This window comes from Paenibacillus plantiphilus (assembly GCF_927798095.1).
Lineage (GTDB): Bacteria > Bacillota > Bacilli > Paenibacillales > Paenibacillaceae > Paenibacillus_Z > Paenibacillus_Z plantiphilus.
This window is the reverse complement of sequence record NZ_CAKMMF010000010.1, coordinates 115,344-173,014: the sequence shown is the minus strand read 5'-3', so window position 1 is coordinate 173,014 and position 57,671 is coordinate 115,344. Positions and strand designations below refer to the sequence as shown.

Annotated in this window: 40 protein-coding genes (1 of these 40 only partly in view); 7 read left to right on the top strand and 33 right to left on the bottom strand. The window is 48.7% G+C overall.

Translation table 11 applies throughout. The features are described from left to right. From L6H65_RS11165 to L6H65_RS11145, 5 genes are all read right to left on the bottom strand, one after another. A protein-coding gene (locus tag L6H65_RS11165; RefSeq protein WP_236341851.1) for an NHL domain-containing protein crosses the window boundary here: on the bottom strand, positions 1-890 show its 5' portion. The gene continues 706 nt to the left of window position 1, outside the view; 890 of the gene's 1,596 nt are visible here — the first part of the coding sequence; it begins with the start codon at positions 888-890; its stop codon lies off the left edge, out of view. A gap of 16 nt (positions 891-906) precedes the next feature. Continuing rightward, a complete protein-coding gene (locus L6H65_RS11160; protein ID WP_236341849.1) occupies positions 907-2,835 on the bottom strand; it encodes a FecR domain-containing protein in 1,929 nt (642 codons plus the stop codon). Then, complete coding sequence (locus L6H65_RS11155) at positions 2,832-4,724, bottom strand: CHASE2 domain-containing protein (protein ID WP_236341847.1); 1,893 nt, start codon at positions 4,722-4,724, stop codon at positions 2,832-2,834. Before L6H65_RS11155 ends, L6H65_RS11160 begins: the two co-directional genes overlap by 4 nt. Before the next feature lie 253 nt (positions 4,725-4,977). Beyond that, positions 4,978-5,214, bottom strand: coding sequence for a ferredoxin (locus L6H65_RS11150; RefSeq protein WP_236341845.1), 237 nt, complete (start codon positions 5,212-5,214; stop codon positions 4,978-4,980). A 74-nt stretch (positions 5,215-5,288) separates the two neighbouring features. Beyond that, positions 5,289-6,563, bottom strand: a complete 1,275-nt coding sequence (locus L6H65_RS11145; RefSeq protein ID WP_236341843.1) for a DNA polymerase IV — start codon at positions 6,561-6,563, stop codon at positions 5,289-5,291. 280 nt (positions 6,564-6,843) lie between these two features. Here L6H65_RS11145 and cimA point away from each other — a divergent pair, with 280 nt between their 5' ends. Next, positions 6,844-8,457, top strand: coding sequence for a citramalate synthase (gene cimA / locus L6H65_RS11140; protein ID WP_236341841.1), 1,614 nt, complete (start codon positions 6,844-6,846; stop codon positions 8,455-8,457). Positions 8,458-9,346: 889 nt separating this feature from the next. On the opposite strand, the gene L6H65_RS11135 is transcribed toward cimA, so the two are convergent. After that, on the bottom strand, positions 9,347-9,931 hold the full coding sequence (locus tag L6H65_RS11135; protein ID WP_236341831.1) for a TlpA family protein disulfide reductase: 585 nt from the start codon (positions 9,929-9,931) through the stop codon (positions 9,347-9,349). Between the two features lie 130 nt (positions 9,932-10,061). Here L6H65_RS11135 and L6H65_RS11130 point away from each other — a divergent pair, with 130 nt between their 5' ends. Both L6H65_RS11130 and L6H65_RS11125 read left to right on the top strand, forming a co-directional pair. Then, the gene (locus L6H65_RS11130) at positions 10,062-11,369 is read left to right on the top strand and encodes an MFS transporter (protein ID WP_236341829.1); all 1,308 of its coding nucleotides are present in this window, start codon (positions 10,062-10,064) and stop codon (positions 11,367-11,369) included. Positions 11,370-11,446: 77 nt separating this feature from the next. Further along, the gene (locus L6H65_RS11125; RefSeq protein WP_236341827.1) at positions 11,447-11,998 is read left to right on the top strand and encodes a M67 family metallopeptidase; all 552 of its coding nucleotides are present in this window, start codon (positions 11,447-11,449) and stop codon (positions 11,996-11,998) included. Here L6H65_RS11125 and L6H65_RS11120 read toward each other — a convergent pair. From L6H65_RS11120 to L6H65_RS11110, 3 genes are read right to left on the bottom strand one after another with little or no spacing between them, the layout of a single operon-like run. Continuing rightward, positions 11,972-12,706 (bottom strand): 3'-5' exonuclease, encoded by a 735-nt coding sequence (locus tag L6H65_RS11120; RefSeq protein ID WP_236341825.1) that lies wholly within the window; start codon positions 12,704-12,706, stop codon positions 11,972-11,974. The two genes, L6H65_RS11125 and L6H65_RS11120, sit on opposite strands and share 27 nt — an antisense overlap. Positions 12,707-12,725: 19 nt before the next feature. Beyond that, complete coding sequence (locus L6H65_RS11115) at positions 12,726-13,793, bottom strand: DUF294 nucleotidyltransferase-like domain-containing protein (protein ID WP_236341823.1); 1,068 nt, start codon at positions 13,791-13,793, stop codon at positions 12,726-12,728. A gap of 44 nt (positions 13,794-13,837) precedes the next feature. Next, the gene (locus L6H65_RS11110) at positions 13,838-15,214 is read right to left on the bottom strand and encodes an ammonium transporter (protein WP_236341820.1); all 1,377 of its coding nucleotides are present in this window, start codon (positions 15,212-15,214) and stop codon (positions 13,838-13,840) included. A gap of 392 nt (positions 15,215-15,606) precedes the next feature. On the opposite strand from L6H65_RS11110, the gene L6H65_RS11105 reads away from it, so the two are divergent. Continuing rightward, on the top strand, positions 15,607-16,053 hold the full coding sequence (locus L6H65_RS11105; protein ID WP_236341818.1) for a MerR family transcriptional regulator: 447 nt from the start codon (positions 15,607-15,609) through the stop codon (positions 16,051-16,053). A 51-nt stretch (positions 16,054-16,104) separates the two neighbouring features. Beyond that, positions 16,105-16,785, top strand: a complete 681-nt coding sequence (locus L6H65_RS11100) for a zinc metallopeptidase (RefSeq protein WP_236341816.1) — start codon at positions 16,105-16,107, stop codon at positions 16,783-16,785. Between the two features lie 320 nt (positions 16,786-17,105). Here L6H65_RS11100 and L6H65_RS11095 read toward each other — a convergent pair whose 3' ends face one another. The 18 genes from L6H65_RS11095 to cymR all read right to left on the bottom strand — a co-directional run bounded on the left by L6H65_RS11095 (position 17,106) and on the right by cymR (position 46,695). Continuing rightward, positions 17,106-19,220 carry a methyl-accepting chemotaxis protein gene (locus tag L6H65_RS11095; protein WP_236341814.1) on the bottom strand — a complete coding sequence of 705 codons (2,115 nt, stop codon included), beginning with the start codon at positions 19,218-19,220 and terminating at the stop codon, positions 17,106-17,108. 320 nt (positions 19,221-19,540) lie between these two features. Continuing rightward, positions 19,541-20,794: a peptidase U32 family protein gene (locus L6H65_RS11090; protein WP_236341805.1), complete on the bottom strand. Its 1,254-nt coding sequence runs from the start codon at positions 20,792-20,794 to the stop codon at positions 19,541-19,543. Between the two features lie 57 nt (positions 20,795-20,851). Beyond that, the gene (locus L6H65_RS11085) at positions 20,852-21,814 is read right to left on the bottom strand and encodes a peptidase U32 family protein (protein ID WP_236341803.1); all 963 of its coding nucleotides are present in this window, start codon (positions 21,812-21,814) and stop codon (positions 20,852-20,854) included. A gap of 13 nt (positions 21,815-21,827) precedes the next feature. Further along, positions 21,828-22,961 (bottom strand): endolytic transglycosylase MltG, encoded by a 1,134-nt coding sequence (mltG, locus tag L6H65_RS11080; protein ID WP_307728326.1) that lies wholly within the window; start codon positions 22,959-22,961, stop codon positions 21,828-21,830. 100 nt (positions 22,962-23,061) lie between these two features. After that, positions 23,062-23,361, bottom strand: a complete 300-nt coding sequence (locus L6H65_RS11075; RefSeq protein ID WP_236341801.1) for a DUF1292 domain-containing protein — start codon at positions 23,359-23,361, stop codon at positions 23,062-23,064. A 32-nt stretch (positions 23,362-23,393) separates the two neighbouring features. Further along, the gene (locus L6H65_RS11070) at positions 23,394-23,702 is read right to left on the bottom strand and encodes a DUF1292 domain-containing protein (protein ID WP_236341799.1); all 309 of its coding nucleotides are present in this window, start codon (positions 23,700-23,702) and stop codon (positions 23,394-23,396) included. A gap of 8 nt (positions 23,703-23,710) precedes the next feature. Next, a complete protein-coding gene (ruvX, locus tag L6H65_RS11065) occupies positions 23,711-24,127 on the bottom strand; it encodes a Holliday junction resolvase RuvX (protein WP_236341937.1) in 417 nt (138 codons plus the stop codon). A gap of 31 nt (positions 24,128-24,158) precedes the next feature. Next, positions 24,159-24,422, bottom strand: coding sequence for an IreB family regulatory phosphoprotein (locus L6H65_RS11060; protein WP_236341927.1), 264 nt, complete (start codon positions 24,420-24,422; stop codon positions 24,159-24,161). Between the two features lie 49 nt (positions 24,423-24,471). Then, a complete protein-coding gene (gene alaS, locus L6H65_RS11055; RefSeq protein WP_290370380.1) occupies positions 24,472-27,108 on the bottom strand; it encodes an alanine--tRNA ligase in 2,637 nt (878 codons plus the stop codon). A gap of 360 nt (positions 27,109-27,468) precedes the next feature. Beyond that, positions 27,469-28,539 (bottom strand): AI-2E family transporter, encoded by a 1,071-nt coding sequence (locus L6H65_RS11050; RefSeq protein ID WP_236341796.1) that lies wholly within the window; start codon positions 28,537-28,539, stop codon positions 27,469-27,471. A gap of 207 nt (positions 28,540-28,746) precedes the next feature. After that, positions 28,747-42,012 (bottom strand): calcium-binding protein, encoded by a 13,266-nt coding sequence (locus L6H65_RS11045; protein WP_236341795.1) that lies wholly within the window; start codon positions 42,010-42,012, stop codon positions 28,747-28,749. 229 nt (positions 42,013-42,241) lie between these two features. Continuing rightward, positions 42,242-42,700 carry a hypothetical protein gene (locus L6H65_RS11040; RefSeq protein WP_236341794.1) on the bottom strand — a complete coding sequence of 153 codons (459 nt, stop codon included), beginning with the start codon at positions 42,698-42,700 and terminating at the stop codon, positions 42,242-42,244. Positions 42,701-43,033: 333 nt separating this feature from the next. Beyond that, entirely contained in the window at positions 43,034-43,465 is a 432-nt protein-coding gene (locus L6H65_RS11035) for a hypothetical protein (protein ID WP_236341793.1), read from the bottom strand. 79 nt (positions 43,466-43,544) lie between these two features. After that, positions 43,545-43,994, bottom strand: a complete 450-nt coding sequence (locus tag L6H65_RS11030; RefSeq protein WP_236341791.1) for a hypothetical protein — start codon at positions 43,992-43,994, stop codon at positions 43,545-43,547. 312 nt (positions 43,995-44,306) lie between these two features. Beyond that, the gene (locus L6H65_RS11025; RefSeq protein WP_236341789.1) at positions 44,307-44,501 is read right to left on the bottom strand and encodes a YrzR-like zinc ribbon domain; all 195 of its coding nucleotides are present in this window, start codon (positions 44,499-44,501) and stop codon (positions 44,307-44,309) included. Then, positions 44,498-45,049 (bottom strand): PRC-barrel domain-containing protein, encoded by a 552-nt coding sequence (locus L6H65_RS11020; protein WP_236341782.1) that lies wholly within the window; start codon positions 45,047-45,049, stop codon positions 44,498-44,500. The genes L6H65_RS11025 and L6H65_RS11020 overlap by 4 nt, the downstream gene beginning before the upstream one ends. Before the next feature lie 16 nt (positions 45,050-45,065). Further along, complete coding sequence (locus tag L6H65_RS11015; protein ID WP_236341774.1) at positions 45,066-46,220, bottom strand: cysteine desulfurase family protein; 1,155 nt, start codon at positions 46,218-46,220, stop codon at positions 45,066-45,068. Positions 46,221-46,275: 55 nt separating this feature from the next. Beyond that, positions 46,276-46,695 (bottom strand): cysteine metabolism transcriptional regulator CymR, encoded by a 420-nt coding sequence (gene cymR, locus L6H65_RS11010; RefSeq protein WP_236341772.1) that lies wholly within the window; start codon positions 46,693-46,695, stop codon positions 46,276-46,278. Between the two features lie 226 nt (positions 46,696-46,921). Here cymR and mnmA point away from each other — a divergent pair, with 226 nt between their 5' ends. Next, positions 46,922-48,028: a tRNA 2-thiouridine(34) synthase MnmA gene (mnmA, locus tag L6H65_RS11005; RefSeq protein WP_236341770.1), complete on the top strand. Its 1,107-nt coding sequence runs from the start codon at positions 46,922-46,924 to the stop codon at positions 48,026-48,028. 83 nt (positions 48,029-48,111) lie between these two features. Here mnmA and L6H65_RS11000 read toward each other — a convergent pair whose 3' ends face one another. From L6H65_RS11000 to hisS, 6 genes are all read right to left on the bottom strand, one after another. Continuing rightward, positions 48,112-49,458: a hemolysin family protein gene (locus L6H65_RS11000; protein ID WP_236341757.1), complete on the bottom strand. Its 1,347-nt coding sequence runs from the start codon at positions 49,456-49,458 to the stop codon at positions 48,112-48,114. A gap of 302 nt (positions 49,459-49,760) precedes the next feature. Then, positions 49,761-51,014, bottom strand: coding sequence for a replication-associated recombination protein A (locus L6H65_RS10995; protein WP_236341755.1), 1,254 nt, complete (start codon positions 51,012-51,014; stop codon positions 49,761-49,763). A gap of 139 nt (positions 51,015-51,153) precedes the next feature. Continuing rightward, positions 51,154-51,819 carry a YdeI/OmpD-associated family protein gene (locus tag L6H65_RS10990; RefSeq protein ID WP_236341754.1) on the bottom strand — a complete coding sequence of 222 codons (666 nt, stop codon included), beginning with the start codon at positions 51,817-51,819 and terminating at the stop codon, positions 51,154-51,156. Further along, positions 51,819-52,571 (bottom strand): tRNA threonylcarbamoyladenosine dehydratase, encoded by a 753-nt coding sequence (locus L6H65_RS10985; protein WP_236341752.1) that lies wholly within the window; start codon positions 52,569-52,571, stop codon positions 51,819-51,821. Before L6H65_RS10985 ends, L6H65_RS10990 begins: the two co-directional genes overlap by 1 nt. A gap of 63 nt (positions 52,572-52,634) precedes the next feature. Next, on the bottom strand, positions 52,635-54,434 hold the full coding sequence (aspS, locus tag L6H65_RS10980; RefSeq protein WP_236341750.1) for an aspartate--tRNA ligase: 1,800 nt from the start codon (positions 54,432-54,434) through the stop codon (positions 52,635-52,637). A 6-nt stretch (positions 54,435-54,440) separates the two neighbouring features. Beyond that, positions 54,441-55,721, bottom strand: coding sequence for a histidine--tRNA ligase (gene hisS, locus L6H65_RS10975; protein ID WP_236341748.1), 1,281 nt, complete (start codon positions 55,719-55,721; stop codon positions 54,441-54,443). A gap of 742 nt (positions 55,722-56,463) precedes the next feature. Between hisS and L6H65_RS10970 the strand changes: the two genes are divergently transcribed. Next, a complete protein-coding gene (locus tag L6H65_RS10970; protein ID WP_236341746.1) occupies positions 56,464-57,126 on the top strand; it encodes a carbohydrate-binding protein in 663 nt (220 codons plus the stop codon). Positions 57,127-57,671: the final 545 nt, after the last annotated feature.

Below are 57,671 nucleotides of genomic sequence, written 5' to 3'. Positions count from 1 at the left end.
TCATATCCAGCCGATGCCCCTGATTCTCCTCCAGCCACCGTTGCAACTGTACCAGCAGCAAAGTCGATATAACGGATACGCTGATTGCCCGTATCGCTAACATACAGATTGCCCTTGGAATCAAGCGCTAATCCGCTCGGCTCATTGAACTTCGCACTGCTCAGCGGACCATCTGCATAATCGCCAACCGTATCTACACCGCCTGGCGCATATTCCACAACACGCTTCGAAGCCGCATTAAGCGTCGTCACTTTGCCGTCTTTTATTTGACGAATAACATGGTTCAACGTATCCGCTACATACACGGCTCCATCGCTTGATACCGCTACATCAAGCGGAGAGTAGAAGGTGGATTCTTCCACGCTGCCGTCCTTATGGCCGAATAATCCATTGCCGGCAATCGTCTTGACAGAGCCGTCCAGTCCAAGGACACGAATGGCATGATTGTCACTGTCTGCAATATATACCGTGCCGTCTTTAGCGCGCGCAAGTCCTGAAGGCGTATTGAAGGCTGACTCCTTCACCGGTCCGTCGGCCAACGCACCAACGGGCAGATTACTATCGTCAACTCCGAGCTCCACTCCCGCTGCTGTTCCGACCGTACCCTTATCCACTACACGCAGCAGCTGATTCCGGGAATCGGCTACCAGCAGCGAGTTCTTCGCAGCATCGTACAGCACCGAGCGCGGTTCGCGGAATGCTGCGGCCAGGCTTTCGCCGTTCTTGAGCTTATAATCTCCCTTGCCGGCAAATGTCCGTACCTCGTAAAGAGATTTGTTTTTTAATACTGAATCTGCCGAGCCTGTCGTTTGGGCAGCTCCTGCTGTTCCGATCGTGGACAATGACACCACAGCAGCCAGCGCTAACGAAATCATTCGTGATTTTTTCATTATCTTACACTACTCCTTATAGTAGAAGTTGCATGAATTTCACTTGAAGCGTCAAGCTTCCGCCAGTCGAAACAGCAATTGGATTGCCCTGCTCATCAACAGCTACAATTTTTACAATCTTAAATGACACGGGCACTGCATCTTGACTGTTTGGTGCTTGGGAACGATGAAGGACAAACGGCAGCTTCACCACTGTCTTTTTGCCATCCACCTCTACCGCATTGCCCTTGAATTTGGTTACCGAATACACCACTGTGCTCTTGACATTGGCGTCAAGGACACGAATATCATCAACACTATCTGCATCGCTCACTGATGCGCCCTCAGGCTCAACCTTGAAGACGCCTCCTCCAGCACGATATTGCAGTGCAGTCGTCGGATTATTGAAGGTAGTATAATCAAATGCCGAATAGCTCTTGTCATACTCTACAACTACCTGATAACCATAAATACGCTTATCGTTTGTAAAACCGCCCAATTCAACGTCAATATCAACGGGCAGCGACATTTCTGTCACCGTCGCATTGCCGCTCGCATACGCTGAGCTGCTAAACTTCAGGCTCACCGCAGGAGCAGTGCCGTTCGAGCCACCGTTCGAGCCACCACCATTCGAGTTGCCATTCGAACTACCGCTGCCCGTATTTGGCTTCGAAAGTGGAGGCAGCTCATTGTTTGCTCTGTTTTCATCGAATTTCTTCTTATCGATTTCGTTAAGTCGGTCGAAGAAAGCCTTCGCAGCTGCCTCCTTCTGCTTTTCCAACTCCTTTTTGTTCTCTTCTTTCTTTTTAGCCGCTTCCTCCGCTTTATCTTTCAGCGCCTTCGCTAGCTTGTCAAAATTATTTTTTGCCGCTTCGCGCTCTTCCTTCAACTTCTGCTCCTGCGCTTTCCGCAGCTCATCCGCTTTCTTCTGCTTCTCCTTCTCCTGCAAGGTCAAGTCGAACTCTGCCTTCTTGTCTATGTCGACTACTTTCATTCCTGCAGCAGCATTGACCCCATCAATTAACTTCTTGATTTCCGCTTCATTCACTTTGTTATTATTAATCGCCTCTTGGGCAATCAAGGAGACCATAATATTAAAATTATTCGTAATACGCTGCAGATCAGCATCTGTGATCAATCCGAGTGCTGCCATTGCTTCTGGCGTCATACCCGACTGACCATTATTCGCCATGCCATCTTTCATGCTGTTCAAAAACTTCTCTTGCTCTTTTCTAATATTTTCAGCATCTTCAATGATTTTTCTAATAATTTCCGGATCAATCGATTTAATAAATTCATTAATATTAATAATGGATATCGAGGTTTCTATACCCTCTTCAGCGCCTGCCTCAGTAATTTGCTGCGTCGGATAGATGAACACGCCATTATTCATTCGCTCATTCATGTTTTCATTATAACGATCGGCGCCCGATGTCGCCTGTACTACACCAGATGCAACAAATGTTTCTGTAAGACCTGTTAAAGGATTTACAAAGATGCCAAGCTGTGTTCCTCTGACACCCATAATAGAGGTTGGCGTTTCAACCTCAAACTGGTCGTTCGCATTTGACACCGACTTCACCTTCAGCCAGAGCGAGCCAGCCCACACACTCATTTTCGTTTTGGTGCCGCTTGTATCCTTGAGCTTCGTGAAGTTTACCTGAGAGCTTGCGCCGATCGTTACGTTGTCTTTGTCCGCGTCCTCGCTTGACAGCTCCAGCTCTACAGAGCCATCCTTGCCTGTCGAGATTTGATCCCCTTCGTTCAAGCTCATATTTTTGAATGCCTTGAACGTTTTGGAGCCACCTGACTTCAGAACGGTTACAGAGCCTTTCAATGACTTGACAATAGCCACCCTCATCTCCTGTGCGGCTGATACCCCATCAGCGCCAGCGAGCAGCGCTGCAGGACCTGCAATCAGCGTCAGACACAACGCCATTAGTAGAATCCGATTCATTGCTTTCATTCCTCTCCATCTCTCCTCTCAATAGAAGCGCTCTCCACATCGACTGCTCCCACTACCTCTGTTACGAGAACGGGCTTCTCTTTTCCTTTGACCTTAATCTCACCGATCGATTCGGTTTTGAAGATGCCTTGCACTCGCGCCAGCGTCTCTTCGCTTATCAGAATCTGTCCGGGCTTCGCATTCGCTTCAAGCCGTGCGGACAGATTGACCGTGTCGCCAATGGCTGTATAATCCAGCCGCAGCATCTCAGAGCCGATATTGCCTACTACGGCCGGTCCGCTGTTAACGCCTACACCGAATCTTACGGGTACGCCGATCTCCCGCAGGCATCGTTCCTCCAGCTCAGCGGATTGCCGCTTCATCTCAAGCGCTGCGCGCACCGCCATTTCCGGATGGTTCGGCTGCGAGATCGGCGCGCCGAATATCGCCATCACGCCATCACCAATAAATTTGTCCAGCGTTCCATTGTATTTGAATACGGCTTTCGTACAGATGTCCAAATATTCATTCAGCACCTGAATAACCTGCTCCGGCTGAAGCTTCTCCGACATCGGGGTAAAGCCGCGAATATCAACGAAAACAACGCTAATATCCCGCCGCTGTCCCCCCACCTTCACCTCTTCGCCGGATGCGAGCATCTCGTCAACGACCGTACGCGGCACGAAGCGGCCGAATATGTTAGTAACTCTGCTCCGTTCCTTCCTCTCGGTCACATAATGCATCACGACTGTAAAGATGAACATCGACGAAAGCGATAGAAACGGATATGTAACTGCAATGAAATAATTCTTCATGAAATAGCTTAAAACCCAACCGCTCAGAAACAAAAGGGCTACAGCTCCGTAAACGGCAAATGCTTTAATGCCCGTAAATCGCTCGAACAGCAGTAGCGATAGCAGCGTCATCGCGATAATAATAGAATAATTGACCGGAGCTGACGCTTTCGTAAGAAACTTCCCTGCGACGAGTGACTGGACCATATTCGCATGAATTTCTACCCCGTACATTTTCAATGTAGTGCTCAGCGGCGTTAAATACTCATCCTGAAGACCTGGAGCATAAGGACCGATAAGCACAACCTTGTTCTCATAGTAGGCAGCATCTATTTCACCCGTGTATACGTCCACGAAGGACTGGGAATCATAGCCCGTCTGCAAAGTGATCTCTTCTCTAGGCTTTGTATAAAATTCCGTAGCAATCTGGCTGCGATTGTTCAGTGGAATTCGCTCTGTACCCCGATACCAAGCCGATTCCTTCTCCTTCCATTGAACCTGGTTCCCCGCATCAAGCAGATAGTTCGCCAGCTTCACGCTAAAAGCCGGAACCACCTCTCCGTCAGTCGCTTCCAGGCCAACGGTCAGCATACGCACCGTGCCATCGTTATCCTGCATGACATTTATATGTCCAACCTGATTGCGTCCAGCGCCAATTGTATCAGCCGGATACAGGATGGATTCGGTTTCCATCTCACCTGGCGCATTCTGTCTGGCTTTAAAATTAAAGACGACGGGCAGAATAACATTCGGGTATTTGCGCATTACCTCTGCCATCATCGCATCACTATCGGGATTATTGCCCGGCTCTGCAAGCACAACGTCAAGCGCGATTGCCTTGGCGCCGGCTTCAGCGAGCATCGTGATCAGCTCTGCGTACATGCCACGGTCCCATGGGAACTGTCCCAATGCTTCAAGCGACTTCTGATCAATCTTAATAATATTAATATCGGTGTGCGGAGCTCGTTCCGCATCTGATTGCACCATAACTCTGTCCTGCAAGGCGGACTCCAGCATGTTCAGCGAGCCCCCTGTGCCAAGACTGTACAGGAATGACCAGAATAAGCAGATCAGCACACACGCGGCTGTAGAAATCAGCCATTTGCGCTTAAGCATATAGTCCCCCTATCCTATTATTCAGTTTGCTAGAATAAGTCCATTCACCTTCTTCTATTCTAGTTCAAATTTACAAGCAATGGCAATACAAACATGTCGAATATGCCATATTATTGTCGAAATTAATCAGATAATAATACCTTGCAGCAGAGTGATTTTCCAATAAATGCTATAAAAATAGAAGAACCCCCTCTCGCGTCGATAGAAACGAGAGAGGGGGTTCTTCTATATGGCATGATGCATGAACCTTATATTAGTTGTTGAACGCTGCATCAGCGATTTTGATGGAGTCCGTTGGACAGCCGTCAGCAGCATCCTGCAAATCATCATATAAATCTTCTGGAATTTCAGTATTGCCCGTATTGCCATCATTAGCGTAGATTACTTCAGCAATTCCTTCATCATCGTAATCGTAAATGTCTGGTGCAGTCGCACCGCAAGCTCCGCAAGCAATACAGGTATCTTTTTCAACCCAAGTAAACTTCGCCATTGTATTCCCTCCTATTAATGCGCAAGCATGTCAGCTTGCCTCTCATCCTTATAACAAATACTAGCCTTCACTCATTATAACAAATGCTCGTCCGTTTGCAAGGATGTACCGCGAATTCTCTTATTGCGAATTAATGCCGATGGATCATCGCCAAGCATCCCTGCTGTGAGTACAGCATCCTCGCCAAATTTGTCCCTCAGCATATCCATTGCTTTCGTCAGCGCTTCCTTCTTCGGCTGCTCCTTGTAATCAAACAAATCCAGCTGTACAGCAGTCTCATCGCTCCGCGACAGACTTTGCAGCGTTATTCCAAGCAATCGCACAGGGCTGCCCTCACGCCAATGCTTATCGAAGAGCTTGCAGGCCTCCCGATGAATATCAGCTGTTGTAGCCGTCGGAACAGAAAGTGTAATCGACCGGTTAATGGTAGACATATCCGGCTTGCGCACTACAATTTGCACCGTCGACGCCATCAGCTTCTGTCGGCGCAGCCTTCTTCCCGTCTGATCAGCCAAATTCAGCAGCACCCGATGCGCCTCATCCCGATCTGCAACGTCCTGCGGCAGCGTCGTTGTATGACCGATTGACTTGTTCTGCTCGCGCGCTTCATGAACAGGTGAATGATCGATTCCATGAGCAGCCGCCTTCATCCAGGAGCCCATCACTCCGAACTGCTTAATAAGGAACGCTTCCTCTGCAGCTGCCAGTTGGCCGATTGTCGTAATATTGAGCTTCTGCAGCTTCTCCGCCGTCTTGCGACCGATGCCAAACAGAGACTGGCATGGCTTATGCCAGAGCAGCTTCGGCACGTCCCGAATGCGAAGCACGGTAAACCCATTAGGCTTCTGCATATCGGAAGCCATCTTCGCCAATAGCTTATTAGGCGCGATACCGATTGAGCTTGGCAAATTCCAATCGCTAAGAATACGGCTTTGAATCGTTCTGGCAATCTCCAGCGGCTCGCCGAACAACGAGGAGCCCGTAATATCCAGATAGCATTCGTCAATGGAAGTGACCTCGACGAGCGGCGTATACTTTCTTGCAATGGACAGGAACCCGCGTGAATATTTGCGATACAGATCAAAATCAGGGCGAATAAGCATCAGTTCAGGACATATATTCAATCCCTGCCGAACGGTCATCCCTGTTTTGACCCCCCTATTGCGGGCCGTATAGGATGACGTGACGATAACACCTTTGCGAAGCTCCACGCTTCCCGCAACTGCTGTCGGCTTCCCCTTATATATATGCGGCTCTTCTGCTTCGTGAACCGAGCAATAGAACGCATTCATGTCCAAATGAATGATAATCCGGCCTTTGCCTGTTTTTTCAGGCTCATCCGCATTCATATTCCATACCCTACCGGGAGTCTTTGAGTGGAGCTCCTCATATGAAATACAGCATGCATCATTAATTATGCTCCTCCCTCCATTAGCCATCCTACACTTAGCATTAACCAACCATGTACAACCTTATAATCAGCATACCCATGCCTGCAATAGACGTCAACATAAAGGCTTGCTTCTATTATAAAAAAGCACGCTTACTGCTTCTCTCCAGGCATAACTAATGCTATACTTAGAAAGGTTGACTTTTGCTAAGGAATGATGAAGGAGGAGCGTCCAGGTTATGACAAACGCAATCTCAATTTTCGACACGACGCTGCGTGACGGCACTCAAGGAGAAGGGATAAGCCTTTCAGCCGATGATAAACTTAAGATCGCCCAGAAGCTTGATCAGCTAGGCGTACATTATATTGAAGGCGGCAACCCAGGAAGCAACAGCAAGGACATTGAATTTTTCGAGCGAGTCAGAACAATGAAGTTTAACGCAAAAATAACAGCCTTCGGCAGCACCAGAAGGAAGAACAGCATCGCAGAGCACGACAGCAGTCTGCTTCGCATCGTTGAATCAGGCGTCCCCGCCGCTACACTAGTGGGCAAGTCATGGGATTTTCATGTCCATACTGCATTGCAAACGACATTGGAAGAGAATCTGGCCATGATATATGATTCCTTCGCATTCCTGAAAAGAAATGGTGTGGAAGCGATCTTCGATTCCGAGCATTTCTTCGACGGATACAAGCATAACCCCGAATATGCGCTGTCCGTTCTTCGCAAAGCACAGGATGCAGGCGCGGACTGGATCGTCCTCTGCGACACGAATGGCGGCACATTGCCTTCGGAAATTCACGAGATTGTAACTCGTGTACGTTCCGAGCTCTCGGCTCCGATCGGTATTCACACTCACAATGACTGTGAGCTTGCGGTTGCGAATACGTTGGCTGCTGTTGGAGCAGGCGCCCGACAGGTGCAGGGGACGATCAACGGATACGGCGAACGGTGCGGCAATGCCAATCTATGCTCCATTATTCCTAACCTGCAGATTAAGATGAACTATCCATGCATAAGCGACGAGCAGCTCCAATCGCTCACAACAACGGCGCGCTATGTGAGCGAGATCGCTAACGTACATATGCCAGTCGGCCAGCCATATGTCGGCAATGCCGCGTTCGCGCATAAGGGCGGCATCCACGTATCCGCGATTATGAAGGATTCCAAAACCTATGAGCATATCTCTCCTGGCCTAGTCGGCAACAAGCAGCGGATTCTCGTTTCCGAGCTTGCCGGTCAAAGCAACATTATTTCCAAAGCTCAGGAGCTGGGGCTTGATATCAACGCAAATAATGAGAAGACGAAGCTCATTATGGAGCGTATCAAGGACCTTGAGCATCAAGGCTACCAATTCGAAGGCGCTGATGCCTCGTTGGAGCTTCTCCTGCGTGACGCTTTCGGCCAGATGGAGGAAATGTTCAAGCTTGAATCCTTCAAGATGCTGGTCGAGAAAACGAATGGTATTATGAACACCGAAGCGATTGTGAAGATAACCGTCGATGAGCAGACCGTCTATACAGCCGCAGAAGGCAATGGTCCGGTCAATGCGCTGGATAATGCCCTGCGCAAGGCGCTTGTCCAGTTCTATCCGAGCATCAACAATATTCATCTTGCCGACTACAAGGTACGAGTCATTGATGAGAAGGACGCAACCGCCGCCAAAGTTCGGGTGCTGATGGAATCCACCGATTTCAACAATACCTGGAATACAGTCGGTGTATCGAGCAATGTGATTGAAGCTAGCTGGGAAGCGCTAGTCGACAGCATTCGTTATGCGCTGCTCACAATGTCCAGAGTCGAACATGTTCAAGATGAGCCCCGCGCACAGCTTGGCCTTGTGAACCATTGAATCAAAAGAGAGGCTGTTCCGATATGCAGCAGCCTATAGTGTAGAGTAGGTTGCCCCTTTAGGGAGGGGCAACCTCTTCGCTGAGCAGATTTGTGTGCGGATTTGCAGGAAGCGAATCCGCACACAACTGCAAAAACCCACATGTAGTCACCGGGCTGTTCGCCAAACGCCAAAATTCATCCAATATCCAATGAGGTCAGTCCTAGCCGCGCGCAGCTCCCAGCTTCCAGCTCTCAGCTCGCGGTGTTTCGCTGATGTGAAAAGATGCCTCCAAAACCACTATCATAGCTATCATAGTGGGGCTGGAAGCATCTTTTTCATCGTATAAAGGGGGTTAGTGGAGACTCTCAAAATATAACGACTTTCTGAACAGCCCCGTTATTTCCTATATTGTCTAAAGTGAGACTGCTGTTATGAAAGTCATCGTTGAATGCTCTTCAACTCTCACCATAAGGCGGAAAAATCGCTTTACAGCACGGAAAAGTGGAGCGAGTTGCGCTGGAACGCTGAAAAACCCTCTTACAGATGCCAAGTCATCATAGAATGCTCTTCAACTCTCTCCATAAGGCGGAAAAACCGCTTTACAGCACGGAAAAGTGGATTGAGTTGCGCTGTAAGCTTGAAAAACCTTCTTACAGATGCCAAGACATCGTAGAATGCTCTTCAACTCTCTCCATAAAGCGGAAAAACCGCTTTACAGCACGGAAAAGTGGATTGAGTTGCGCTGTAAGCTTGAAAAACCTTCTTACAGATGGCATAACATCGTTGAATGCTCTTCAACTCTCTCCATAAGGCGGAAAAACCGCTTTACAGCACGGAAAAGTGGAGCGAGTTGCACTGGAACGCTGAAAAACCCTCTTACAGCTGCCAAGACATCGTAGTCCTTGCGCTATTCCTCGCTCTTGCCCTGCTCCGTGCTCTGTTCCTTATTTCGCTCATCGATATCGATCCATTTCTCAATCAGGTCTTCCCACTCATTGAGTGAGATAACACCCGGCACTCGTTCTCTAACAATGCCATTGCTATCGATAATGAAGCTTGTTGGGAAGGTCGTTACTTTGTACAGCTCAGTTGCTTTGCCATCCCGATCCATCAGAATGGGAAAAGAAAGCTCAAACTCCTCCACAAACTCCCTCGCTTGACGTTCCTTGTCATACGTTGTCGCATTCACTCCATACAGCTCCAGCTTATCGCCATATTTCTTGGATAGCTCCAGTAGATCTGGCGCTTCCAGCTCACAAGGTCCGCACCAAGATGCCCAAAAGTTGAGCAGCAGCAGCTTATCCTTCTTGCCGCCAATAGCTAGTGGCTTGTCGTCCAAATCTGGCAGTTCAAGCGTAGGTGCTGTGAAGCCAGGCTTGGGATTCATTTCAGATGATGCAGCCAGCGCCTCACCCATTTTATCATTATTCTGATATATGGCAGCTCCCGACAGAACAAATACAAGAATGAGCAATACAATCGTTCGTTTCATACCATGCCTTCTTTCCCTCTTGTTGTTCTTCTAACTACACCTACCTATGTTACCATGACCACGAATGGAAGCTCAAGTCGGAGGGTATATTACTACTCACAATCGTTAATTCATGGGAGCGCAGAAAAAGATGAGTACGAAAACAAAAACTCGCTGGTCAGGAAATGGAAATCAGTCGAGCAACCATCAATCTCAGCAGCTATCTTCATCCTCTAAAAACTCGAAGCAGCCTGCGGCCAAAAGCAGCACCAAATGGCTGCAGTATCTCGCCCTGTCAACAGTTCCGCTCGTACTTGTTCTAGGCAATTCCATGCTCGTGCCCATATTGCCGGATATGGAACGAAAGCTCAGCATCTCTACTCTGCAAGCAAGCATGGTGATCACGTTATTCTCCATCGCTGCCGCAATCGTCATCCCAATCGCTGGTTATCTCTCTGACCGCTTCTCACGCAAGGCAGTCATACTCCCTTCATTGGCTCTCTATGGCATAGCCGGTATTGCCGCTGGAATCGCCGCCGTAATGGGCTCGTATACGATGCTCATTATCTCCCGCGCTGTACAAGGTATCGGCGCAGCGGGCACAGCACCAATCGCAATGGCGCTTGTAGGCGATATGTACAAGGATGGCGAGGAAAGCGAAGCTCTGGGGCTTATTGAGGCATCCAATGGAGCAGGCAAGGTCATCAGCCCGATACTCGGCTCATTATTAGCATTGCTCGCATGGTACGCCCCTTTATTCGCTTTTCCATTGTTCTGCGCAGCCTCCTTTTTCGCAATGCTTCTACTTATTAAGGAACCTTCCTCTGACAAAGAAAGCTCAACCATTAAACAATATACCGCAGACATTGTTCAGCTGTTTCGGTCAAAAGGAGCCTTTCTCTTATCCGCCTTCACTTCGGGCTCTCTCGGCTTGTTCATACTGTTTGGCGTATTGTTCCGCCTGTCCGATGTATTGGAGAAGCCTCCCCATCTTATAGACGGGGTTGCCAAAGGCGGCGTCTTGGCGATTCCGCTCCTTGGTCTTGTCATTACCGCTTATTCGACTGGCCACAGCATCAAAAGCAATGGGCATTTAATGCGCCGTCTTATGCTGATCGGGCTTGCTATTATGGCTTGTTCATTGACTGCAGCCGCTTTTATGCATCGTAATTTGTACGCGCTTATTGCCTTTGCCTTCTTAAGCAGTGTTGGCACTGGCCTGCTGCTCCCATGCTTGAACACCCTGATCACCAATGCTGTCGATCGATCCCATCGGGGCATGATCACATCCCTGTACAGCAGCCTCCGATTTTTCGGCGTAGCTCTTGGCCCTCCGTTATTTGGGATGCTGGCAGCCAGATCTGACACCTTGCTATATAGTGTAGTGGCCATTTTATCCGTAGTTGGACTTTGTCTGATCGCGGGATTCGTGCATCCTCCGAGCAAGGTGAAAGGCTAGCCTCCTGCCCCTAGAGCTTTCATGACGATCAGGCATACGCTATAATGGGTCTATCTCAGGATAGGATAAGGGCCTATATGAAAATAAATCAATGGACACGCGAAAATACAGCGGATTTATATCGCCAGTCAGCCACAGCTCAGGCAACCGGCGCTGCGATAACGGAGCAAGCCAGAAGCCAGCTAATAGCTGCTTGCAGGGCCGCATATCCAAACGAGGCATGCGGCGTACTCGCATACGCTGAACAGCATGCACACCATATTAATCCTGGCAATAATAGCGAGCACACTTCACAAGGCAACTCAATTGTTCAAGTGAACACGATTTATCCGATCCGCAACGCAGCGGCGGATTCCGCCCGCTGCTTCCTATTCCATCCGCAGGACTGGATCAGCACGTATTATGCCATACAAAAAAACCGACAATCGCTTGTCGGCTTCTACCATAGTCATCCCGGTTCCCTTCCAATACCATCAGCAGCAGATTATACCGGCATACAATATAGCACGGCTGCTTCCTATTGGATCATATCGCTAAACAATCCCCATATCCCTGTTGTTCAGCCCTATCTATTCAATCAGGACACTAGCTCCTTCGAACCATTAGTGCTTGCTCAAGTAAGCATATAAATCACCAAGCGTCACAACATTGCGAGCCGTTATTCGCCTCAAATACTGTTGCCATAATTGGGCAGTCATAACGGAGTCCTCTAGCGCATGGTGACGCTCCGTTATTTCGATACCATTGTCAACCAAGAGATCATCAAGACTGTAGCTGTCGCGCCCGGGCTCCAGCCATTTGGCTACCATCATCGTGTCCAGAACCCGGTGAGTGAGATTGACTTTGGAGGTCCGCCACAGTGCAGCATCAAGAAACTGCTTATCGTGACTGCTTGCATGTGCGATAAGCATCCTTTTGCCGACGAATTCCATAAAATCATGCAGCACCTGCATCAAATCCGGGGCATCAGCTACCAAATCATTCGTAATGCCGGTTAGCTCTGCAATATGCTTGGGAACCTTGCGCTTCGGATTCACCAAGCTGTAGAACGAACGGTTCTCAATGAATGTCTCGCCCTTCATTGTCACAGCGCCTACAGATAATATTTCATCTCCATTATTGGGGTAGAACCCCGTCGTCTCCAAATCGAACACAACGACCTCTATGTCGCGCAACGGCTGATCCATAATGGATTCCTTGCGCTGTCCCTTGGACATCGAGCGAATGAAAGCCATCTGCTGGGCGTTCTGAGCACCCAGCATCGAAGCGATAGCAGGTGTAATACCGCCCATTTTATACAAATGCCACATTCGACCGACGCCTTTTTGCTCCTTCATGCTTATCCCTCCGCCTTACCTAAAACATGCCATTCATTTGTCTGAATACACGCCGCTGCAGCTTCTTGCCGATTCGCAGCCCTGTCTTGAGCTGATCAGTCAGCTCCTTCGTAAGCTTCCGGCTCGACAGCTTGCCATTATTCATATACATGCCATCCAAACTACGCTCTGTCGCCATCAATCGCAGTCGCATGAACAAGCGAAAGGCCTCGGTATAGGCTGAAGCATCATCAGCAGACAGCTTGCCCATGAGATGAAGGCTATGTATGCGGGCAAGCGTCGATGTTTCCCTCAAGCCTGCTCGTATACTCATCATGCGAATCGCGTTTACCATCGGAATATACGCGCCGTATTTCACATCCAGGCTGCCTGCATCCTCACCGTAACGCTCTCTGAGCAATTGTCCGAATACACCGACAAGCACTTTGTGACGCATCGTATTGTTCAACATGTGACGCACGATAACCGGATTTTCCAGCATGTCGGAGAAGAAGAGACCCTTGAGCTTCTCCAACAGCTCATCTTCACCATAGATGGAGCGGCTGTCTGCCACAATAAGCAAATACCTCACACGCTCCCAATCCGGCTCCTCGAACCAACCGTTCAGCTTGTTGTCCCAGTCGGACAGGGACAAGCACCAATCCGGATTCGTGCTAATAACATTGCCTTCACAGGGAGGATAGCCCACCTGCTGCAGCGTTTCTACAATTAATTGGGTCAAATCTGCAAAATATTGCCGTGCGGTTTCCCGTTCAGCCTCGTCATCCGGATCATCATATATTAATCCACTGTCCTGATCGCTTGATAATGTCTGCTCTTCTCTTCCGCCGCTCCCGAACAATAAATATGCGTAAGGCACGGGTGGAGAATTCCCCATCCGTGCCAGATCAGCTTCCGCGAGGGCAATCGTCCGCTTAATTAGAGCGTCATGCGCCTCGTTCAGAATCGCATAAAATTGTTCAACCGGTTGTTCAGAGAGAAGAGCTTCCATTTGCTCGTGGACTTCATCCCGCAAGCTGCGCAGTGCTGCGATATCATCGGCCGAGCCGATTCGCGACAGGAGCTGCGCGCCACCCGGATCACTCATGGGGCTTTCTCCTCTCAATCATGATGATGATGTCAGATTGCCAATTACAGATTTTGTTGCGCTTTTTTCATTTGCTCAGGGTAGCCGTAAGTACCATGCTCGGAAAGATCCAGACCGATAATTTCTTGCTCTTCCGTTACACGGAATCCCATTACCATCTTCATCACGCCAAGGATCAAGAATGAAGCGCCCAGTACGTATGCGCCAACGACAACGACGGATTCGAATTGCACCCACAGCTGATGCCAGCTGCCTGTATCGATCAAACCACCTTGACCAACACCGACCTTGTCAGCCAGAACTTGTGTTGCGAAGATACCGTTAGCGAGCGTACCCCATATACCAGCCATACCGTGAACGGAAAGCGCGTAAATTGGATCGTCCACTTTAATTTTCTCGAAAAATTTCACACTGAAGAATACAAGCACACCAGCGACAAGACCGATTACTACAGCTGCCCAAGGATCAACGAAGGCACAGGATGCGGTAATTGCGACCAGACCGGCAAGCGCACCGTTCAACGTTGTCGTTATATCGGCTTTTCCTGTGATAAGCCATGAGATCAATAATGCTGCTACCGCACCCGCTGCAGCTCCCAATTGTGTATTGAATGCTACGTATGCGAAGAAACCGTCACCGACTGATACTGCTGAGCCTGCATTGAAGCCGAACCAGCCGACCCACAGAAGAAGTACAGACAAAGCGCTGTATACCTGGTTGTGTCCAAGAATCTCATTCGCGGACCCATCCTTGTTGAACTTGCCGATACGAGGCTTCAACAATACTGTCGCTGCGAAAGCGGCAAGCGCACCCGTTAAGTGAACTACAGTCGAGCCTGCATAGTCTTGTGCTCCGTCTTGAGCCAGCCAGCCGCCGCCCCAGATCCAGTGAGCAACAACCGGATAGATAACAGCTACGAACAATACCGTAAATACCAGGTAGGAGGACAATTTCGCGCGTTCCGCGAATCCACCCCATGCAATCGACAACGAAATCGCTGCAAAAGCTAATTGGAACAAGAAGAATACCGATGTCGGATAATTCTCATTCAGTGGATCTCCAGCAATGGAAGGATCAAAGAAAAAGCTGCCCCAACCAATAATATTGCTTAACGTTTCATTCTCGACATTATCCGTACCAAATGTAATGCCGTATCCAACAGCCCAATAAACGAGGGAACAAAGTCCTATTGTGAAGATCGTCTTACCAGCTACGTGACCCGCATTTTTCATTCGTGTCGATCCAGCTTCGAGAAGGATAAAGCCGCCTTGCATTAAAATGACGAGAATTGCTGCGATGAGGATCCATAGTGTATTCAACCCCATATTAAGCATTTGAGAGGATGCTTCATCCGCCGCAAAAGCCATTGTCGGGAACACCAGAGATAGAACACCTAAAGCTACTGCTACTTTCTTGACCACAATGACCACTCCCTAAATGTTATCTTTATTCACATGATATGAAAGGCTTAATGTCATTATAGTCAGAAGTGCTCAGTTTGACAATACAGTTTTTATGATTTCAATAAAAATATCTAACATTAGCTTTGAAAATGCAGTCGAATGTTAAGTTTTTGGCGTGTTTGGAACAAAATTTCCTCTTTTTCTCACACGATCCTTCGCCTTTCGCCAATTGAGATCCGGTTACATCGTCGTACCGTGTTTAAACAGCGCCTCATATGGTTTACTGAAATGTATGTCAGCTTTGTTACATATTCTTCGAATAGAAGTATAACGTTTGACTGTATGGTTCAGAGTTCGGTATCATAAGATAAGGTGATCAACGAACCGTATGAATGTAACGAAAGAAGGTGATGACGTTGGCAAACAAACCATTGTATCGAATTGGAGAACTCGCCAAGATAGCAGACATCAGCCCGCGCACAATTGATTTCTATACATCTATGGGGTTAATTGAACCAGAACGTCGCTCAGCCAAAAATTACCGCCTATACAGTGATGACACCTTGCTTCGCCTCAAGCGTATCGATCAATTAAAGAAAGACAAATATACACTCGATGAAATCAGAGCGAGCCTGAAGGATTGGCGCAAGATTTCGGCCGAAGAAGAGGTATCAAGCAAGCTCACCGACCTTCAGCTGCAGCTGGAACGGCTTCAGCGCGAGGTACAGGAGCTTGAACCGGTTATTAACCAGCTCAAGCCCAAGCAGGCTCAGAAGCTGTTCAAGCGAATCGTGCCTCAATCTGCGGCTTGTGTCGAGGCGTTAATGCTTTTAATGAACAAGAGCGGTCTAATGTAGTCATCCATTATGCAACACAGAATAACAGCAATAGAAATGGAGGAAACCACCATGTTCTTTCATCCTATGGACATTCTGATTATAATAGCCTTTATTCTTTCCCTCTGGGCTCAATTCCGGGTCAGCGGCACCTTTAACCGATGGTCGGAAGTAAAAAGCATGAGCGGATTGACAGGCTACGAAGCAGCCAGAAGGCTGCTCGACAATAACGGACTGCATGACGTTCCTGTCGAGCCAGTACCAGGCAAGCTCTCTGACCATTACGATCCCACACAGAGAATAGTAAGATTATCCGAGCCTGTTTATTACGAGAGCTCGATCTCGGCCATCTCCGTTGCGTGCCACGAGGTTGGGCATGCCATACAGCATCAGCAGCACTACCCGATGCTGACATTGCGCCATCGAATGTTTCCAGTCGTTCGGTTCGCATCAGGGGCGGCTCCCTTCCTGTTGATCGCGGGTTTCCTGTTCAGCTCCTTGAATTTGATTGGCATAGGAATCATATTCTTCTCCGCAGCGGTTGCGTTCCAGCTTGTGACCTTGCCTGTCGAATTCAATGCCAGCAGCAGAGCACGAGAGCTGATGGTTGCAGAGGGTTTTATCCGCAACGAAGAAGAGCGCGGCGTAGCCAAAGTGCTCAACGCGGCAGCACTTACCTACGTGGCAGCAGCGCTAATCTCCCTGCTCACACTGGTCAAGTACATTATGATCTTCACATCCAACCGCAACTAACAATGAATTACAACCAATACAATGACTAAACCATCAAAAAAAATCGTTCCTTGCTAGAATGGGAGTTGCTACTCCTCATTCGTTGCAAGGAACGATTTTTGCTTTGATCTAATGTTGCTTTTGATCTTGGGTTTGATCTTGGGTTTGATCTTATTTAGGTGGGGAGGTTTGGAGTTGGAGAAGCGCAAGCGTTCGCCTTTGTTCCTGGATTTCAACCGAGACATCGGTTATTAAATCAAGAAATCCAGGAACAACAGCGATCGGAAGCCCAAATCCTCCTTTCACAGGAACAACAGCGATCGGAGGCCCAAATCCTCCCTTTATGTACGGAAGCGAGACAATGATTCCTTAAGATCGGCTGAGACAGCGCCGAGCTTGTCGGACAGCTCGACGAGCCCTTCACTAATATTCGTCTGCTCGTTGCTAAGCGAAGCTACTTCCTGGGATGTTGCCGAAGCTTCCTCGGCAACTGCGCTCACACTCTCCATCGCTTCCGACAGTACGCGCTGAGACAGATTAAGATTGCCGATTGAATCAGTAACAGAATCCAGCTTCGTTACAAAACCACTCATTTGGTTTTGTACCGTCAAGAAAATCTGATTCGCCTCTTTTACCGATTGAATTTGCTCCTTGAATATCGGATAGGCATCCGACAGCACTTGAACAGTTTCATCGATTTCCTGTTGGATCACATCGGTTATTCGAGCAACAACGTCGATGGACTGCCGTGATTGATCCGCAAGCTTACGAATTTCGTCAGCGACAACCATAAAGCCTTTCCCCGCCGTACCTGCTCTCGCCGCCTCTATAGTTGCATTCAACGACAGGATGTTCGTTTGCTTTGTCATATTGTCCAGCACATCGAGAATTTTACGAATGGAACGCGTGCTTTCCTTCAATCGATCCACCTTATCGACCATTGAACGCGTCATCTCTTCGGTCACACCGGTCTTCTCGATCAGAATATTCATATAAGCTGTACCCTGCTGACTCGCTTTCTCAACCTCTGCAGCCGCAATGCCCATATGCTCATTGGAGCTTATTACATGCGCCATCTGCACACTAATTTCATTGGTTAAGTCGCTGCCCTTTTCGGCTTCAACGGCAAGATTAGTTGCCCCTTCCGCTATCTCTTCCGTTGCCACAGCAATTTCCTTGGCGGACGTCGCTGTTTTCTTGGAAGCATCCGTCAATTCGCCTGCGGTAGCAAGCACGTCCTGTGCCGATTGATTGGCATGGGTTACGAGTGAAGTAATTTGCGCCATCATCTGATTGAAGCTTTGCGAAAGCTGACCAATCTCATCCTTCTGTCTAACCGTTGATCGTACATACAAATTGCCGCGTTCGCCTTCATTCATCAGGTTGCGCAGCTTAACAAGCGGAATCGCGACCATTCGAATAACGAAAAAGCCAATCAAAATAGCCAGCACGGCTGCAATACCAGCCATCAGATAGGTCATATCCCGAATTTTTTTGGCATCCTTTACCAGCTCGTCTACCGGAATTTCACCGACCAGATGCCAATTAACTGATTTAAATTTATTGTGTATGGTGAGAACCTCTTGCCCAGCCGAAAGGGCTTCGAACGACCCTTTCTCAGCCGCGCCTGGAATTTTGATAACTGCATCCTTCTCCAGATTCTCATGGTTATTATCGAACATTACTTTATTATTGCTGTCCACAATGATAACTTTACTGCCATCGCCAAGCTGCACATCAGCCAGCTGCTTCGAGATCTGGTCCAAATAAATTTCAATGATGAGAACATAATTGCTATCGCCAGTCGTTAAATTTTTCAGAACGCGGCCAATCGCAAATGTCGGCTTTTTCGAGAATTCATTATACCCCTTCGATTTGGTTGGCAGCCATAGGATCCGTCCATCCTGAGCGATAACCTCTTTCATCCACTCCGATTTCTGAGCGGTTTCACCATCAATCGAAGTAGTACCAAATGTTGTACTCGTTTCTCCCTCTCTCACGGGTATGATGCTTCCTCCCGCAATTGTATCATTGCCCATCAGGTAAGCCAGAAGCATATCACTCAGCTTCTTCTTCGCTTGGAACTTCTCATATACATCAGTCGAACGGCTCATTAGACGCAATTGATCCTGCAAATTTTTATCCACCAGCATCTGCATGGTCAAATTCTCATAATTATCGAACATAAGATCAAGCTTGCCGACAGACTGCGCGATTGCCACAGAGCTCGAATCCGTCACTTTCTCCTGAATGATCGATTTCGACGTCGAATACGAGAACAATCCAACAACCAGAACACAAATCAGAATCGCAGAAAAAATAATTAAAAACAATTTAATCCCAATCGATTTCATAGGATTACCCAGCTTCATCTCCTTGAGAGCCTTCATTCCTTGCAACGCTGCCTTATAGCGTGACTTATTGCTTTCAGCCGATTTGATTGGTTGCGTTTTCATTTTTTCGAACTCATTTTTTTTCTTCATCACAGACACCCGCCTTAACTATTGTTGGAATCCCATGCTGTAATTAGCCGGTTGTAGGTATCCCAGTATTGCTGAACAATCAGTCACTCTTCTGGGAAAATTCGACACAATTCATCAAAATCCTCCTATATACCCATGACTTTATGCGCAATTTTGTTCACCGTACCACTTATATCGGTTTTCAGACTATCAGTTGTTATAACGATCAGCAATTCATGCTAAAGACATAATAAACCACCCTTTTCTGCCAATAATGGGTAACAGAAAAGGGTGGGATAACCCGTTCATATTATCTATGGACGAACACGCTTGCGCATCATATCCATCGGTTTCACCGGCTGCTCCGTCTTGATGACTATATGCTGAAGCGGGTGTCGCGCCGCATCTAGCGGATTTCCGGCTTCATCAGCTATCTCATTGACGATTTGCTTAAAGAAGGTGCCATGCGGTCCGAAGAACTCCACTTCATGACCTGGCTTGAAGTGATTCCGTTGCTGAACGACAGCAAGACCGCTCTCTGCATCATAAGACAGCACGACACCTGCGAAATCATACGGCGCCTGCTTTTCCTCAGGCTCATAAATATGATCCTCAGCACCCGGAGTATCATAGAAGAACCCCGTATTCAGTGGTCTATTAGCCGCTTTATGAATATCGTCCAGCCATTCCTGCTTCAATTCATAATGCTCTGGATCAGCCATATAAGAATCGATTGCTTGACGATATGCATTCACTACTGTCGCGACGTAGTGCAGACTTTTCATTCGGCCTTCAATCTTAAAGCTGTCAACACCGACATCAATTAAATCCGGTATATACTCCAGCATACACAGATCCTTGGAGCCCATCGTAAATTTATCCTCTTCCGAACTAAACATTGGCATATCTTCCTCGAAAATATCATACTTCCAGCGGCAGGACTGCGAGCAGCCTCCCCGATTGGAATCCCTGTCCGTAAAGTGATTGGATAATACGCAGCGTCCGGAGAACGAGGAACACATTGCGCCATGTATGAACGCTTCAATCTCGATATCCACATTGGCTTTGATCTGCGCAATATCTTCAATACTGGTCTCACGGGCAAGCACGACGCGAGGAAGCCCTTCTTCCTTCCAGAATTTCACTGCCTGCCAGTTCAAGGTCGATTGCTGTGTGCTAAGATGAACTTCAAGCTTAGGGGCAACACGCTGCGCTGTCTCAATTATGATAGGATCAGCCGCAATAATCGCGGCAATTCCCGCCTCCTCAAGAGCCCGCAAATATTGTTCCAAGCCCGCGATATCCTCATTATGCGCATAAATATTCGTTGCTACAAACACCTTCGCTCCATATTGCTTCGCGAACTCGACGCCTTCCTTCATTTCCGCGAAGCTGAAATTATCAGCATTGGAACGAAGCCCATATTTCTGTCCGCCGATATAGACTGCATCAGCTCCATAATGAACAGCGAATTTCAGCTTTTCCAAATTGCCCGCAGGCGCGAGCAGCTCGGGCTTCGCAAGTCTATGACGTTTCCCTATGCTGCGGGGCTTCGTCTGAATTGACATTCTTGTTACCTCCCAAAAAGAACTAAACATCAAGCCTGATGTCAGGCCGCTCCTCCATTAATACACTTGCTCCTTATAGAAAAATCCGTAGGAAAGCTCTCTTGCCGGATTCTGCAGCTCCTTGATCGAATCCAGCCATTGCTCCTGGAACTCATACTGCTCCGGCGCTGTGCAATAGGCATCTATTGCTGATCGGTAAGCGTGAATGACCGCTTCATTGTATGAAGTCGATTTCAGCAGACCTTCGATTTTGAAGCTGTCGATGCCAGCCTCCATCAGCTCATGCAAATTCTCAAGCATGCACAGATCATCCGAGCTCATAATGTGAGTGCCGTTGAAGTCCTCATAGATCGGAAATCGTTCATCCGGACGTTCTGTTTCAATCAAATACCGTTCATCCTCACGATACACGGCGCGTTTCTGCTCATTCGCACCCGTTTCCTCCGGTTGATTATCCGTATCATCCTGATGCTCCAAATAGCTTTGGACAAGCGGTCTCTTGGAGTGATAAATATTAGTAAGTCCATGCACCTGAACCTGCACCTCAAGCGATGTCTGCTCCTTGACTTCCAGAACCTGATCCATGTTAAGCTCTCGTGCAAGCACGAATCTGACAGCACCTCTGCGTCCCCAGTAGTTGGCCGTCTGATAGTTGGTCGAGGTCATCTCGGCATTCCAATGCAGCGCCATCTCTGGCGCAGCACTCCGTGCTGCCATAAGAACGGCGGGATCACCGAATACGAGTGCATCGACGCCTGCATCCTTCAAGCTGCTAATATAGGAGGGCAGCATCTCTACAGTCTCATTATCCATCAGATTGTTCAGCGCGGCATAGATGCGCACCCCTCTTGGATGAGCAAGCTTAACAGCCTCAGCAATCATGGAGATGTTAAATTCGCCTGCCAGCCGCAGTCCGTATCGAGCTTCGCCGATAACAAACGCATTCGCTCCCGCTTCGATCAAACGCTTCATCTCTTCCAGGGAAGCCGCGCTTGTCAGCAGCTCTGGCTTGGTTGTCATCTTCTATTTCTCCCTACTCGGCAATTTCATTGCTTTTCTTAATATTACGGTTATGCTCTCTGAGCGTTTTTGCAAACAAATGCCCGTTGCTGCCATCCTTCTTCGTTACGTAGTAGAAATAATCCGTATCTGCCGGGAATAGAACAGCTTCAATCGACTTGATGCTTGGTGAAGCAATCGGTCCAGGCGGCAGACCCTTGTTCTGATACGTATTATATGGGCTGTCTACTAATAAGTCTTTCTCAAACAGCCGCTCTTTAGGCTTGTCTAACGAATATTGCACCGTTGCGTCAATTTGCAGCAGCATGTCTTTCTTTATGCGATTAAAAATAATGCTTGCTACAATTGGCCGTTCCTCATCGACGACAACCTCTCGCTCAACAAGCGATGCAATCGTAAGCAGGGAATGATAATCCAGCTTACGCTCCGCCATCGTATCCACCCAATTCTCAGGTAATGTATCGAGCTTGCGATCCATCTCCTGCAGCATGCGAAGAATGATCGCCTCTGGCTTGCTTTCCTTCTCAAGCTCATAAGTCTCAGGGAACAAATAACCTTCCAGACGATGACGCATTTCCTTGTTGTCTTTCGGAATACTGCGAACCGTATCAATATCTCCCCAAGCTCTGTCGGTATTAGCAAGCGCGATGAAAGCATTCTTATCCGCAATCCCTGCTTTGGCGAGCGTATCCGCAATCTGTTCCACAGTGAAGCCCTCTGGAATCGTGAAGCGAACCGTTTCCTTCTTCAAGGTCTCTCCCGCATTCAGCTTCGCAATGATGGAATCCTTGTCCATTCCTGGCCTCAGCTCGTATACACCTGCCTGAAACCCAGGTCCCTCATCCTTCAGTCGCAAATAATATTTGAACAAGAATGCATCCCTGATAATTCCCTTTTCCTCAAGACCCTCGGCGAAATCAAATGGCGACATTCCCGTCTTAAGCTCCATTTGAATAACAGCCCCATCCGAGGCAGGACGCAAACCATTCCAGATATAAAGCGCGACTCCTCCTACAGCAGTCACCATAAGGCCAATCAATGTCAATATGACCCAAGCTGTAATTCGAGCACGAGATGGCCCCGGCCCCCGCTTCTTGCTCTGAACCGGCTTCTTATCTTCAACCGGCTGCTGCTCTGTTCGATCCAAAACTGTATCCTCCGATTCTACATACATCAAGATTCGCGGAAAAAGGGCGGTTTGGGGCCGCCCTTCCATTCCTTATTTCATTATGGGACGGTACATGCACCTAAGGGCGCTCATCACCTGCAAACATCAGGTCATCAAATGCTTCAGCAGCGAGCTCCCACTCATCCTCATCCTCGATAGATTCGAGCACAGGCTCTCCTTCATCACTGATAATAATGCGGAAGAAAGCTGCTTCATCATTCTTGCGCATAGCCTCAGACTGCAGTCCCGCATACATCGTCTCGCCTATTGTAAACTCCGCAACAATACGGAATGGCTCCGAATTGCCCTCTTCACTCACAAGCTCAACTTCTTTTCCGTAGACTTCCCGTAGTCTGAATGTCTTCACAACCTCGGACACGTCAAGCACTCCTTCCGCTCCAAGGATATTCTTTAATCGTTCTCATCGATCTCCGCAAGGAGCGTATTGAACGTTTCTTCAACCATATTCCACTCTTCTTCATCTTCAATCGTATAGAGCTTCAGTTCGTCGCCATCTTCCTCATAACGGAAAGCGTAGACCTCATCAGCTTCTTCATCCTCATCTTCGGATTCAGAATGAAGCGGAACTACCATCATATATTTCTGGTCAGAGCCGTCTACCTCGAACTTCATGACTACCTCGAATTCTTCCTCGTTGCCTTCTTCATCCGGAATATAGATGATTTCCGGCTCTTCGTACTGCATGTCGTCCTTTGTCATCGTTACCCTCACCTTTTCGTTTTAGAATCGAGATAATTTTGCAAAATTAGCGTTGCCGCCATTTTGTCTATCACTTGCTTTCGCTTCTTTCGGCTGACATCCGCTTCGAGCAATGTTCGCTCGGCCGCGACCGTTGTCAGCCGTTCGTCCCAAAGGTGAACGGGTACATTTAGCCTTTGATGCAACTCTTGTGCGAATGCGATGCAAATTTCGCCACGCGGACCGATGGTGCCATTCATGTTCTTCGGCAAACCAACCACGATCTCGCTCACTTCATATTCGCGAACCAGGTTCGCAATAGCTTCAAACTCACCGTTGTCACGTCGTTTCTGAACGACGCCGACGCCTTGCCCGGTCCAGCCGAATGCATCGCTGACGGCGACACCAATATTGCGATCGCCGTAATCCAGCCCCATCAAGCGCATACGACTCACGACCTTTCTTCTTGGCAAAACGCTAGTTGCGGTGCTGACTTAAATAGGAACGAACAAGCTCTTCAATCAACTCGTCACGTTCTTTCCTGCGAATAAGACTTCTGGCGTTGTTGTGACGCGGAATGTATGCGGGGTCTCCGGACAGCAAATAGCCGACGATCTGGTTGATCGGATTGTAGTCCTTCTCCTGCAGCGAATCATATACAGACAGCAATATCTCCTTCGAAGAAGCTTCCATTCCTTCTGCCTTCACATCGAATTTCATTGTTTTGTCCATTGAATTCATCACCAGCACCTCACTTTCCAAGCCGCTTAACAGCCGATTCATAACCATATCATATCACATTTGACTGTGAGAGAACCAGTTCTTCGGCAATTTGAAGCGCTTCATTCATTTTCGATGAGTCTTTACCTCCGGCTTGTGCCATATCTGGACGTCCGCCGCCGCCGCCGCCGCATGCCGCCGCTGCTTCCTTGATGATCTTTCCAGCATGGAATCCTTGCTTCACAAGATCAGGAGAAACAGCTGCAACCAGGTTCACTTTATCCTCTGCAGCAGCAGCAAGTACGATTACAGCGCTGCCGAGCTTCGCTCTCAGCTCATCGACGATGCCGCGCAGAGCATCCATGGATGGAGCGTTAACCTGTGCAGCCAGCATCGTTACGCCGCCAACCGTCTTTGCCTTCTCTTCCAGGGAGCCCGCTTCAATGCGCCCAAGCTTGCTCTGCAGCGATTCATTCTCGCGGCCTAGCTCCTTCACTTGTCCATGCAGCGCTTCGATCCTTTTTGGAACCTCGTTCACGTTGGACTTCAATAATGCTGCCGCTTGCTTCAACAGCTCCAGTTGGCCCTCCATATGCAGGTAAGCATGACGGCCAGTAAGTGCTTCTATACGGCGCACGCCTGAGCCGATTCCGCTTTCGCCCACCAGCTTGAACAAGCCGATTTGCGCTGTATTCGCAACGTGACAGCCGCCGCATAGCTCCATGCTGTAATCGCCAACCCTGACAACACGCACAACATCGCCGTATTTCTCTCCGAAGAGCGCCATTGCGCCCATCTCTTTGGCCTCAGCAAGCGATTTGTAATCGATTTGAAGCGTTGTACCGCGCCATATTTGTTCATTCACCCGTCGTTCAATATCCGCAAGCTCCTCCGCACTAATGCTGCCGAAATGCGAGAAGTCAAACCGCAGCCGATCAGGCTCAACGAGCGAGCCCGCTTGATTGACGTGCTCGCCCAGCACATCCTTGAGCGCGCGGTGCAGCAAATGAGTCGCCGTATGATTCTTAATTGTAGCTTCACGCGTGTCAGCCGCTACGACAGCCTGTACAGTACTGCCAACGGCGACTGTGCCGCTCGTAACAACTGCATGATGCACCGGCTGGCCATGAGGCGCTTTGGTAACATCCTGAACAGCGATTGAGAAACCCGATCCAGTGATGATCCCTTTATCGCCAACTTGACCCCCGCTTTCGGCATAGAACGGTGTCCGATCGAGCACAAGCAGCACTTGACTGCCCGTCCCTGCTGATTCAACCATCTCTGTGCCTTCTACTATGGCAATTATCGTCGCTTCCTCATTCGTCAGCTCATCATAGCCGATGAACTCGGATTTCCCTGTAAAGTCCGCCAGCGGTCCTCCTTGAACACTCATTCCGGCAGAGGCTTGATGAGCGCCGCGCGATGTGCTGCGCTGCACTTCCATTGCGGCATCGAAGCCAGCACGATCAACAGTCATTCCATGCTCGGAAGCATAATCCTCTGTCAGATCATAAGGGAACCCGAAGGTGTCATACAGCTTGAACGCATCCCCGCCGCTTATCTCCTGCTTGCCAGCATTGGAAGCAGCCTCAACTAGGTTGGAGAGGAGCGCCAGGCCATCGGATAACGTCTCATGAAACCGCTCCTCCTCCAAACGGATGATCTTCTCGATATATTCGCGTTTCTCCACTACATCCGCATAATAAACACCCATCACATCGCCGACAGTCCCGACAAGCTCATGCAGGAATGGACGATCTACGCCAAGCTTCTTCCCGTAACGGACCGCACGGCGAAGCAGCCTTCTGATCACATAGCCTCGCCCATCATTCGTCGGCACTACGCCGTCTCCGACAGCGAAGACAACCGTACGAATATGGTCAGCAATAACCTTCAACGCTACATCATGCTCATCATTCACATGGTATTTCACACCGGCAATTTCGCATATCCGGTCTATAATCGGAACGAACAGGTCGGTATCGAAATTTGAATCGACATCCTGCAGAATGGAAGCAAATCGCTCCAGCCCTGCTCCAGTATCAATATTTTTATTCGGAAGCGGCGTATAGCTGCCATCCTTATTATGATTGAACTGCGAGAACACGAGATTCCACACTTCCAGGAATCGTTCATTCTCACCGCCTGGCCAGCATTCCGGGTCATTGAGGTCGCCATATTTGTCACCGCGATCATAGAAAATTTCCGTACATGGCCCGCACGGACCTTCTCCGATATCCCAGAAATTCTCGTCCAGCTTGTAGATTCGCTCCGCTGGAAGGCCAATCTTCTCATTCCAGAAGCGGAACGCTTCCTCATCCTCAGGATATACAGTCACAGACAAGCGGTCCCGATCAAAGCCGATCCATTGCGGGTTCGTCAGAAACTCCCATGCCCACGTGATGACCTCTTCTTTGAAATAATCGCCAATAGAGAAGTTGCCCAGCATTTCAAAGAATGTATGGTGGCGGCGAGTCTTGCCTACATTCTCAATATCATTCGTACGTATACACTTCTGCGAGTTGGCGATACGCGGGTTGTCCGGAATAACTCGTCCGTCAAAATAAGCCTTGAGCGGCGCCATCCCGGCATTGATCCAGAGCAGGGATGGATCATTATGCGGTACGAGCGAGGCGCTTGGTTCAATTTTATGGCCTTTGCCTTCGAAGAAAGTCAGCCACTTGGACCGGATTTCACTTGCTTTCATACGATTCAGCCTCCATTGTTAAATAAAAATAAAAAAAACGCCCCCAAAAACAGGGACGAATCATATCGCGGTACCACCCTGGTTATTGCTTCAACCATCCCCTTAACGGCAAATGTGAATCGGCAATCTCCTCTTACAGACATTAACGGATCTACCCGGTGAAGTTCATTCACACTCCGAAACCAGCATTCAGCCATTCTTCGCCATTAGAATTCTCGCAGCCAACGGTGCGCTGTAATCACGCACGCGATGAAATTCTTTCTCTGATTGGCGGGCTATGGCCTACTAAAGTTTCATCCTCGATTTGGAATCATGAAATTGCAATGCTAACGCTAGTATATCGGCACTTGCCGGATGCTGTCAAATCGTCTTTCGTCTCACATAATAAGCGAACATATGCTGGATGACCACCTTGACGGCAGCGAAGATCGGAACAGCCAGAATCATCCCCACAATGCCGGCGATTTGTCCTCCCACAAGCAGCGCAAAAATAATAGATAGCGGGTGCATATGAAGTGTTCGACCGACCACCTGCGGAGAAATAATATTCCCTTCGAGAATTTGGCAGATCGTATTAATGACAACTACAAAAAGCATCATTTTCAACGAAATCGTCGATGCGACCAGCAGAGCTGGCGCCGCTCCAAAGAACGGTCCCAGGTACGGAATGATATTCGTAATGGCCACAACGCTTGCCAGCAGCAGCGAGTAAGGCATTCCGATACAGAGATATCCGATATACGCCAGCATGCCAACAATGACGCAAACGAGAAATTGTCCCCGTATATAACTGCCCAGCGCGTTATCAATGTCCTTTAGCAAGCGGACAGCATGCTTCCGATGAGGCTTCGGCACATAAGTGAGCACCGTTCGCTCGAACACATCAAAGTCCTTCAGAATATAGAAGGCCAGAAAAGGAATAATAAACGCCACGAATACGACATTCAGCATTGCCCCGATATTATTAATGAAGTTGAACGTCGCCTCAGACGCCTGCTTCTCCAGCTTATAGAGTGAATTATTAATTCCGCTTCGCAGACTTTCCGGCAGAAGAGATGAGTTGTTGAGATCATTCACCAAGCTTTGCGCCCGCATCGTCAAATCCGGCATGTGATGGTTCAATTGCTGCATTTGCTCAAGAAACATCGGAATCGCATTCAGCAGCACTACCGTAAGAGAAGCGCAGAACATCGCATAAATTAACAATACCGCAACCGTCCGGGGAACCTTGCGCTCGTTAAGAAGGCTAACGATGGGATTAAGCACATACGAAATAATCATCGCAATTAGAAATGGCGCAAGCACCGCCTTCAGAAAATCATATACATGGACAATAATTGGTTTGATCTGCAGGAGCAGGAAGAGCGTAATCAGGCCAAGAATGATGTATACAAGACCCGCAAAAAACCGATTATTCGTAAATCGCTCCACAGCCTTCACCTCTCCCTGCATCCTGCAATACCGTTATCGCTCTCCTATGATGCAGCGACCGTCTAAATGGTTGATAACAGTATATGTACAAGTTGGACAAATCATCCCGCAGGTAGAGATTTAATACTTCTCTAAACGATACAAAAGGCTGCCGCAAAGTCATGATTCGACCTTGCAGCAACCCTTTCCTTCCTAATATTACTACCGTTAATTCGTGGACCAGTACTGAGCAAGAACAATCTTGACTTCCTCTGGCTTTTGTTGAGCAGCATTACTCCAACCCATGCCTGTACTGCTTGTAAAAGCAGCCATTCCCTGAATTAACTGCTCTACTTGCGTGTTAAATATTCGACTGCCCGTGGTAGTCTGGAATATTTCTGTCTGATTGCTTGCACCTGATTTCCAATCTTTGATTTTCAACTGATCGGTCGTTCCATTCCTTGCAATTATTAAATCAGTTCCTACTTCATTAAATATAAGATCTAGTGGATTCCCGGATATTGTAACGGTATCGGTATTATTGCTGGAAGCATCACTATCTACAATCGTATCTTGACCATATCCGAGCCCAAAATAGTAATGATCATCGCCTAAACCACCATACAGGAGATCATTCCCGGCTCCTCCGTCCAGTATGTCGTTGCCATCATGGCCGTACAGTGTATCAAGACCGCTGCCGCCTTCCAGATGGTCATTGCCAAGCTGACCATGCAACTGATCGTTGCCATTGCCACCTTCTAAGCGATCATCTCCCGCATTCCCGAACAGCGTGTCATCGCCACCCAGTCCAAGCAGCGTGTCATGGTCTTCATAGCCCGTCAACGTCTCACTGGACTCGCTGCCGGTAACGGAACGCACCGCCGTCCTCACAGCTGCCGCATCCCATACCGTGCCATCGGCAAACTGCACACTCTCCACCACATACTTGCCGCTGCTGTCGAAATAGTTCGACACCGTCAGCTTGTCGCTCGTTCCGCTGATGCTTAATTCCAGATGTTTGCCGTTTCTTCGCAGTGTCACATCCTCTGGCAGTACATCTGCTTGGAGCTGAATCATATCTGCATTTCCATCTGTTCCATCATAGTCAATGATCGTATCCTGACCATAGCCACGGCCGAATACATACGTATCGTTGCCATTTGCTCGCGTATACGAGGTGTCATAGCTCTCTCCGCCGTACAACGTATCGTTGCCAACCCCTCCGTCCAGCACATCATTGCCTAGCTGACCATACAGCTGGTCATTGCCTGTTCCGCCTTCTAAGCGATCATCGCCAGCATTGCCGTATAACGTATCATCGCCGCCAAGTCCACGAACAACGTCATGGTCTTCATAGCCTGTTATCGTTTCGCTCGACTCGCTGCCGGTAACTGTACGCACCGCTGCCTTCACTGCTGCAGCATTCCACACCGTGCCGTCCGCAAACTGTACATTCTCCACGATAGACTTGCCGCTGCTCTCAAAATAGTTCGTGACCGTCAGCTTGTCGCTCGTTCCGTTGATGCTCAGCTCCAGATGATTGCCGTTTCTTCGCAGCGCCACATCCTCTGGCGCTATGTCTGCATTGAACTTAATTACATCAGCATTCCCAGTCGTTCCGTCATAGTCAATGATCGTATCCTGACCATAGCCGCGACCGAATACATACGTATCGTTGCCATTTGTTCGCGCATACGAGGCATCACCGCTGTCTCCGCCAAACAGCGTATCGTTGCCCGTTCCTCCGTCCAGCACGTCATCGCCTTCATAGCCATACAGCGTATCATTACCCGTGCCGCCTTCCAGGCGGTCATTGCCAAGGTGGCCGTACAGCTGATCGTTGCCGTTGCCGCCAACTAAGCGGTCATCTCCCGCGTTCCCGTAGAGCGTGTCATCGCCGCCAAGTCCGCGAAGGACGTCATGGTCTTCATAGCCCGTTAATGTCTCGCTTGACTCACTGCCGGTAACCGCACGCACCGCTGTCTTCACTGCTGCTGCATCCCACACCGTCCCATCAGCAAACTGCACGCTCTCTACCACATACTTGCCGCTGCTCTCGAAGTAGTTCGTTACCGTCAGCTTATCGCTCGTTCCGTTGATGCTCAGCTCCAGATGATTGCCGTTTCTTCGCAGCGTCACATCGCTCGGTGCTATGCCTGCATTCAACCTAATTACATCCGCATTCCCAGTCGTTCCATCATAGTCGATGATCGTATCCTGACCATAGCCACGGCCGAATACATACGTATCATTGCCGTTTGCTCGTGTATACGAGGTGTCATAGCTGTCGCCGCCATACAACGTATCGTTGCCGATTCCTCCGTCCAGCACGTCATGGCCGTCATGGCCGTACAGCGTATCATTGCCCGTGCCGCCTTCTAGATGATCATTGCCTAGCTGACCGTACAGCGTATCATTGCCATTGCCACCTTCTAAGCGATCATCCCCCGCATTGCCGTATAGCATATCATCGCCACCCATGCCACGAAGGGTGTCATGGCCTTCATAGCCTGTTAACGTCTCACTGAACTCACCACCGACAACAACACGCACCGCTGCCTTCACAGCTGCCGCATCCCATACCGTGCCATCGGCAAACTGCACACTCTCCACCACATACTTGCCGCTGCTCTCGAAATAGTTCGAGACCGTCAGCTTGTCATTCGTTCCATGAATGCTCAGCTCCAAATGATTGCCGTTTCTTCGCAGCGTCACATCGCCTGGCAATACGTCTGCATTGAACTTGACTACATCCGTATTGCCATCTGTTCCGTCGTAGTCAATGATCGTATCCTGACCATAACCACGACCGAATACATACGTATCATTGCCATTTGCTCGTGTATACGAGATGTCATTGCTGTCGCCGCCATACAGTGTATCGTTGCCCGCTCCTCCGTCCAGCACGTCATTGCCTGCACTGCCATACAGCTTGTCTTCGCCACCGAGTCCACGAAGACTGTCATGATCTTCATAGCCCGTTAACGTTTCGCTCAACTCGCTGCCGGCTATTGCACGCACCGCCGTCTTCACAGCTGCCGCATCCCACACCGTGCCATCGGCAAACTGTATACTTTCCACCACATACGTGCCGTTGCTCACAAAGTAGTTCGAGACCGTCAATTTGTCGCTCGTTCCGTTGATGCTCAGCTCCAAATGCAAGCCATTTCTTCGCAGCGACACATCACTTGGCCATACATCTGCTCTCAGCTTAATCCGATCTGCATTTCCAATCGTTCCATCATAGTCGACGATCGTATCTTGACCATAGCCAAGACCGAATACATACGTATCGTTGCCGTTTGCTCGCGTATAGAAGATGTCATGGCTGTCTCCGCCGTACATCGTATCGTTGCCTGCTCCTCCGTCCAGGTGATCATTGCCTTCATGACCAAACAGCGTATCATTCCCATAGCTGCCTTCCAGGCGGTCATTGCCAAGCTGACCGTGCAGCTGATCGTTGCCGCTGCCGCCTTCCAGACGATCATCTCCCGCATTTCCATATAACGTATCGTCGCCGCCCAGTCCACGCAGAGTGTCATGGTCCTCATAGCCTGTTAAAGTCTCACTTGACTCGCTGCCGGTAACCACGCGCACCGCTGTCTTCACAGCTGCCGCATCCCATACCGTGCCATCGGCAAACTGTACGCTCTCCACCATATACTTGCCGCTGCTCACGAAGTAGCCCGCTACCGTCAATTTGTCGTTTGTTCCGTTGATGCTCAACTCCAAATCATTGCCGTTTCTTCGCAGCGTCACATCGCCTGACGCTACGTCTGCATTGAACTTAATTACATCCGCATTCCCAGTCGTTCCATCGTAGTCAATGATCGTATCTTGACCATAGCCGCGTCCGAATACGTATACATCGTTGCCGTTTGCTCGTGTATACGAGGTGTCAATGCTGTCTCCGCCATACAACGTATCGTTGCCGCTTCCTCCGTCCAGCACATCGTTGCCGTCATGACCGGACAGCGTATCATTGCCAGTACCGCCTTCCAGATGGTCATTGCCAAGTTGACCATTCAACTGGTCATTTCCATCGCCGCCAGCTAAGCGATCATCCCCCGCGTTTCCGTATAACGTGTCATCACCACCAAGTCCACTAAGGATGTCATGGTCTTCATAACCCGTTAACGTCTCACTGGACTCGCTGCCGACAACCACACGCACCGCAGCTTTCACAGTTGCAGCATCCCATACCGTGCCATCGGCAAATTGCATACTCTCCACCACATACTTGCCGCTGCTCTCGAAGTAGTTCGCTACCGTCAGCTTGTCGCTCGTTCCATTGATGCTGAGCTCTAAACTATTGCCGTTCCTTCGCAGCATCACATCGCCTGGCAATACATCTGCATTGAATTTGATTACATCTGCATTCTCTACTGTTCCGTCATAATCGATGATCGTATCTTGACCATAACCGCGACCGAATATATACGTATCGCTGCCATTAGCCCGTGAATAAGAGGTGTCATTGCTGTCTCCGCCATACAAAATATCATTGCCAGCGCCTCCGTCCAGCACATCATTGCCTAGCTGACCGTACAACTGATCATTGCCAGTGCCGCCTTCGAGACGATCATCACCCGCATTTCCGCTTAGCGTATCATCGCCACCCAAACCGCGAAGAACGTCATGGTCTTCATAGCCCGTTAACGTTTCGCTCGATTCGCTACCGACAACTGCAAGCACTGCTGCCTTCACGTTCCCCACATTCCACACTGTCCCATCGGCAAACTGCACACTCTCTACCACATAATTGCCGCTGCTCTCAAAATAGTTCGTTACCGTCAATTTGTCACTCGTTCCGTTGATACTCAGTTCCAGATGCTTGCCGTTTCTTCGCAGTGACACATCGTCTGGCAATACATCTACATTAAGCTTAATAACATCCGCATTTCCAGTCGTTCCGTCATAGTCAACGATCGTATCCTGACCATAACCGCGACCAAAAATATACGTATCGTTGCCGTTTGCACGCGAATAGGAGGTGTCACTGCTGTCTCCGCCATATAACACATCGTTGCCGGCTCCACCGTCCAACACGTCGTTGCCTTCATTGCCAAACAACGCATCATTCTCTGTTCCGCCTTCTAGATGGTCATTGCCAAGATGGCCATACAGCTGATCATAGCCGCTGCCGCCTTCTAAGCGATCATCGCCAGCATATCCATATAACGTATCATCGCCGCCCATGCCACGAAGGGTGTCATGGTCTTCATAGCCCGTTAACGTTTCGCTCGACTCGCTGCCGGTAACTGCACGAACAGTTGCCTTCACAATTGCCGCGTTCCACACCGTGCCGTCCGCAAACTGTAAGCTCTCAACGACATACTTTCCGCTACTCTCGAAGTAGTTCGATACCGTTAGCTTGTCGTTCGTTCCGCTGATACTCAGTTCCAGATGCTTGCCGTTTCTTCGCAGCGTCACATCTTCCGGTGTTATGTCTGCTTTTAATTTGATTACATCCGTATTTTCTGCCGTTCCGTCATAGTCGATAATCGTATCTTGACCATATCCGCGACCGAATACATACGTATCGTTTCCGTTTGCTCGCGTATACGAGGTGTCATAGCTATCTCCGCCATACAAAATATCGTTGCCCGCACCGCCGTCCAGCAAGTCGTTGCCTGCACCGCCACTGATAATTTCCTGAACAGCTCCGCCCAACAATTGATCATTGTTACTCGTACCATTAAGAATTGTTGCCGCACTTGTTGGACTAGCAACGATATTCATGCTAATAAAGGTACTGTCCCACACTGTGCCATCGGCAAACTGCACACTCTCTACCATATACTTGCCGCTGCTCTGGAAGTAGTTCAGTACTGTCAGATTGTCGGTCGTTCCGTTGATGCTCAGCTCCAGATGATTGCCGTTTCTTCGCAGCGCCACATCCTCTGGCGCTATGTCAGCATTCAATTTGATTACATCCGCATTCCCAGTCGTTCCGTCATAGTCAATGATCGTATCTTGACCGTAGCCGCGACCGAATATATACGTATCATTGCCATTGGCCCGCGTATAGGAGGTGTCATTGCTGTCTCCACCATACAGTGTATCGTTGCCGTCACCACCGTCCAGCACATCATGGCCTAACTGACCGTACAGTTGATCATTGCCAGTGCCGCCTTCCAGGCGATCATCTCCCGCATTTCCATATAACGTATCATCGCCGCCTAATCCACGAAGAACGTCTTGGTCTTCATATCCTGTTAACGTTTCGCTCCACTCACTGCCGACAACCGCCAGCACCGCTGTCTTCACAGCTGCCGCATCCCACACCGTGCCATCGGCAAACTGTACACTCTCTACCATATACTTGCCGCTGCTCTCGAAGTAGTTCGTTACCGTCAACTTATCGCTCGTACCATTGATGCTCAGCTCCAGATGCTTGCCATTTCTTCGCAGCGTCACATCGTCTGGCAATACATCTGCTCTCAACTTGATTACATCCATATTGCCAGACGTGCCATCATAGTCAATGATCGTATCCTGACCATAGCCGCGACCGAATACATACGTATCATTGCCGTTTGCTCGTGTATATGAGGTGTCACTGCTGTCTCCCCCATACAACGTATCGTTGCCGCTTCCTCCGTCTAGCACGTCGTTGCCGTCATTGCCGTACAGCGTATCATTGCCGCTGCCGCCTTCCAGATGGTCATTACCAAACTGACCATGCAACTGATCGTTGCCATTGCCGCCTTCTAAGCGATCATCCCCTGCATTCCCGTACAGTGTGTCATCGCCACCCATGCCACGCAAGGTGTCATGATCTTCATAACCCGTTAACGTCTCACTGAACTCGCTGCCGGCAACTGTACGCACTGCCGTCCTCACAGCTTCCGCATCCCATACCGTGCCATCGGCAAACTGCACACTCTCCACCACATACTTGCCGCTGCTCTCAAAATAGTTCGACACCGTCAGCTTGTCGTTCGTTCCGTTGATGCTCAGCTCCAGATGCTTGCCGTTTCTTCGCAGTGTCACATCGCCTGGCAGTACGTCTGCTTGGAGCTTAATCATATCTGCATTTCCATCTGTCCCATCGTAGTCAATGATCGTATCCTGACCGTAGCCACGGCCGAATACATACGTATCGTTGCCATTTGCTCGCGTATACGAGGTGTCATAGCTCTCTCCGCCGTACAACGTATCGTTGCCAGCCCCACCGTCCAGCACATCATTGCCAAGCTGACCATTCAGCTGGTCATTGCCTGTTCCGCCTTCTAAGCGATCATCCCCAGCATTGCCGTATAACGTATCATCGCCGCCAAGTCCACGAACAACGTCATGGTCTTCATAGCCTGTTAACGTTTCGCTCGACTCGCTGCCGGTAACTGTACGCACCGCTGCCTTCACTGCTGCAGCATTCCACACCGTGCCGTCCGCAAACTGTACATTCTCCACGATAGACTTGCCGCTGCTCTCGAAATAGTTCGATACCGTCAGCTTGTCGCTCGTTCCGTTGATGCTCAGCTCCAGATGATTGCCGTTTCTTCGCAGCGCCACATCCTCTGGCGCTATGTCTGCATTGAACTTGATTACATCCGCATTCCCAGTCGTTCCATCATAGTCGACGATCGTATCCTGACCATAGCCGCGACCGAATACATACGTATCGTTGCCATTTGTTCGCGCATACGAGGCATCACTGCTGTCTCCGCCGTACAACGTATCGTTGCCCGTTCCTCCGTCCAGCACGTCATTGCCTTCATAGCCATACAGCGTATCATTGCCCGTGCCGCCTTCCAGACGGTCATTGCCAAGGTGGCCGTGCAGCTGATCGTTGCCGTTGCCGCCAACTAAGCGGTCATCTCCCGCGTTCCCGTAGAGCGTGTCATCACCGCCAAGTCCGCGAAGGACGTCATGGTCTTCATAGCCCGTTAACGTCTCGCTTGACTCACTGCCGGTAACCGCTCGCACCGCTGTCTTCACTGCTGCCGCATCCCACACCGTTCCATCGGCAAACTGCACGCTTTCTACCACATACTTGCCGCTGCTCTCGAAGTAGTTCGTTACCGTCAGCTTGTCGCTCGTTCCATTGATGCTCAGCTCCAGATGATTGCCGTTTCTTCGCAGCGTCACATCGCTCGGTGCTATACCTGCATTCAATCTAATTACATCCGCATTCCCAGTCGTTCCATCATAGTCGATGATCGTATCCTGACCATAGCCACGGCCGAATACATACGTATCATTGCCGTTTGCTCGTGTATACGAGGTGTCAATGCTGTCTCCGCCATACAACGTATCGTTGCCGATTCCTCCGTCCAGCACGTCATGGCCGTCATGGCCGTACAGCGTATCATTGCCCGTGCCGCCTTCTAGATGATCATTGCCTAGCTGACCGTACAGCGTATCATTGCCATTGCCACCTTCTAAGCGATCATCCCCCGCATTGCCGTATAGCATATCATCGCCACCCATGCCACGAAGGGTGTCATGGCCTTCATAACCTGTTAACGTCTCACTCGACTCACCACCGACAACAACACGCACCGCTGCCTTCACAGCTGCCGCATCCCATACTGTGCCATCGGCAAACTGCACACTCTCCACCACATACTTGCCGCTGCTCTCGAAATAGTTCGAGACCGTCAGCTTGTCATTCGTACCATTGATGCTGAGCTCCAGATGATTGCCGTTTCTTCGCAGCGTCACATCGCCTGGCAATACGTCTGCATTGAACTGGATGACATCCGCATTGCCATCTGTTCCGTCGTAATCAATGATCGTATCTTGACCATAGCCGCGTCCGAATATATACGTATCATTGCCATTTGCTCGTGTATACGAGGTGTCATTGTTGTCTCCACCATACAGCGTATCGTTGCCGGCTCCTCCGTCCAGCACGTCATTGCCTGCACTGCCATACAGCTTGTCTTCACCGCCGAGTCCACGAAGACTGTCATGATCTTCATAGCCCGTTAACGTTTCGCTCAACTCGCTGCCGGCAATTGCACGCACCGCCGTCTTCACAGCTGCGGCATCCCATACCGTGCCATCGGCAAACTGTATACTTTCCACCACATACGTGCCGTTGCTCACGAAGTAGTTCGAGACCGTCAATTTGTCGCTCGTTCCGTTGATGCTCAGCTCCAAATGCAAGCCATTTCTTCGCAGCGACACATCACTTGGCCATACATCTGCTCTCAGCTTAATCCGATCTGCATTTCCAATCGTTCCATCATAGTCAATGATCGTATCCTGACCATAGCCAAGACCGAATACATACGTATCGTTGCCGTTTGCTCGCGCATACGAGGTATCGCTGCTTTGGCCGCCGTACAGCGTATCGTTGCCTGTTCCTCCGTCCAGGTGATCATTACCCTCATAGCCATACAGCGTATCATTCCCATAGCTGCCTTCCAGGCGGTCATTGCCAAGCTGACCGTGCAACTGATCGTTGCCGCTGCCGCCTTCCAGACGATCATCTCCCGCATTTCCATATAACGTATCGTCGCCGCCCAGTCCACGCAGAGTGTCATGGTCTTCATAGCCTGTTAATGTTTCGCTCGACTCACTGCCCGTAACGACGCGCACCGCTGTCTTCACAGCCGCCGCATCCCATACCGTGCCATCGGCAAACTGTACGCTCTCCACCACATACTTGCCGCTGCTCTCGAAGTAGTTCATTACCGTCAGCTTGTCGCTCGTTCCATTGATGCTCAGCTCCAGATGATTGCCGTTTCTTCGCAGCGACACATCACTTGGCGCTACGTCTGCATTCATCTTAATTACATCTGCATTCCCAGCCGTTCCGTCATAGTCGAAGATCGTATCCTGACCATAGCCAAGGCCAAATACATACGTATCGTTGCCGTTTGCTCGTGTATACGAGGTGTCGTTGCTGTCTCCGCCGTACAACGTATCGTTGCCGCTTCCTCCGACCAGCACATCGTTGCCGTCATGACCGTACAGCGTATCATTGCCCATGCCGCCATCCAGACGGTCATTGCCAAGCTGCCCGTATAGCGTATCATTGCCGCTGCCGCCATCTAGATCATCGTCTCCCGCATTCCCGTAAAGCATGTCATCGCCGCCCATGCCACGAAGGATGTCATGGTCTTCATAACCTGTTAACGTCTCACTGGACTCGCTGCCGACAATCACACGCACCGCAGCTTTCACAGCAGCAGCATCCCATACCGTGCCATCGGCAAATTGCACACTTTCCACCACGTACTTGCCGCTGCTCTCGAAATAGTTCGTAACCGTCAGCTTATCGCTCGTTCCGTTGATACTTAGCACCAGGTGATTGCCGTTTCTCCGCAGCGTCACATCTTCCGGCGCTATGTCTGCTTTTAATTTGATTACATCCGCATTCACTGCCGTTCCGTCATAATCGATAATCGTATCTTGATCATAGCCGCGACCGAATACATACGTATCATTGCCATTTGCCCGAGTATAAGAGGTATCATTGCTGTCTCCCCCGTACAACGTATCGTAGCCTGCACCACCGTCCAGCACATCATCGCCAAGATGACCGTATAGCTGATCATTGCCAGTACCGCCTTCGAGGCGATCATCGCCAGTATTTCCGTATAGCGTATCATCGCCGCCCATACCGTGAAGGACGTCATGGTCTTCATAGCCCATTAACGTTTCACTCGACTCGCTGCCGACAACTACACGCACCGCTGCCTTTATGATCGCCGCATTCCACACTGTCCCATCGGCAAACCGTATACTTTCCACCACATACTTGCCGCCACTCTCGAAGTAGTTCGAGATCGTCAATTTGTCGCTCGTTCCATTAATGGTCAGCTCTAGATGATTGCCGTTTCTTCTTAGCGTCATGTCTCCGGGAAGTACGTCGGCTTTTAACTTAATCACATCCGCATTACCAACCGTCCCGTCATAATCGATGATCGTATCCTGACCATAACCACGACCAAATAAATATGTATCGTTGCCATTTGTACGCGACAATGAGGTGTCACTGCTGTCTCCGCCATACAGCTTATCGTTCCCAGCTCCTCCATCCAGCATATCATTGCCAGTACCGCCATATAGCGTGTCGTCTCCACCCGAAAAAACGCTGTTATCAAAGTCACCATATAGAGAATCGTGACCTCCATTGCCAACAATAACGTCTCTCCCGTCCAGCCCCCAAATCGCATCACTTGAATCCGTGCCTGTTAGAGAATCGTTCGCATGTGTACCTAACAGTTGAACTTTCCCAGCTACTTCAATAAGTTGAGCATATTCAGGTCCCTTTGCTATAAATACATTACGGAATGTATCAAAATTTACAATACCTGAAACCTGGAGCTGCTGGATGTTGCCAATAAACTGACTTAACAAATCTTTCCCAGCTTGTTCATCGTTTGAAAGAAGCGTTAATAATTCAGCTGCTGCACCTGAAAGATCGAGCCGAGCACTACTCGTGCTGGCATCCCAACCGAATGAAATTTTACTATAAAGTTGTTTCAAGTGAGTTTGTGCTAATAGCTGTGTATAAACGCTTTCAGACAGCTTGTCGAATGCATTTGTAATGAGCGCGGCTGCCTGCATACGCGGATTGCGTGAGCCGCTTTGCGAAAATTTTTCCCCAAAAAATTGTTCGAGCGCCTCCAGCTTTCTTGCATCCCCGATATTGATGTCTCGGCTATTCGGATCTATTCCTTCCACGCCGGACCACGCATAAATAATAGTCGTCACCAACTGCTTTCTGAGCCCGGCGTCAGATTCACTGGCGAATTGTTGCACCAGGGTTTGCAGCCGTCCGCTGCCATCCCTCATCATAGCCTGATGCAAGCTGTGGACATCTCCAAAACCTTTTATATCAGGTAAATGAAGCACCTCTGCAGTTACAGCCAGTGGATTATTCGTTTCAGAATACATCTTATCCATTTTAAACCATACATCATGCATGGCTGCGGTTGTTCCATCTGCCTTGGTAAAGGCTCCTATCTGCCTGTGTTCATTTCCTTGAGCATCAACCATGTTTGATGAACTGTAGCCAGTACCTATAGATACTACCCCAGCATCAGTAAGCGTCAGAATCTCTCCATTATTAATTACACCGTCGCTGTTAACATCTTTCCATATGCGCAATTGGCTGTAAGCTGCATCATTTGCATCAATTTTACCGTCACGATTGTCGTCGATATCGGCAAGAGCTGCAAATCCGTTAGCTGCCTTTGCTCCATTCTTCATCAGTGTATTATTGCCGAAGAGCTCGTTCCCGTTATCGATTATTCCATTTCCATTCACGTCACGTATTAATAGACCATCATCCTTGCCTACCCAAGCGGACTTTTCGGCAAAGCCGTTGTTATCATGATCAAAGTTAATGCCGTCTTTGAGTAAGGTTGTTTCAACACCGTCTCCATCTAGATCGAGAATAAGAGGGGATGACATACCCTCGGCAGTGTAAAATATACTACGCAAGTCTCCAAAGAGATCACTGACGAAATGTCCGATTTCAGTTCCAACGGTCCAGCCGATGATCCCTGCTCCCAGCTCTAGAATAATACCCGCAGCAATACCTAATGGTCCGCCACTCACACCAAGTGTCAAAGCGAATGGCGCAACTATCTCCATAAATAAGGCAGCATTCGCGAATCCACCCGCTGTCTCCAATGTCCAATCTCTAACAATTTTATTGCCAAGCTCTGAATTCCCAGCTTTATAGGCTTCGTTTGCCTCTGAAACCATGTTTATCCCGTCAATGACAATCAGCACACCGCCAAATGCTCCAACAGCCTTGTGGGTAATGCCGCGTACTCTTTCATATTTAGCGACTTCAGACAATACAGAATATTTCGACTTCAATCCAGATTCCGGTGTCTGCCCCATAGTTTCAACTATCATTCTAGTGTAAGAATCCATTTCGCTTACAATCAATGGATTAGCCAATTCATACTTTACCGGAAATCTGAATCTATGATCAGCCTCCGATATTGGCGTCAATAATTCAGCGATTGTTGTAACTCTCTCTGCACCTAGAGGAATATTAAATCCACCTCTGCCTGTCAGTTTTGAGGTATCAACCCCTATAATTTTATTTTCACTTATATAAATATCCACCATGGACATATTGTTTTTTGATATTACAGATAAATATTCACGCAATCCCATTAGAGCTTTTTCTTCAGAAAAACCCAATCCCCTGAAATATTCTAAACGGCTAAGGAGTTGTTCCTTAGGTACTCCTTCAATGCTTGTTACTTTAGGCATTTCCAAAAGAGTAGGCAGCTCTGTCAAAGCCCAGACACTCCCATGTATCGCTTCTGCCGTTAAAGTTATTACATTGCCATGTGCATTGGCGAGCATGGCCTCCTTTGACACATAGTCAACAATAGCCAGCACATCGCCAACACCATAACGAGAAGGGCGAACACCATTTTCCTTTGGAGGACCGTCAATAATTCTGTCTCCAAGAAGCTCGCTGCCAGCAGCACGTTGAAGTGCTTCCCTAAATTCCTCACTATTAAGCAGATCTCCCGCCTGCAAGTCGCTCGCGTAACTCAACATCTTTCCGGTGCTTTTGGAAATTCCAGCTGCCACTTGGAAAGCGTAATAATCACCTAATTTACCACTATAAGGAACAATGTTAGCTCCTGTAACTGGCGATTCAAAGGAAAGTTGCTTAACTTTACCCTGCACATCGTTAGCTAGTTTTATCAATTGTTCGGAGGTTAAACTTTGAGTATTTGCTATCCCGTTTTGAGAGCGCCATGATTCAACATAATCAATTATTTCATCAACAGTGATCAAGTTTTTTCACCCCCAATCTAAATTCAGGTGCTGCAATAAAATCAAAGTGAACGTTAACAACACAATCTTTACTACCAGCAAATCCTTTTGCATCAAAAGCGTCCTTAATTAAATCTAGCAATTCGTCCTCCTTCTCTCGTACATCTACCGGGGCCTCTATTCTAGTTATTTTCCAAAATTTCTCTATTCCGATACTGACATCACCAGTTCCGGTTGTAAACGAATCTATGTTTATTGTATTCCCGTTCCATATAAGTGCATGAAACATGGGTATTTCGGAATCATATGTCCCTTGACCGCCCATGGAGACTAAATAAGCATCGCGTTCTCGATCAACTATCCACTTTCTCGTTTCCAGAGGCCTTCCATTAAACGGGCTCCTCAGATTGAATGATTGGAACCGTCCCTGGTCCGCTTCTGAAATTTTTTCATAAACAAATGCCATTGTATCTCTCTCCTCGTCTGCTTTATTTCACTTCATATTTCAGTTTCTATATTATTTACCTATAGACAATATTTCTTTAATTTACCATATGAACTTTCTTTATTCAATACTGCACACTAAATCCAATAAATCATCAAGCTTCTTAACTCAACTCCCCTCCACTATCCTCAAAAACAGTCTGTAACTTTAGACGCAAAAAAGCCCCCTATTTCCACCATAGGGGACTATAGTATCCTTATTAACGGGTGCTTCGAAGAAAGCCCCTACTTTAACCTGAACGTCTCCAGCTAATTTAATCAGACGTTCAGCGATTTAATCTACATACAATAACCTCTATTTAAATTCAGGTGCTGCGATAAAATCAAAATGAACGCTAACAACACAATCTTTACTACCGGCAAATCCTTTTGCATCAAAAGCTTCCTTCATTAAATCAATCAATTCGTCCTTCTTCTCATATAAATCTATCGGAGCTTCTATTTTAGTTATTTTCCAGAACTTCTCTATCCCGCTACTGACATCACCAATTCCGGTTGTAAATGAATCTATGTTAATTGTATTCCCATTCCATATGAGTGTATGAAACATAGGTATGTCGGAATTATATGTCCCTTGTCCGCCCAGAGAGATTAGGTAAGCGTTGCGTTCCCGATCTATTGTCCACTTTCTCGTTTCCAGAGGTCTTCCATTAAACGGGCTCCTCAGATTGAATGATTGATACAGTTCCCGATCCGCTTCTGAAATTTTTTCATATACAAATGCCATCGCTTCTCACATTCCTTTAATTCATCTTGCATGATTACTTCATTCAACCGCACATCATCTATTATGCCTTGAAATGTCCTCAATGGCTATACACTTCTAACATAAATTCAGGTGCAGCTATGTAATCAAACTGAACACTTTTGGTCCATTCACATCGCCCCGCAAAGCCTTCCGAAGCAATACCTTCCGTTATAATCTCTATCATTTCATCCTTAACTTCAAGCAAGCATTTTGGAGCTTGTATTTTGGTTATTTTCCAGAACATTTCAACACCATTACTGATATCCCCGTTGCCAGAACTGAATGCATCCACTTTAATTCGATTGTTATTCCAGATTAACATATAAAACATAGGAAGATCCGAGCCATACTCCCCATCCCCTCCAAGTGCAATTAAGAAAGCATCCCGTTCCCTATCTCTCGCCCACATTGTTTCTTCTAGTGGCCTTCCATTAATCGGACATTTCAGATCAAAGGAATTAAATATTTCCCTCCCCGCTTCAGTGATCTTTTCAAAAACAAACGCCATGCTCCTCACTCCTTTACTTATTTCCACTTCATTTTCCACACTCAAGAAACATTACTAAAACCTTACATTTCATAAATTTACCATCTGATTTTCCCTTTTTCAATATATCTTCAGGCTAAATCAAATACATCACGAGAACCATAACCGGCAGCATACACCCGCATTAACGTGCGTATTTTATCTAAATTTGTAAGTTTTTTATTACACCCTAACCAGCGCGCGAAAAAACAAATAACCCGTAAGATGAACACTTCTCTCAAAGTGTCCATCTTACGGGTTATAGCTGAAATCAATCACACTATAGCGCCACTATTAATTGGCATGAACTTGCGGCATTTCTTCTTCACCGAACAGATCGTCCAGGGAGCTTAATGTACCGTCCTCTTCAACTTGGAAGACCGACATCTTCTCGCCATTAACACTCAGTTCAATGAAGCATCCCCAGCAGTAGAACTGATGAGAACCAATTTTCCCGATATCCTTCGAGTTGCAGTTGGGGCATCTCATGGTTCATTTCTCCCTATATTCAAATCAGAAACGGCGACCGGCTCCAAATTCGCTTCACTGCCAGCCGGAACGATAATAACATCTTCCCCGAGCATAACAGCATCACAATCCTGCGGAGCGGGGAGCCACTTGCGGCCTTCCAATAAATCCGCTATGAAACCATCTGTCAACTCATAGCCTACTATTTGTGTACCCTGTAATTCGTCAAAATAAACATCCGACACACGACCAAGCTGCTCGCCGTGAACCGTTACTACGGGCAAATCCTTCAATCGAATGGCACCTGTATGAAATGAACGCTGTACGTTGTGAGGCTTCATTCTGCTTACAGAGCTTTCTTTCATAATAAGGACGGCGTCATCGCCAATAACGAGAACTTCACGCCATAGAACAGCTTTCATCGCAGATAGAAACCTTCTGCCGGCGTCAAGAACGATGCCGTCCAGCTGCCAATGCTCATCAAACCAAGCATCCTTAACATGTCCAACCTGCTTGCCGGAATCCACTTCAATTACAGGAAGACCAATTAAATGTTGTATACGTATCACGATTCGGAGAGTCCTCCTAGGCAGTACTACGAATGCGTTTCAAAAAGGTTGCAATTTTCTGAGCGGCAATTTCGAGTTCCTCCAAAGTATTCCCCAATCCGAAGCTGAAACGTACAGCAGATAATAATCTTTCTTCCGAGAGCCCCATCGCTCGAAGCACATGTGAAGGCTCCAGAGCTCCTGCAGTGCAAGCAGAGCCGCTCGATGCAGCAATGCCCTCCATATCGAGATTCATTAGCATCGTCTCTGTATCAATCCCGATAAAGCTGATGTTTGCGATGTGCGGCAGCCGCTGAATCTCATGACCGTTAATGACGATCTCTTGAGATCCGGTCAGCTCTTGCAACCATTCTATCCATTTAAGACGAAGCTCGTCTAGAAAAAGTTTCTTCTCGTCCACTGTTTTCACAGAAAGTTCAAATGCCCTCGCCAATCCGGCGATCCCCGCCACATTCTCAGTCCCTGATCTGCGCTTGCGCTCCTGCAGACCTCCAAACATAATCGGTTCAATTGGCACTCGGTCACCGATGAACAACGCGCCGACACCTGCTGGTCCATTTACTTTATGAGCAGAGAAGCTCATCAGATCAACGGGCAGCGTGCGAAGATCAATATGTATCTTGCCAAGCGCCTGAACAGCATCGACATGGAACCAAACGCCTCTCGATCTTGCCGCAGTACCAATCTCCTGGATCGGTTGAATCGTTCCAGTCTCGTTATTGGCATACATAATGCTGATTAGCCCTGTGTCCGCTTCAATCGCGGCTTCAACATCCGCAGCCGCGACAAGTCCTTGCGCATCCACAGGCAGCACCGTTATTCGAAACCCTTCCCGCTCCAGAGCTTCGCAGGTGTGCAATACCGCGTGATGCTCAATCGCGGAAGTTATAATATGTGCCTTGCCTTGCTTGCGCATCGCTCTGGCTGTGCCGATAATGGCAAGGTTGTCGCTCTCTGTGCCGCCAGAAGTAAATACAAGCTGATTAGGCAGGCAACCCAGCAGAGCTGCAACGGTGTCGCGAGAACGATTCAGCAGCTGACGCGCATCGCGTCCGAAGCTATGCGTGCTTGAGGCATTGCCTGTCGTTCCAGCATACACATCCATCATCGTCTTGGCGACTTCGGGATGAAGCGGCGTTGTCGCCGCATGGTCATAATAGAATCGCTCCATGGGTACCTCTTCCTAAACAAGGCTCCTGCTGGATTAGTGAAATGCCAGTAGCCCATTAAATGTAGAACATATACGAATCCAGATGGCCTTCATCCTTGAAGTTGATCAAATCTGCCAATGTCGTTGAGTCCAGCACCTCTGCTATGCTGTCGCGAATACGAAGCCACAGATCACGCTTGGCTGGATCATCCTCTTCTGTGAAATCCACAGGGGATATCGGACCTTCAAGAATGCGGATCACATCGCCCGCTGTAATGGATTCCGGCTCACGAGACAGAATATATCCGCCATAAGCACCTCGCACGCTCTTCACAAGGCCAGCATTGCGCAGCGGAGCGATCAATTGCTCCAGGTAGTGCTCGGATAAGCTGTTCCGTTCAGCAATACTTTTCAGCGAAGTAGGACCTTCGCCAAATTTGCCGGACAGCTCCATCATAATCGTTAATCCATAACGGCCTTTAGTTGAAATTTTCATTAGCGGCACCTCTTCTCCGACGAAAAATCATCAGTTGTTATATAAGCTGCATCTCATTATTTGCATACTGTCTGATTAATTCATTGTATTCCCATATCACTTCTATGTTAACATACTACGAGCCGCTGTGGTGAAAAAAGGTTGTCTTCTTCATGAAAATGTTGTTCAACATGTGATACAATGAAAAAATGTTTTGTTTCCCATACAAGGTGGTGTGAAATTAGCTATGACCAGCACAAATAAATCCATTCGGGTTGTGGTCGGCATGTCCGGCGGGGTGGACTCCAGCGTAACAGCTCTGTTGCTGAAGCAGCAAGGTTATGACGTCATCGGAATTTTCATGAAAAACTGGGACGATACCGATGAGCACGGCCACTGTACGGCAGAAGAGGATGCAGAAGATGTTCGCCGTGTCTGCGATCGTATTGGAATTCCTTATTATACCGTTAATTTCGAGCAGGCCTACCATGATAAAGTATTTGCATATTTTCTCGAAGAATACAGACGCGGCCGCACGCCGAATCCCGATGTCATGTGCAACCGTGAAATTAAATTCGGCGATTTCCTGCGCAAAGCGCAAGATCTCGGCGCCGATTATTTGGCGACAGGGCATTACGCTCGCGTAGAGCGCAATGCAGAAGGAGAAACAAAGCTGCTTCGCGGCGTTGATTCCAACAAGGATCAAACCTACTTCCTCTCTGCGCTAAATCAGAACCAGCTGTCCAAAGCGATGTTTCCTATCGGTCATCTGCCTAAACCGGAGGTGCGCAAAATTGCTGAAGAAGCCGGTCTTGCAACAGCCAAGAAAAAGGACAGCACAGGTGTATGTTTTATCGGTGAACGCAATTTCAAGGAATTTCTGAGCGGCTATCTCCCGGCACAGCCTGGCAATATGATCGACATTCTAACCGGCGAGACCAAAGGTCGGCATGATGGACTGATGTACTACACGCTTGGCCAGCGTCAAGGACTAGGCATAGGAGGCTCTGGCACAGGCGAGCCTTGGTTCGTCACTGCGAAGGATCTGGACAATAACATTCTGTATGTCACACAGGGCGACAAGCATCCAAGTCTCTATTCGCATAGTCTGTCTGCTACAGGAATCAATTGGATATCCCCTGTTAAACCAGAAGGTCCATTGCGATGTACAGCCAAGTTCCGCTATCGTCAGCCCGATCAAGGCGTCACGTTGACATTGAACGAGGACGGCGAATCTGGACTTGTTGTATTCGATGTCCAGCAGAAAGCCATTACACCAGGACAAGCTGTTGTCTTCTATGATGGCGATGTGTGTCTTGGCGGAGGTACGATTGATGTTGTGCATCAATCGTAAGCCTCTCCCCAAATCAACCGAGAAATAGCAAAAGAGCTGTCCCGATGTCATTCCAGATGACGGGAACAGCTCTTTTTTATCGTTTAGCCCGTTTCGGCTTGAATCTCTGCTTCCAGATTCTCGTTGTTGTCAAGCTTTCGAATTAGAATACGGGATATCCGCAGATGATCGGTTTCTTCTATTATGAAATCATAGCCGTCCGGATGATAAACCTTTTGATCACGGGATGGCGGAATTTCAATCTGAGCATAGAGCCAGCCGCCGATCGTATCATAATCATCACTTGAGATATCAAGCCCGAAATAGCTGTTCACTTCTTCAATTAGCATAAGTCCATTAACGGAATGAGAGCCATCATCCTTACGCTCGATATCAGCGCGCTCCTCGTCGAATTCATCCTGAATCTCGCCGACGATCTCCTCCATAATATCTTCCAAGGTAACCAGTCCCGACGTTCCGCCGTATTCATCAATCAGAATGGCGATTTGCGTCTTCTTCTTCTGCATCAGCTTGAGCAGCGTACTAATCTGCATCGATTCAGGAACAGTCGTAATCGTTCGTGTCATCGGACGAATATCATGCAGTCCTTGCGCTGTAACCTTCAGCATATCCTTGATATGGACGAAACCGATAATGTTATCCTTATCGCCGTCACAAACCGGATAGCGGGTATGCATCTCTTTGAGCGTAATCGCTTGATTCTCTTCAAAGGTTAAATTTGCATAGAGACAAACCATCTCCGTGCGCGGAATCATAATCTCTCTGGCATGGGTTTCGGCAAAATCAAATATATTATCCACAAGCGTCAATTCCGTATTATCAATCAGGCCAGACTTGTGACTTTCCTTCATGAGGATTCGAATTTCTTCCTCCGTATGCGCCGACTCATGTTCATTAGCCGGTTCGATCCCAATTCGTGTCAACATCCAGTTTGCAGTGCCATTAAGTAACCAGATAAATGGATACATGATTTTGTAGAAAACGATGAGCGGCAATGCGGTCCACAATGTAACCTTCTCGGCTTTGCGGATTGCAATTGTTTTCGGCGCCAGCTCTCCAAGAACAATATGAAGAACCGTGATGATCGAGAAAGCAATGATGAATGCGATCGTATGGATAGCAACTTCATTAAAGCCGAAATTAAGCAGCACAGGCTCTATCGCCTTGGCGATAGCGGGCTCCCCGATCCATCCAAGACCAAGAGAGGAAAGTGTAATACCCAGCTGACAAGCGGATAAATAGGCATCCAAATTATTCGTTAATAAGGAAGCAAACCGCGCTCTTCGGTTACCATCTAATGCCATCGTGTCGATTCGACTGCTTCTTGCTTTCACCATAGCAAATTCTGCTGCGACGAAAAAGCCGTTCAATAATACTAGAAATAAAATCAGAATACCATTCAAAAATAAGGGTAACGGGTCACTACTCAACGATTCCCTGTCAACCGTTGCTGCATGAGAACAGCTATCAACAGCGACAGGAGCACCTCCTTCTGGACATGAGAATTATAAATGATCTTTATATAAGAGTAGTCGAAGCGAACCGTTACGTCAAATTGTTCAATCGCTCTGGATCGCCATTTTACGGTCAATAGTAATGTTTATGAGGCATAGGTTGGGCATTATGCGCCATTTTCTTGGTTCTGCTTGCGTTTATGTGCATTCTGGCCGTTATGCTCATTTTCTGCCTCATTTCGATTCACACCAAATCGCTTATTGCAAGATATATGCTTTTATCTATTTTTCCGTTCCACATGCTTTGCGAAAATTTTACTCTCTGTGCCAGAGTTCTGAGGCTCGTAGAACTTGAAGCCCTCCACCTCAGGGGGAAGATACTGCATGCGGCTTCGCGGATTGTCAATAGGGTTTATATAGCTTTTGGAGCCATCGCGTATGTTCTCAGGCACAGGGAAATTCCGAAGGCTTTTGACAGCGTCTATTGCCCTTCCTATCGCCTTGTAGGCGCTGTTCGATTTCGGACTCTCGCAAATATAGACTACTGCCTCCGCAAGGGGAATACGACCTTCAGGCATTCCCAGAAACTCTACCGCTTGCTTCGCAGCCATTGCCACTTGCAGCGCATGCGGGTTCGCCATCCCCACATCTTCTGTGGAATGGACCACAATGCGCCTTACAATATACATAGGGTCTACGCCGCTATCCAGAAGACGGGCAAGCCAATAGATAGCTGCATCGGTCTGGGAGCCGCGCATTGATTTGATAAAAGCAGAAGTAAGGTCGTAGAAATCGGTAGTCGTAATGGCATTGATCCGCGATTCGTACGCCTCTTGAATGGTCTTCAAATCAATGGTCTTCGTATTGTAAATGGAGTAAGCGGCAGTTTCCAAAGCAATCAGGGCGTTGCGAACATCCCCGTTGGAAACGTCAGCAAGATACGCCAGCGCTTCTTCAGTTATTTCGTATTCCCCGCCAAGCCCACGTTCAGGGTCCTTGAGAGCGGAACGAATAATCCCCTCCAAATCCTCATTTCCCAAAGCCTCCAAGCGGTACACGCGGCAGCGGGAAACAAGCGGCGGGATAATATCATGCGCTACGCTCTCTGTAGTGGCGCCTATAAGTGTTATCGTTCCATCCTCCACTATAGGGAGCAGCGCTTCCTGCACATTGCTTTTCAACGCATGAATCTCATCTAGGAACAAGATGGTACGCTGCTGGTACAGGCTCAGATTGTCCTTGGCTCGTTGAACGACCGCGCGTAGCTCAGCGATGCTCATGGACACACCGTTCAGCTTCTCAAAACAGGCTTTCGTTATATGGCTAATAATCGTTGCCAGCGTTGTTTTACCCGATGAAGGCGGTCCCTGTAAAATCATGGAGGCCACTTTATCCTGCTCGATCAATCGGCGCAGCACTTTGTGTTCGCCAACCAAATGCTCTTGACCAAAAAATTCGCTTAATGTCCGTGGCCGCATACGTTCTGCAAGCGGTTGATGTTCATTGGATTGATTGTAAGTAAATAAGTCCATAACGATAATCACCTAATTATTCGATTAATTTAATACCGTAATCATAACATAGCGGGTATATCAAAAGACAAAGGACTGTACCGCATTAGCTGGCAAACACTAATTTCGGAACAGCCCTAGAGCTACTGTATATTCATCATTAAGACTTGTCCGAAGGACGCTTGAGCTGCTGCTGCAGCTTCTCAATCGTGCCCGCCACGCGGTTGGCACGTGTCTCTTCCTTCTTGGAATCATTGATCCAGCTAATATATTCCTTCCGATGAGAAGGCGCAAGCGCAGTGAAGAATGTCTCCGCTTCCGGTGATTTGGCGAAAGCAGCAGCCAGATCCTCCGGAACGACGAGAGCTTGCTGCGAAGAAGCCGCATTGCCCGTTCTGCCAGAAGATGTCGTACGGCTTGAACGCGGACTGCTCTTGATGAAATCCCGCGGCCGCAGTCTCATTGCCGACCACGTATCGTCAATGGAGATGAGCGCAATCCCTTCCCAGCCCTTCTCATTGATTGATTTCCAGCCTCGGTCGCGGTTCAGATCGCTCTTCTGCTTCGAGGTTCCCTTCGGGTAACAAATCCATAATAGACCGTCCCGCTTTACCGCTTCCAGCGCTTCGGGCGCGTGCTCTTCAAGATCAGCTATATCCTTGGCAAACAACTGGACGAAATCATATGTTCCCGCCTTGCTCTTGTCGTACACAGTCACTTCTTCGCCTAACTCCAGCTCCTCCACATACTCCTGATTCGGGGGCTGCAGAACGAGCGCAGTCGTGCCATGAGACAGCTTTAGCTTCTTCATTAATTCAATGTTCATTATTCTTGTCCTCCTGAAGCGAGCAAGTCCTTAACGACTACACTTACCATAATAAGCCCTGCCACTGGCGGCACAAATGCATTGCTCGCCGGTGGCTGCTGCGCTTTGCGAATTTCCGGGGCATGCTCTGGCACAATCCGCTGAGTAACATCGGCGCGCGGTTTCTGCGGTTCCTCTGTGGAGAATACAACCTTTACGCCCTTCTTGATCCCCTCCTTGCGCAGCTTCTGTCGCACAACACGGGCGATTGGGTCCATAGAGGTCTTCGAAATATCAGCTACCTGAAACCTGGTCGGGTCCATCTTGTTCGCAGCGCCCATGCTGGAGATAATCGGAATCTTGCGCTCCAAACATTGCTTGATCAGATGGATTTTATACGAAATCGTGTCCGAAGCATCTACGACATAATCCAGCGGATATTCGAACAGCTTCTCATACGTTTCCTCGGTGTAGAACATCCGCAGCGATATAACATCACAATCCGGATTGATCAGCTTAATCCGATCTCGCATCAGATCTGCCTTCGGCTGACCCACTGTCGTTGTCAGCGCATGAATCTGCCGGTTAATATTTGTAATATCAACAACGTCTTTATCAATCAGGATGATGCGGCCAATGCCAGTCCTGGCAAGCGCCTCTGCTGCGATGCCGCCAACGCCTCCAATGCCAAGCACAGCAACTGTGCTGCCCTTCATAATCTGGAGTCCTTCCGGCCCGATCGACAGCTCCGTTCGTGAGAATTGATGCAGCATAACGATTAAAGCCCCCTTTGGTCAAGAGAGCGGGGATGGGACCCCGCATTCTCAATGGCCGGATTAATTCTGAGCACCCGTCGTCTCAGGCTGTTTGACAGGCTTTGGAACGGTGCGGATATGCAGCTGTTGCAGCTGTGACAGCTCGACTTCCGACGGCGCGTCGCACAGCAGGTCTGTAGCACTCGCAGTCTTAGGGAATGCAATCGTCTCACGCAGGTTTGTTCGGCCTGCCAGCAGCATGACTAGACGGTCGAAGCCAAACGCAATGCCGCCATGCGGCGGAGTGCCATATTCAAACGCATCCATCAGGTAGCCGAACTTCTCATACGCTAATTCTTGGGAGAAGCCCAGCGCTTTGAACATTTGCTCCTGAACCTCACGCTTGTAGATACGCATGGAGCCGCCGCCAACCTCATAGCCGTTCAGTACGAGATCATAAGCTTGCGCGCGAATTTGTCCCGGGTCCGTATCGAATAAATGAACATCCTCGTCATGCGGACGAGTGAACGGATGATGCTCGGCCACATAACGCTTGGCCTCTTCATCCCAGCCCAGCAGCGGGAAATCAACGACCCAAGCGAATTTGAATTCAGACTCGTTGATCAGTCCAAGATCCTTGCCGATCTTCAGACGCAGGTTGCCAAGCACATCAGCAACTACTTTCTTCTTATCCGCAGAGAACAGCAGCAGGTCGCCCTCTTCTACAGCAAGACGCTCCGTAAGCGCAGCAATCTCTTCCGGCTTGAAGAACTTCACGATCGGACCGCGCCATTCGCCTTCCTTCACGGTTACCCATGCGAGGCCTTTGCCGCCATAACGCGCCGCGAACGGCTGCAGGTCGTCAAGCTCCTTGCGGCTCCAGCTCGCACAGCCTTTCGCATTGAGCGCCTTGACAACGCCGCCGCCCGCTGCAACAGAAGCGAACACCTTCACATCGCTGCTTGAGACGATATCGGTAATATCCTCCATCTCTAGTCCGAAGCGCAGGTCTGGCTTATCCGACCCATATTTGTTCATCGCATCCGCATACGTGATCCGTTGGAATGGAACCGGAAGATCCGCACCAACAGTTTCCTTGAACAACTTCACAGCAAGCTGCTCCATTAAATCAAGCAATTGGTCCTGCGACAAGAAAGAGGTCTCGATATCGACTTGTGTAAATTCCGGCTGGCGGTCAGCACGCAGATCCTCATCACGGAAGCAGCGGGCGATTTGATAATAGCGTTCAACACCGCTAACCATGAGCAATTGCTTGAAAATTTGCGGCGATTGCGGCAGCGCGAAAAATTCGCCCTGATGAACACGGCTTGGCACCAAATAATCACGTGCGCCTTCCGGCGAGCTTTTGGTCAGAATCGGCGTCTCTACATCAATAAAGCCTTCACCGTCGAGGAAATCGCGGAAAATCTTTGCCGATTTGGAACGAAGGAGCAGCGTCTTCTGCATTTCCGGACGACGAAGATCCAGATAACGATATTTCAGACGAATCGACTCATCAACCTCTACGCCATCCTCAATCGGGAACGGCGGAGTTTTGGCCGCATTCATAATTTCAATTTCAGTTACGCGAATTTCGATCTCGCCAGTTGCAATATTAGTATTGACCGTCTCCGCATCGCGCTCTACCACTTGGCCTTTGACAGCAAGGACAAACTCGTTGCGGGCACGATCAGCAATTGCAAGCGCATCGCCGGAGAAATCAGGGTTGAACACAATTTGCACAATGCCTGTACGATCGCGAAGATCGATAAACAATACGCCTCCAAGATCGCGGCGGCGCTGTACCCAGCCGTTCAAAGTAACTGTTTGGCCGACTTCCGCTTTAGAGAGCTGGCCGCAAGAATGAGTTTTCAACATCATAATCAATTACACTCCTTCGTTATTAATATTCGTAATAGAAGCCTTAATAATTACATCCGCCAGCTCATGAAGCGGTACGACCCGCTGCTCCCCTGTGGACATCTGTTTAAGAGAAATCTCGCCCCGTTGGAGCTCATCATCGCCAAGAATGGCAGTAAATCGGACCTGCAGCCGATCCGCCGACTTCATCTGCGCCTTCATCTTGCGTCCTTGATAGTCTCGCTCAGCAGCGATGCCGCGCAGCCGCAAACTATGCAGCAGCCTCGTAACCTCACGATCTGCCGCTTCCCCAAGCGCAACAAGATAGACATCGACTCCATTCAGGCTGTCGAGCTCAACGCCTTGCTTTTCAAGCAGTATAACTGTCCGCTCCAATCCAAGCCCCAGTCCGACACCTGGCTGATCAGGGCCGCCGATATCCGCTACAAGACCGTTGTAGCGACCGCCTCCGCCGATGGTATCAATGGCGCCGATGCCCTCCGCTTTGAATTCGAAGGCTGTGTGCGTGTAATAATCAAGACCACGCACAAGCCGCGGATTAATCGTGAACGGGATATTCATATCCATCAGATGACCCTTGAGCGCTTTGAAATGCGACCGGCATTCCTCATCCAGACTATCGAGGATAGAAGGAGCGCCTTCGAAATGCGCCTGATCGACCTTGCAGTCCAGCACCCTGAGCGGGTTGCGGTCAATACGGGACTGGCAGTCCTTGCACAGCAGCTCGCGCTTGGGCTCAAGGAACTCCAGCAGCCGGTCGCGAAAAGCTGCGCGCACAGCCGGAGTGCCTACAGAATTAATCTCAACACTGACACCCTTGAGGCCAACCTCCGTGTAGAAGGTGTAGCCAAGCGCAATCACTTCCGCATCGAGTGCAGGATCAACTGCGCCGAGCGCTTCAACACCAAACTGGTGGAACTGCCGGTAGCGGCCTGCCTGTTGGCGTTCATAGCGGAACATAGGTCCGATATAATACAGCTTCGTCAGCTCGGGCTCGCCGTACAGCTTGTTCTCAACAAAAGAGCGAACAACGCCTGCCGTGCCTTCCGGCCTGAGCGTAACACTGCGATTGCCGCGATCCGTGAACGTGTACATCTCTTTCTCTACAACGTCGGTCGTCTCGCCGACACTGCGCTGGTACAACTCAGTCGATTCAAAAATCGGCGTACGAATTTCGCGAAAATTGAACCTGCGGCAAATATCGCGCGCCTTGCTCTCCACGAACTGCCAGCGTTCGACCGATCCCGGCAGAAAATCCTGCGTTCCTGGAAGTTTCTGAAATCCCATAGCTAAGCCCCCTGTTCAAATCAGCTTCTCAAACATCAAAAAAAGCTCCCGTCCTCCACCTCAAATAAGGTCAAGGGACGAGAGCTGCGCATTTGCTAAGCTACCGTGGTACCACCCACACTTTCGAAACGGCCGATGACATGAAACATCGCCAATTTCGCTTGATCGGTTAACGCCCGACTACGCAGACCGGCTAATAATAGGCTGGCATAGTTCGCCAACTTGTGTTCACCGACTGTCCTCCGGGAAGTCTGTTCGTTCATACACGCCAAGGATTCTTGCAGCCATGGAATCCCTCTCTGAGTAGGTGCTTATTGAACGACGCGGTCCCTTCGCTGGATCGACAAGATATAACAATCATTACTCATTGTATCGATGAGGCTGCTCCCTGTCAAGAGGTGCACATCCAGCTGCTGTCCAGCAAGGGTTCAATACAGAACATGCGTGAAAATGAACCCTTATGCAATCGAATATTTTGTCGAAATAAGCAGCAAAAATGAGTATTTTGAACGATAACCAATATATAGAAATTATTTCATACATATGGTATTATTTCAATTGTACCGGTACAGCGATCACAAAATCAAATGATGATAAGGAGTGTTTGATGATGATGTCAAGAGTTCATTCAAAACTATCCATTGCTTTATTATCACTTTTTTTGTTATTTGCTGTTTTCATAACAATACCTCCACAAAAAGCACAAGCTCAGCCCAACACAGTTGATCTGGTTAGTGCCTCTATGAGTGGATACTTTGGCGGCCTCTTCTTCGGCGGCGGAATTGAAGTAGACAATTTAGACTATACCAAGCAGGTTAAAGTCGTTTGGCGGGTAAATAGCGGATCGTGGACAGAGACTTCTGCATCCTACGTACGCGCAACAACGAACAACCATGAACTATGGAGCTTCTACTCAGATATTGAAGAAAGCTATGAAGATTTGTCCAGCGGCTATTTGGAGTTCAAGGTCAAATACATCGTCAATGGAATAACCTATTGGGATACAAATGGCGGCAGCAACTACAAGCTGAGCTTTGGTTCCGCTGCCCCATCGTTTGCGATAGGCAATCCGCCTGTAAAAGTCAATTTCAATGAGGTGCCGTACAGCAGCACCTACTTTGATACAACCGCAAACGTAGCGCATTTCGGAGTATTCGTTAAAAATCTTGGATTTACCAAAACCGTCAAAGTCCGCTACTCCACCGACAACTGGGCTACCTATACAGAGGCGTCCTTGGCATACGATGCTACAGTGAGCAACAGCGGCAGCACACTGGAATCCTGGAAAGCCAGTGTACCGGTCAGCAGTACCGTCAACAATATCAAATACAGCATCTCCTACACCGTCAACGGAGTCACCTACTGGGACAACGACCTCGGCTTGAACTACGAGCTTAACCGTTAACGGAACCTATAATCACAAATGACTGCCGTCTGATAATAGATCAGGCGGCAGTTTTAAGTTGCACGATAGAAATGAACATTAGAGCCGCTGCGCATGGGAATGTTCTTACGATCGCTGTTGTTCCCGGAATTCTTGATTATAATTGTTTTATGTGGAATTCCGGGAACAAAGGCGAACGCTAACGCTTCTCCAGAAACATTCCCCTGCTCCGCTCTGCTGTTTTTTCTCTCGTTCACTTAAAAGAATAAAGTAAACATCTACGCATCATAGAACGATGCGTTTCTGTAAAAACCGTTTGCGAGCATCGTAATGGTCATTACTTCTTCATTGGGAAAAAAACCATTGAGCTAGAAAACAACTCAATTTGCGGTTACCTTATCATTCCGAATACATGATGTGTAACTTAATTCACAGCCATTAACAGTAGTCGAAACAGAGTAAACAATAGCAGCTACTATTCAGTACCGAATCGGACACACAAGGGAGCGTCAAAATGGGAGCGGGTCCCGGAGGGACGTAGCGGGGATGAGCACATAAACTCGTTG

Bases quoted from the DNA above. Each gene is read 5' to 3' on its own strand.
- L6H65_RS11160 (WP_236341849.1), bottom strand. From the start codon at position 2,835: ATGAAAGCAATGAATCGGATTCTACTAATGGCGTTGTGTCTGACGCTG.
- L6H65_RS11155 (WP_236341847.1), bottom strand. From the start codon at position 4,724: ATGCTTAAGCGCAAATGGCTGATTTCTACAGCCGCGTGTGTGCTGATC.
- L6H65_RS11150 (WP_236341845.1), bottom strand. From the start codon at position 5,214: ATGGCGAAGTTTACTTGGGTTGAAAAAGATACCTGTATTGCTTGCGGA.
- L6H65_RS11145 (WP_236341843.1), bottom strand. From the start codon at position 6,563: ATGAATGCGGATGAGCCTGAAAAAACAGGCAAAGGCCGGATTATCATT.
- cimA (WP_236341841.1), top strand. From the start codon at position 6,844: ATGACAAACGCAATCTCAATTTTCGACACGACGCTGCGTGACGGCACT.
- L6H65_RS11135 (WP_236341831.1), bottom strand. From the start codon at position 9,931: ATGAAACGAACGATTGTATTGCTCATTCTTGTATTTGTTCTGTCGGGA.
- L6H65_RS11130 (WP_236341829.1), top strand. From the start codon at position 10,062: ATGAGTACGAAAACAAAAACTCGCTGGTCAGGAAATGGAAATCAGTCG.
- L6H65_RS11125 (WP_236341827.1), top strand. From the start codon at position 11,447: ATGAAAATAAATCAATGGACACGCGAAAATACAGCGGATTTATATCGC.
- L6H65_RS11120 (WP_236341825.1), bottom strand. From the start codon at position 12,706: ATGAAGGAGCAAAAAGGCGTCGGTCGAATGTGGCATTTGTATAAAATG.
- L6H65_RS11115 (WP_236341823.1), bottom strand. From the start codon at position 13,793: ATGAGTGATCCGGGTGGCGCGCAGCTCCTGTCGCGAATCGGCTCGGCC.
- L6H65_RS11105 (WP_236341818.1), top strand. From the start codon at position 15,607: ATGACGTTGGCAAACAAACCATTGTATCGAATTGGAGAACTCGCCAAG.
- L6H65_RS11100 (WP_236341816.1), top strand. From the start codon at position 16,105: ATGTTCTTTCATCCTATGGACATTCTGATTATAATAGCCTTTATTCTT.
- L6H65_RS11095 (WP_236341814.1), bottom strand. From the start codon at position 19,220: ATGAAAACGCAACCAATCAAATCGGCTGAAAGCAATAAGTCACGCTAT.
- L6H65_RS11090 (WP_236341805.1), bottom strand. From the start codon at position 20,794: ATGTCAATTCAGACGAAGCCCCGCAGCATAGGGAAACGTCATAGACTT.
- L6H65_RS11085 (WP_236341803.1), bottom strand. From the start codon at position 21,814: ATGACAACCAAGCCAGAGCTGCTGACAAGCGCGGCTTCCCTGGAAGAG.
- L6H65_RS11070 (WP_236341799.1), bottom strand. From the start codon at position 23,702: ATGACAAAGGACGACATGCAGTACGAAGAGCCGGAAATCATCTATATT.
- ruvX (WP_236341937.1), bottom strand. From the start codon at position 24,127: ATGCGCTTGATGGGGCTGGATTACGGCGATCGCAATATTGGTGTCGCC.
- L6H65_RS11060 (WP_236341927.1), bottom strand. From the start codon at position 24,422: ATGAATTCAATGGACAAAACAATGAAATTCGATGTGAAGGCAGAAGGA.
- alaS (WP_290370380.1), bottom strand. From the start codon at position 27,108: ATGAAAGCAAGTGAAATCCGGTCCAAGTGGCTGACTTTCTTCGAAGGC.
- L6H65_RS11045 (WP_236341795.1), bottom strand. From the start codon at position 42,012: ATGTTGAGTTACGCGAGCGACTTGCAGGCGGGAGATCTGCTTAATAGT.
- L6H65_RS11040 (WP_236341794.1), bottom strand. From the start codon at position 42,700: ATGGCATTTGTTTATGAAAAAATTTCAGAAGCGGACCAGGGACGGTTC.
- L6H65_RS11035 (WP_236341793.1), bottom strand. From the start codon at position 43,465: ATGGCATTTGTATATGAAAAAATTTCAGAAGCGGATCGGGAACTGTAT.
- L6H65_RS11030 (WP_236341791.1), bottom strand. From the start codon at position 43,994: ATGGCGTTTGTTTTTGAAAAGATCACTGAAGCGGGGAGGGAAATATTT.
- L6H65_RS11025 (WP_236341789.1), bottom strand. From the start codon at position 44,501: ATGAGATGCCCCAACTGCAACTCGAAGGATATCGGGAAAATTGGTTCT.
- L6H65_RS11015 (WP_236341774.1), bottom strand. From the start codon at position 46,220: ATGGAGCGATTCTATTATGACCATGCGGCGACAACGCCGCTTCATCCC.
- cymR (WP_236341772.1), bottom strand. From the start codon at position 46,695: ATGAAAATTTCAACTAAAGGCCGTTATGGATTAACGATTATGATGGAG.
- mnmA (WP_236341770.1), top strand. From the start codon at position 46,922: ATGACCAGCACAAATAAATCCATTCGGGTTGTGGTCGGCATGTCCGGC.
- L6H65_RS10995 (WP_236341755.1), bottom strand. From the start codon at position 51,014: ATGGACTTATTTACTTACAATCAATCCAATGAACATCAACCGCTTGCA.
- L6H65_RS10990 (WP_236341754.1), bottom strand. From the start codon at position 51,819: ATGAACATTGAATTAATGAAGAAGCTAAAGCTGTCTCATGGCACGACT.
- L6H65_RS10985 (WP_236341752.1), bottom strand. From the start codon at position 52,571: ATGCTGCATCAATTCTCACGAACGGAGCTGTCGATCGGGCCGGAAGGA.
- aspS (WP_236341750.1), bottom strand. From the start codon at position 54,434: ATGATGTTGAAAACTCATTCTTGCGGCCAGCTCTCTAAAGCGGAAGTC.
- hisS (WP_236341748.1), bottom strand. From the start codon at position 55,721: ATGGGATTTCAGAAACTTCCAGGAACGCAGGATTTTCTGCCGGGATCG.
- L6H65_RS10970 (WP_236341746.1), top strand. From the start codon at position 56,464: ATGAGTGGATACTTTGGCGGCCTCTTCTTCGGCGGCGGAATTGAAGTA.